General features: G+C 47.3%; 59 protein-coding genes, 3 tRNA genes and 3 pseudogenes (2 of these 65 running past the window's edge). 26 read left to right on the forward strand and 39 right to left on the reverse strand.

The features are described from left to right. The 3 genes in view from fliD to fliT are tightly spaced (at most 26 nt apart) and all read left to right on the forward strand, a layout consistent with a single transcriptional unit that may run on beyond the window. Positions 1–642, forward strand: partial view of a flagellar filament capping protein FliD gene (fliD, locus tag R9X49_RS09735; protein WP_319848189.1) — the 3' portion only. Its footprint begins 783 nt before the window's first position; 642 of the gene's 1425 nt are visible here — the last part of the coding sequence; its start codon lies off the left edge, out of view; its stop codon occupies positions 640–642. A 26-nt stretch (positions 643–668) separates the two neighbouring features. Continuing rightward, positions 669–1079: a flagellar export chaperone FliS gene (gene fliS / locus R9X49_RS09740; protein ID WP_319848190.1), complete on the forward strand. Its 411-nt coding sequence runs from the start codon at positions 669–671 to the stop codon at positions 1077–1079. Continuing rightward, on the forward strand, positions 1079–1459 hold the full coding sequence (gene fliT / locus R9X49_RS09745; protein WP_319848192.1) for a flagella biosynthesis regulatory protein FliT: 381 nt from the start codon (positions 1079–1081) through the stop codon (positions 1457–1459). The genes fliS and fliT overlap by 1 nt, the downstream gene beginning before the upstream one ends. Positions 1460–1722: 263 nt before the next feature. Here the strand turns inward: fliT and fliE are convergent, their stop codons facing one another. Next, positions 1723–2037 carry a flagellar hook-basal body complex protein FliE gene (gene fliE, locus R9X49_RS09750; protein WP_010279635.1) on the reverse strand — a complete coding sequence of 105 codons (315 nt, stop codon included), beginning with the start codon at positions 2035–2037 and terminating at the stop codon, positions 1723–1725. Between the two features lie 260 nt (positions 2038–2297). On the opposite strand from fliE, the gene fliF reads away from it, so the two are divergent. From fliF to fliR, 13 genes are all read left to right on the forward strand, one after another. After that, complete coding sequence (gene fliF, locus R9X49_RS09755) at positions 2298–4022, forward strand: flagellar basal-body MS-ring/collar protein FliF (protein WP_319848193.1); 1725 nt, start codon at positions 2298–2300, stop codon at positions 4020–4022. Continuing rightward, positions 4019–5011, forward strand: coding sequence for a flagellar motor switch protein FliG (gene fliG / locus R9X49_RS09760; protein WP_015840781.1), 993 nt, complete (start codon positions 4019–4021; stop codon positions 5009–5011). Before fliF ends, fliG begins: the two co-directional genes overlap by 4 nt. After that, positions 5004–5729 (forward strand): flagellar assembly protein FliH, encoded by a 726-nt coding sequence (fliH, locus tag R9X49_RS09765; protein ID WP_319848194.1) that lies wholly within the window; start codon positions 5004–5006, stop codon positions 5727–5729. The genes fliG and fliH overlap by 8 nt, the downstream gene beginning before the upstream one ends. Beyond that, on the forward strand, positions 5729–7099 hold the full coding sequence (gene fliI / locus R9X49_RS09770) for a flagellar protein export ATPase FliI (RefSeq protein ID WP_015840783.1): 1371 nt from the start codon (positions 5729–5731) through the stop codon (positions 7097–7099). The genes fliH and fliI overlap by 1 nt, the downstream gene beginning before the upstream one ends. Positions 7100–7107: 8 nt before the next feature. Then, entirely contained in the window at positions 7108–7554 is a 447-nt protein-coding gene (fliJ, locus tag R9X49_RS09775; RefSeq protein ID WP_319848196.1) for a flagellar export protein FliJ, read from the forward strand. After that, positions 7551–8846 carry a flagellar hook-length control protein FliK gene (locus R9X49_RS09780; RefSeq protein WP_319848197.1) on the forward strand — a complete coding sequence of 432 codons (1296 nt, stop codon included), beginning with the start codon at positions 7551–7553 and terminating at the stop codon, positions 8844–8846. Before fliJ ends, R9X49_RS09780 begins: the two co-directional genes overlap by 4 nt. Before the next feature lie 155 nt (positions 8847–9001). After that, entirely contained in the window at positions 9002–9481 is a 480-nt protein-coding gene (gene fliL, locus R9X49_RS09785; protein WP_015840786.1) for a flagellar basal body-associated protein FliL, read from the forward strand. Positions 9482–9486: 5 nt separating this feature from the next. Continuing rightward, positions 9487–10500 (forward strand): flagellar motor switch protein FliM, encoded by a 1014-nt coding sequence (gene fliM, locus R9X49_RS09790; RefSeq protein WP_319848198.1) that lies wholly within the window; start codon positions 9487–9489, stop codon positions 10498–10500. Further along, positions 10493–10906 (forward strand): flagellar motor switch protein FliN, encoded by a 414-nt coding sequence (gene fliN, locus R9X49_RS09795; RefSeq protein WP_015840788.1) that lies wholly within the window; start codon positions 10493–10495, stop codon positions 10904–10906. Before fliM ends, fliN begins: the two co-directional genes overlap by 8 nt. Next, positions 10906–11328: a flagellar biosynthetic protein FliO gene (gene fliO / locus R9X49_RS09800; protein ID WP_319848199.1), complete on the forward strand. Its 423-nt coding sequence runs from the start codon at positions 10906–10908 to the stop codon at positions 11326–11328. The genes fliN and fliO overlap by 1 nt, the downstream gene beginning before the upstream one ends. A 77-nt stretch (positions 11329–11405) precedes the next feature. Further along, complete coding sequence (gene fliP, locus R9X49_RS09805; protein WP_319848630.1) at positions 11406–12101, forward strand: flagellar type III secretion system pore protein FliP; 696 nt, start codon at positions 11406–11408, stop codon at positions 12099–12101. A gap of 20 nt (positions 12102–12121) precedes the next feature. Beyond that, complete coding sequence (gene fliQ, locus R9X49_RS09810; protein ID WP_015840791.1) at positions 12122–12391, forward strand: flagellar biosynthesis protein FliQ; 270 nt, start codon at positions 12122–12124, stop codon at positions 12389–12391. 2 nt (positions 12392–12393) lie between these two features. Further along, positions 12394–13179 (forward strand): flagellar biosynthetic protein FliR, encoded by a 786-nt coding sequence (gene fliR / locus R9X49_RS09815; RefSeq protein WP_319848200.1) that lies wholly within the window; start codon positions 12394–12396, stop codon positions 13177–13179. Between the two features lie 341 nt (positions 13180–13520). On the opposite strand, the gene flgL is transcribed toward fliR, so the two are convergent. The 11 genes from flgL to flgB form a co-directional block, all read right to left on the reverse strand. Continuing rightward, entirely contained in the window at positions 13521–14474 is a 954-nt protein-coding gene (gene flgL / locus R9X49_RS09820) for a flagellar hook-associated protein FlgL (protein ID WP_319848201.1), read from the reverse strand. 31 nt (positions 14475–14505) lie between these two features. Next, positions 14506–16212 (reverse strand): flagellar hook-associated protein FlgK, encoded by a 1707-nt coding sequence (gene flgK / locus R9X49_RS09825; protein ID WP_319848203.1) that lies wholly within the window; start codon positions 16210–16212, stop codon positions 14506–14508. 125 nt (positions 16213–16337) lie between these two features. Beyond that, positions 16338–17300 (reverse strand): flagellar assembly peptidoglycan hydrolase FlgJ, encoded by a 963-nt coding sequence (gene flgJ, locus R9X49_RS09830; protein ID WP_319848204.1) that lies wholly within the window; start codon positions 17298–17300, stop codon positions 16338–16340. Continuing rightward, positions 17300–18409 carry a flagellar basal body P-ring protein FlgI gene (locus R9X49_RS09835; protein WP_319848205.1) on the reverse strand — a complete coding sequence of 370 codons (1110 nt, stop codon included), beginning with the start codon at positions 18407–18409 and terminating at the stop codon, positions 17300–17302. Before R9X49_RS09835 ends, flgJ begins: the two co-directional genes overlap by 1 nt. Before the next feature lie 16 nt (positions 18410–18425). Further along, positions 18426–19139, reverse strand: coding sequence for a flagellar basal body L-ring protein FlgH (locus tag R9X49_RS09840; RefSeq protein WP_319848631.1), 714 nt, complete (start codon positions 19137–19139; stop codon positions 18426–18428). A 180-nt stretch (positions 19140–19319) separates the two neighbouring features. Continuing rightward, positions 19320–20102 (reverse strand): flagellar basal-body rod protein FlgG, encoded by a 783-nt coding sequence (gene flgG, locus R9X49_RS09845; RefSeq protein WP_010279572.1) that lies wholly within the window; start codon positions 20100–20102, stop codon positions 19320–19322. A 27-nt stretch (positions 20103–20129) separates the two neighbouring features. Beyond that, complete coding sequence (locus R9X49_RS09850; RefSeq protein WP_319848206.1) at positions 20130–20885, reverse strand: flagellar basal body rod protein FlgF; 756 nt, start codon at positions 20883–20885, stop codon at positions 20130–20132. A 21-nt stretch (positions 20886–20906) separates the two neighbouring features. Beyond that, positions 20907–22109 (reverse strand): flagellar hook protein FlgE, encoded by a 1203-nt coding sequence (gene flgE, locus R9X49_RS09855; RefSeq protein ID WP_319848207.1) that lies wholly within the window; start codon positions 22107–22109, stop codon positions 20907–20909. 75 nt (positions 22110–22184) lie between these two features. Beyond that, the gene (gene flgD / locus R9X49_RS09860; protein ID WP_319848208.1) at positions 22185–22865 is read right to left on the reverse strand and encodes a flagellar hook assembly protein FlgD; all 681 of its coding nucleotides are present in this window, start codon (positions 22863–22865) and stop codon (positions 22185–22187) included. Positions 22866–22880: 15 nt separating this feature from the next. Beyond that, positions 22881–23285: a flagellar basal body rod protein FlgC gene (gene flgC / locus R9X49_RS09865; protein ID WP_015840801.1), complete on the reverse strand. Its 405-nt coding sequence runs from the start codon at positions 23283–23285 to the stop codon at positions 22881–22883. A gap of 28 nt (positions 23286–23313) precedes the next feature. Continuing rightward, a complete protein-coding gene (gene flgB / locus R9X49_RS09870) occupies positions 23314–23730 on the reverse strand; it encodes a flagellar basal body rod protein FlgB (protein ID WP_039298683.1) in 417 nt (138 codons plus the stop codon). Between the two features lie 165 nt (positions 23731–23895). On the opposite strand from flgB, the gene flgA reads away from it, so the two are divergent. The 3 genes from flgA (at position 23896) to R9X49_RS09885 (ending at position 25446) form a co-directional block, all read left to right on the forward strand. After that, complete coding sequence (flgA, locus tag R9X49_RS09875; protein ID WP_319848209.1) at positions 23896–24564, forward strand: flagellar basal body P-ring formation chaperone FlgA; 669 nt, start codon at positions 23896–23898, stop codon at positions 24562–24564. Positions 24565–24706: 142 nt separating this feature from the next. After that, positions 24707–25003, forward strand: coding sequence for a flagellar biosynthesis anti-sigma factor FlgM (gene flgM / locus R9X49_RS09880; protein WP_319848210.1), 297 nt, complete (start codon positions 24707–24709; stop codon positions 25001–25003). A 5-nt stretch (positions 25004–25008) separates the two neighbouring features. After that, the gene (locus R9X49_RS09885) at positions 25009–25446 is read left to right on the forward strand and encodes a flagella synthesis protein FlgN (protein ID WP_319848211.1); all 438 of its coding nucleotides are present in this window, start codon (positions 25009–25011) and stop codon (positions 25444–25446) included. Between the two features lie 60 nt (positions 25447–25506). Here R9X49_RS09885 and R9X49_RS09890 read toward each other — a convergent pair whose 3' ends face one another. The 15 genes from R9X49_RS09890 to R9X49_RS09960 form a co-directional block, all read right to left on the reverse strand. Continuing rightward, on the reverse strand, positions 25507–25914 hold the full coding sequence (locus R9X49_RS09890) for a flagellar protein FlhE (RefSeq protein WP_319848212.1): 408 nt from the start codon (positions 25912–25914) through the stop codon (positions 25507–25509). Positions 25915–25922: 8 nt separating this feature from the next. After that, positions 25923–28007, reverse strand: coding sequence for a flagellar biosynthesis protein FlhA (gene flhA / locus R9X49_RS09895; RefSeq protein WP_319848213.1), 2085 nt, complete (start codon positions 28005–28007; stop codon positions 25923–25925). Then, positions 28000–29151 (reverse strand): flagellar biosynthesis protein FlhB, encoded by a 1152-nt coding sequence (gene flhB / locus R9X49_RS09900; protein WP_319848214.1) that lies wholly within the window; start codon positions 29149–29151, stop codon positions 28000–28002. The genes flhA and flhB overlap by 8 nt, the downstream gene beginning before the upstream one ends. A 244-nt stretch (positions 29152–29395) precedes the next feature. After that, positions 29396–30040: a protein phosphatase CheZ gene (gene cheZ / locus R9X49_RS09905; RefSeq protein WP_015840808.1), complete on the reverse strand. Its 645-nt coding sequence runs from the start codon at positions 30038–30040 to the stop codon at positions 29396–29398. A gap of 9 nt (positions 30041–30049) precedes the next feature. After that, positions 30050–30439, reverse strand: a complete 390-nt coding sequence (gene cheY / locus R9X49_RS09910; RefSeq protein WP_005970714.1) for a chemotaxis response regulator CheY — start codon at positions 30437–30439, stop codon at positions 30050–30052. A 38-nt stretch (positions 30440–30477) separates the two neighbouring features. After that, positions 30478–31530: a protein-glutamate methylesterase/protein-glutamine glutaminase gene (locus tag R9X49_RS09915; protein ID WP_180742564.1), complete on the reverse strand. Its 1053-nt coding sequence runs from the start codon at positions 31528–31530 to the stop codon at positions 30478–30480. Continuing rightward, a complete protein-coding gene (cheR, locus tag R9X49_RS09920) occupies positions 31530–32402 on the reverse strand; it encodes a protein-glutamate O-methyltransferase CheR (RefSeq protein WP_014915918.1) in 873 nt (290 codons plus the stop codon). The genes R9X49_RS09915 and cheR overlap by 1 nt, the downstream gene beginning before the upstream one ends. 515 nt (positions 32403–32917) lie before the next feature. Continuing rightward, positions 32918–34603 (reverse strand): methyl-accepting chemotaxis protein, encoded by a 1686-nt coding sequence (locus R9X49_RS09925; protein ID WP_319848215.1) that lies wholly within the window; start codon positions 34601–34603, stop codon positions 32918–32920. A 135-nt stretch (positions 34604–34738) separates the two neighbouring features. Continuing rightward, positions 34739–35236, reverse strand: coding sequence for a chemotaxis protein CheW (gene cheW / locus R9X49_RS09930; RefSeq protein ID WP_319848216.1), 498 nt, complete (start codon positions 35234–35236; stop codon positions 34739–34741). 31 nt (positions 35237–35267) lie between these two features. Then, a complete protein-coding gene (gene cheA / locus R9X49_RS09935) occupies positions 35268–37271 on the reverse strand; it encodes a chemotaxis protein CheA (protein WP_319848632.1) in 2004 nt (667 codons plus the stop codon). Between the two features lie 39 nt (positions 37272–37310). After that, a complete protein-coding gene (motB, locus tag R9X49_RS09940; RefSeq protein ID WP_319848217.1) occupies positions 37311–38363 on the reverse strand; it encodes a flagellar motor protein MotB in 1053 nt (350 codons plus the stop codon). Continuing rightward, positions 38360–39247 carry a flagellar motor stator protein MotA gene (gene motA / locus R9X49_RS09945; RefSeq protein ID WP_319848218.1) on the reverse strand — a complete coding sequence of 296 codons (888 nt, stop codon included), beginning with the start codon at positions 39245–39247 and terminating at the stop codon, positions 38360–38362. The genes motB and motA overlap by 4 nt, the downstream gene beginning before the upstream one ends. Positions 39248–39381: 134 nt before the next feature. Further along, the gene (gene flhC, locus R9X49_RS09950) at positions 39382–39960 is read right to left on the reverse strand and encodes a flagellar transcriptional regulator FlhC (protein ID WP_015840815.1); all 579 of its coding nucleotides are present in this window, start codon (positions 39958–39960) and stop codon (positions 39382–39384) included. A gap of 3 nt (positions 39961–39963) precedes the next feature. Next, positions 39964–40314 (reverse strand): flagellar transcriptional regulator FlhD, encoded by a 351-nt coding sequence (flhD, locus tag R9X49_RS09955; RefSeq protein ID WP_015840816.1) that lies wholly within the window; start codon positions 40312–40314, stop codon positions 39964–39966. Positions 40315–41124: 810 nt separating this feature from the next. Further along, positions 41125–42057 carry a DMT family transporter gene (locus R9X49_RS09960; RefSeq protein WP_319848219.1) on the reverse strand — a complete coding sequence of 311 codons (933 nt, stop codon included), beginning with the start codon at positions 42055–42057 and terminating at the stop codon, positions 41125–41127. Positions 42058–42367: 310 nt separating this feature from the next. Here R9X49_RS09960 and R9X49_RS09965 point away from each other — a divergent pair, with 310 nt between their 5' ends. After that, positions 42368–44089, forward strand: a complete 1722-nt coding sequence (locus R9X49_RS09965) for a methyl-accepting chemotaxis protein (protein ID WP_319848220.1) — start codon at positions 42368–42370, stop codon at positions 44087–44089. A 66-nt stretch (positions 44090–44155) separates the two neighbouring features. Here R9X49_RS09965 and dsrB read toward each other — a convergent pair whose 3' ends face one another. Then, positions 44156–44359, reverse strand: coding sequence for a protein DsrB (dsrB, locus tag R9X49_RS09970; RefSeq protein ID WP_319848221.1), 204 nt, complete (start codon positions 44357–44359; stop codon positions 44156–44158). A gap of 210 nt (positions 44360–44569) precedes the next feature. Here dsrB and R9X49_RS09975 point away from each other — a divergent pair, with 210 nt between their 5' ends. The 3 genes from R9X49_RS09975 to R9X49_RS09985 all read left to right on the forward strand — a co-directional run bounded on the left by R9X49_RS09975 (position 44570) and on the right by R9X49_RS09985 (position 47051). Beyond that, complete coding sequence (locus R9X49_RS09975; protein ID WP_319848222.1) at positions 44570–45985, forward strand: diguanylate cyclase; 1416 nt, start codon at positions 44570–44572, stop codon at positions 45983–45985. Positions 45986–46260: 275 nt separating this feature from the next. After that, positions 46261–46479 carry a KTSC domain-containing protein gene (locus R9X49_RS09980; RefSeq protein ID WP_180742553.1) on the forward strand — a complete coding sequence of 73 codons (219 nt, stop codon included), beginning with the start codon at positions 46261–46263 and terminating at the stop codon, positions 46477–46479. A gap of 215 nt (positions 46480–46694) precedes the next feature. After that, positions 46695–47051, forward strand: a complete 357-nt coding sequence (locus R9X49_RS09985) for a hypothetical protein (protein ID WP_319848223.1) — start codon at positions 46695–46697, stop codon at positions 47049–47051. A gap of 18 nt (positions 47052–47069) precedes the next feature. Here the strand turns inward: R9X49_RS09985 and R9X49_RS09990 are convergent, their stop codons facing one another. Next, on the reverse strand, positions 47070–47987 hold the full coding sequence (locus R9X49_RS09990) for a LysR family transcriptional regulator (protein ID WP_319848224.1): 918 nt from the start codon (positions 47985–47987) through the stop codon (positions 47070–47072). 128 nt (positions 47988–48115) lie between these two features. On the opposite strand from R9X49_RS09990, the pseudogene blaCAR reads away from it, so the two are divergent. Together blaCAR and R9X49_RS10000 are read left to right on the forward strand one after the other, a co-directional pair. Next, positions 48116–49129, forward strand: a pseudogene (gene blaCAR, locus R9X49_RS09995) (CAR family subclass B3 metallo-beta-lactamase). A 324-nt stretch (positions 49130–49453) separates the two neighbouring features. Continuing rightward, positions 49454–49805: pseudogene (locus R9X49_RS10000) on the forward strand (transposase); the annotation flags it as partial. A gap of 580 nt (positions 49806–50385) precedes the next feature. Here the strand turns inward: R9X49_RS10000 and R9X49_RS10005 are convergent. From R9X49_RS10005 to uvrY, 9 genes and pseudogenes are all read right to left on the reverse strand, one after another. Further along, positions 50386–51432 carry an acyltransferase gene (locus tag R9X49_RS10005; protein WP_319848225.1) on the reverse strand — a complete coding sequence of 349 codons (1047 nt, stop codon included), beginning with the start codon at positions 51430–51432 and terminating at the stop codon, positions 50386–50388. 190 nt (positions 51433–51622) lie between these two features. Further along, positions 51623–51868, reverse strand: a complete 246-nt coding sequence (locus R9X49_RS23165) for a phage tail protein (RefSeq protein ID WP_413775887.1) — start codon at positions 51866–51868, stop codon at positions 51623–51625. A gap of 446 nt (positions 51869–52314) precedes the next feature. Further along, a pseudogene (locus tag R9X49_RS10015) lies at positions 52315–52761 on the reverse strand (phage major tail tube protein). A gap of 148 nt (positions 52762–52909) precedes the next feature. Further along, a tRNA-Leu gene (locus R9X49_RS10020) sits at positions 52910–52996 on the reverse strand. Positions 52997–53004: 8 nt separating this feature from the next. Beyond that, positions 53005–53078 (reverse strand) — tRNA-Cys (locus tag R9X49_RS10025). Positions 53079–53129: 51 nt separating this feature from the next. Continuing rightward, a tRNA-Gly gene (locus tag R9X49_RS10030) sits at positions 53130–53205 on the reverse strand. Positions 53206–53344: 139 nt separating this feature from the next. Continuing rightward, the gene (pgsA, locus tag R9X49_RS10035; protein WP_010279374.1) at positions 53345–53893 is read right to left on the reverse strand and encodes a CDP-diacylglycerol--glycerol-3-phosphate 3-phosphatidyltransferase; all 549 of its coding nucleotides are present in this window, start codon (positions 53891–53893) and stop codon (positions 53345–53347) included. Between the two features lie 58 nt (positions 53894–53951). Beyond that, positions 53952–55784, reverse strand: a complete 1833-nt coding sequence (uvrC, locus tag R9X49_RS10040) for an excinuclease ABC subunit UvrC (RefSeq protein WP_319848227.1) — start codon at positions 55782–55784, stop codon at positions 53952–53954. Further along, positions 55777–56433, reverse strand: a complete 657-nt coding sequence (gene uvrY / locus R9X49_RS10045) for a UvrY/SirA/GacA family response regulator transcription factor (protein WP_010279369.1) — start codon at positions 56431–56433, stop codon at positions 55777–55779. Before uvrY ends, uvrC begins: the two co-directional genes overlap by 8 nt. 643 nt (positions 56434–57076) lie before the next feature. Here uvrY and R9X49_RS10050 point away from each other — a divergent pair. Further along, positions 57077–57301, forward strand: coding sequence for a DUF2594 family protein (locus R9X49_RS10050; RefSeq protein ID WP_010279363.1), 225 nt, complete (start codon positions 57077–57079; stop codon positions 57299–57301). Positions 57302–57392: 91 nt separating this feature from the next. On the opposite strand, the gene R9X49_RS10055 is transcribed toward R9X49_RS10050, so the two are convergent. Continuing rightward, on the reverse strand, positions 57393–57671 hold the 3' portion of the coding sequence (locus R9X49_RS10055) for a hypothetical protein (RefSeq protein ID WP_015840870.1). Its footprint extends 9 nt past the window's final position; only the last 279 of its 288 coding nucleotides appear in the window; the start codon falls outside the window, past its right edge; its stop codon occupies positions 57393–57395.

A 57671-nucleotide genomic window follows, 5' to 3' on the forward strand; every position in this document is an offset into this window, starting at 1 on the left:
CAAACTGAGGCAAGTAAACCGGAAACCCTGACGATTGAGCAGGATATAACCGGAATGAAGGATACGATCAAAGCCTGGGTTGATGCTTACAATGCGCTGCAAGATACCATTGCAGCTCAAACAAAATACACGGCAGTTGAAGCAGGCGAATCGCAAATAAGCTCCAACGGAGCGTTATTAGGGGATTCTACGGTTCGTGGTATCCAGGGCAAACTCAAGGCACAGCTAACGACGGTACAAAGCGGCAGCGACGAATTCCGTATTCTGGCAGACCTTGGTATTACGCAAAACTTCAAAACAGGGAAGTTAGAAATCAGTGATACCAAGTTAGATAAAGCGCTGAAAGAAGAACCAGGTAGGGTTCGAGACTTTTTCGTTGGTGATAATGATAAAACAGGATTTGCGACGCAGACTCGTACATACCTGAAAGAAGTCCTTGATACGTCAGAAGGTGTCATCAAAACCAAAGAAGATGGTATTAATAGTACGCTGAAAAAATTGGATACTCAGGCTACGCGTGTCAAAGATGGAATAGAAAGTACAATCGCTATTTATCAAAAACAATTCGTCGATCTTGATAAAGCGATGAGTAACATGAACAGCACAATGAGCCGTTTAACGAGCATGTTCTCTAAACTCTAAATTTTCGATTAAAGATAGGTAATGTGATGTACAACATGAAAGGCAGCCAGGCCTATGCTCAGGTAGGCCTTGAAAGCAGTGTGATGAGCGCAAGCCCGCACCAGCTTATCGTTATGCTGTTTGATGGTGCGCGCAGTGCAATGGTGCGCGCACGCATCCTTATGGAACAAGGCGATATCCCGGGCAAAGGCATGGCGTTATCTAAAGCAATCAACATTATCAATAACGGACTCAAAGCCGGGCTGGATATGGAAGCCGGGGGCGAGCTCGTTGAAAATCTATCTGCTCTGTACGACTACATGTCCCAGCGTTTGTTGATTGCCAATTTACATAACGATGCAAAAGCGATAGAAGAAGTTGAAGTGTTGTTGGAAAATATCGCTGATGCCTGGCGGCAAATCGGTCCTAATTACAAACCAGAGCAGGAAGTACGTTAATGGCCTCCCCCCATCGGCTTCTAAAAGATTACCAACAACTTTTGTCTCTGAGTCAAAAAATTCTTCATTTGGCCGTCAACGGCGAATGGGATACGTTGGTTGAGCAAGAGATTGTTTATGTTCAGTCCGTTGAAGGCTTAGTTAACACGCCAATTCCTGACGAAATTGACAGTGTGATGCGTCTGCATCTGCGACAAATTTTGCAGGAAGTGATGGATAATGAAGCGAAAGTAAAACAACTTCTGCAGAAGCGGATGGACGAATTAAGTTCGTTAATGGGACAGTCACTGAAACAAAAGTCAATTAATACGACTTATAGCGAATTTGCGGGACAGAGACTGCTGCCTGGCGATGCCTTACCTGATGAAACACACTCATAGCACCACGTTATAGGTATACCGATCTCACCGCGCCTCTATTTTTGAGGCGTTTTTTTTGGCTGTTTTTAATCGACATGACCAAACACTATCGGCAGAACGAAATCTATAGGCGCTGAAAAGGTTGAAGATTAACGAGTTTGAAAACCGGGAGTAAACAGGCGAGACACCAGTAAAAATAGAGATTGCGCGCAACCTCATCTGCATTAACAGTGAGATCGCGCACAATAACGTTGATAATTACAGCCTGATGCCATGAAGTGGCATCAAACGGACATATTCATCACTTCCTGATACGCAGATACCAGTTTATTACGTACCTGAATGCCCATCTGCATTGAAATAGATGACTTCTGCAAATCCACCATCACATCATTCAACGCTACGCCCGGCACACCCAGAGTAAATTTTTCAGCCTGCGTACGAGCCGTTTGTTGCGTGTCGCTGATCTTATCGATCGCGGCTTTCAACTCACTGGCGAAACCAGGTTCTACCGATGGTCTGGCTATTGGCGTATCAGCTGCCTGCAGGGCTTTGACCTGCATTTGCTGTAAAACGCCATCAATACCTTGAACCGACATAATACCTCACTAAACCATGCTGATTAGGCTTTTTCATACACATTTATGACAGCGATACCCTATCACACCACTCTTAGGCTAAATGGGGTAATTAGCGTGAAAAATGCCACCTTATCGACCCATCGATTTTTCTTTTACGGAAAATAATGACATGCCGATAAATGTAGGCGAAATGTTTTATTGATTGCGCAATCAGGGAGTTCTGTTTTGTCACGTCACAACGTTAAGTATATCGTTCAACAACCAAGCAGAGATAGAGTATGAACGCCTCATTAACCGGCGCCGCTACCGGTAAAAATAGCTTTGGCGAAATACTCAACCGGTTACGCGCCAATCCGAAGATTCCGCTATTGATCGCAGCAGCCGCGACCATTGCTATTGTAGTGGCGTTAACGCTATGGGCTAAAGGTCCAGATTATCGGGTTCTTTATAGCAATATAAATGACCGGGACGGCGGTGCGATTGTCAGCGAATTAACAAAGCTGAATATTCCTTACCGCTTTGCGGAGAACGGCGGCGCGATCATGATTCCCGCCGAGAATGTCTATGAGACCCGACTCCGACTTGCTCAATTGGGACTGCCAAAAGGCGGCGCAGTTGGGTTTGAATTGCTCGACCAGGAAAAATTTGGCATCAGCCAATTCAGCGAACAGATCAACTACCAGCGTGCGCTGGAAGGTGAGCTATCCAGAACGATAGAAACGCTCGGCCCTGTCCAGAATGCACGAGTTCACCTCGCCATACCGAAGCCTTCACTGTTCGTTCGTGAGCAAAAAGCCCCCTCTTCTTCCGTCACCCTGACGCTACAGCCGGGCCGTGCATTAGATGAAGGTCAAATCAACTCCATCGTTTACATGGTTTCCAGCAGCGTTGCGGGCTTGCCGCCGGATAATGTGACGGTCGTCGATCAAACCGGACGTCTGTTAACCCAGGCTGGCGGCAGCGGTCGCGATCTGAATGCCGCGCAGCTTAAGTACAGCAACGAAGTCGAATCGATGTACCAGCGCCGCATAGAATCAATCATCGCGCCCATGGTTGGTATGGGCAACGTGCATGCCCAGGTCACCGCACAAATTGATTTCTCTGCCCGCGAGCAAACTGACGAACAGTATCAACCTAACCAGCCGCCAGATAAAGCGGCCGTTCGCTCTCAGCAAACCAGCCAGAGTGAGCAACGAGGTGGCCCGAACGTAGGTGGAGTTCCTGGTGCATTGTCTAATCAGCCTGCACCGGCACCAACAGCGCCTATCGCAACGCCGCCAAATAATGCTAATGCCAATGCGAACAATCAGGCTGGCCAGCAGAACCAAAACAATGCGGCAGGTGCGCAAGCAAATGCGGCAAATGCGAATACCGTCATTCAGACATCAAATGTTCGTAACGATGCAACAACCAACTATGAAGTTGATAAGACGATTTTACATACCAAGCACAGCACCGGTGGCGTGAAACGCTTGTCTGCAGCCGTTATCGTTAACTATCTGCCTCCTGGCGAGGATGGCAAACCGGTTGCACTGACGGAAGAACAGATTAAACAGATTGAAACGGTAGCACGTGAAGCCATGGGCTTTTCTGCTGAACGCGGTGATACATTGAATGTCGTGAATACGCCATTTATGGACAGCACCGACGGTTCTGGCGAACTCCCCTTCTGGCAAAAACAGGCATTCCTCGATCTCCTGATGGAAGCTGGCCGTTGGTTGCTGGTTCTGATCGTTGCCTGGATTCTGTGGCGTAAGCTGGTTCGTCCACAATTGCAGAGAAAAGCACAGCAGCAAGAAGCAGCACTGGCAGCAGCGGCACTGTCCCAGGGCGCAGACAACGATGTTATGGTCAACCTGAGTAGCTCGGAAGTTGAACAGCAGCGGAAATCGCAACAACGTGTCAATGCAGAAATGCAAAGTAACCGCATACGTGAAATGGCAGAGAACGATCCACGCGTTGTCGCTCTGGTAATTCGTCAATGGATGAGTACTGAACTATGACCCTGACAGGAACAGAAAAAAGCGCCATCTTATTGATGACCATTGGTGAAGACCGCGCCGCTGAGGTGTTTACTCATCTTTCGACCAAAGAAGTACAGCATCTCAGTGCTGCAATGGCGAACATGAGGCAGGTATCACAACAGCAACTGCTCGAAATCCTGAGAGAATTTGAGGCAGACTCAGAGCAGTATGCAGCGCTTAGCGTGAATGCCGGCGACTATCTTCGCTCTGTGCTTGTCAAAGCTCTTGGTGAAGAACGCGCATCTAGCCTGTTGGAAGATATTCTTGAAAGCCGCGACTCTACGAGTGGGATGGAAACGCTCAACTTCATGGAGCCGCAGATTGCCGCAGACCTCATCCGCGACGAACATCCACAGATTATCGCAACAATTCTGGTGCACCTGAAACGAGCTCAGGCTGCCGATATCTTAGCCCTGTTTGACGAGCGTCTGCGCCATGACGTCATGCTGCGTATTGCAACCTTCGGCGGCGTTCAGCCTTCTGCACTGGCAGAATTGACAGATGTTCTGAATGGCTTGCTGGATGGTCAGAACCTCAAACGCAGCAAGATGGGTGGTGTTCGTACTGCGGCTGAAATTATCAACCTGATGAAAACGCAGCAGGAAGAAGCGGTTATTGATGCCGTACGCGAATTCGATGGCGAACTGGCACAGAAAATCATCGACGAAATGTTCCTGTTCGAAAACCTGGTGGACGTGGACGACCGCAGCATTCAGCGTCTTCTGCAAGAAGTCGAGTCCGAGTCTCTGCTGTTGGCATTGAAAGGTGCCGAAGAGCCTTTACGCGAGAAATTCCTGCGCAACATGTCTCAGCGTGCCGCAGAAATTCTTCGGGACGATCTCGCGACTCGCGGCCCGGTCCGTATGTCTCAGGTCGAAAACGAACAGAAAGCCATTCTGCTTATCGTTCGTCGACTGGCAGACAGCGGCGAGATGATTATCGGTGGCGGCGAGGATGCTTATGTCTAACGCCCCCAAGAATCTGGCCTGGCAGCCCTGGAAGCTCAACGATCTGGCCGAACCCGTTTCGAAGCCTGTCCTGCCAAGCTATCAGGTAAATGACGAACCTGAGCTGCCTGACATGGAGCGTTTTACTGAAGAAAGCGCCCTTTCAGCCGCCGAGGACGAGTTAGCGTCTCTGCGTGAAAGCACGATGCAGCAAGCGCGAGAAACAGGTTTTGCGCAAGGGCACCAGCAAGGCTATGACGCGGGTTATCAGGAAGGTTTAGCCAAGGGGCAACAGCAGGGTCTGCAGAATGCTTTACAGCAGCAGCAGCCGATCATCGAACAGATGCAGAATATGGTCACCGAATTTCAACAGACGCTGGATACACTCGACAGTGTGATCCCAGCCCGTCTGATGCAGTTGGCTCTGACCGCAGCCAAGCAGATTCTGGGGCAACCTCCTGTATGCGATGGTAACGCGCTGCTCGGTCAAATACAGCAATTGATTCAGCAAGAACCGATGTTTTCGGGTAAAACGCAGTTGCGCGTTCACCCTTCAGATCTGGAGCGCGTGGAACAGTATTTGGGTCCGACACTTAGCTTGCATGGCTGGAGATTACTTGCCGATAGCCAACTTCATCCTGGCGGTTGTAAAGTCAGTGCGGAAGAAGGCGATCTGGATGCCAGTCTGGCAACACGCTGGCATGAGCTTTGCCGTTTAGCTGCACCGGGAGAGCTATGATGACTTCACGCCTCGGACGCTGGCTTTCTTCTCTCGATTCCTTTGAGAAGCGTATTGACGACACACCTTCGGTGCGTCGCTACGGCCGCTTAACCCGGGCGACAGGTTTGGTATTGGAAGCGACAGGGCTGCATATGCCACTGGGTGCCACCTGTCTCATCGAACGGCAGAATGGCTCTCAGGTTGAAGAAATCGAAAGCGAAGTTGTCGGTTTCAACGGACAAAAACTCTTTCTCATGCCGCTGGAAGAAGTTGAAGGCATTACCCCCGGCGCACGTGTTTATGCCCGCGTCGGTCAGGACAGCAGCAGTCAGGGAAAACAATTACCCTTAGGCCCTGAACTACTTGGTCGGGTGCTGGATGGTAGCGCAAAACCGCTGGATGGTTTACCTGCACCGGATACAGGCTATCGTGCACCGCTGATTACGCCACCGTTCAACCCATTGCAGAGAACGCCCATCGAAAGCGTTCTGGACGTGGGTGTCCGAGCCATCAACGCCTTGCTTACCGTGGGTCGGGGGCAGCGAATGGGTCTGTTTGCTGGTTCAGGGGTAGGTAAAAGTGTGCTGTTGGGGATGATGGCGCGCTATACTCAAGCTGACGTCATCGTTGTCGGCCTTATCGGCGAACGTGGCCGAGAAGTAAAAGATTTTATCGAGAATATCTTAGGTACTGAAGGACGCGCGCGTTCTGTCGTTATTGCTGCGCCAGCGGATGTTTCTCCATTATTAAGAATGCAAGGGGCGGCGTATGCCACGCGTATTGCGGAAGATTTTCGCGATCGCGGGTATCACGTTCTGCTCATTATGGATTCACTCACGCGTTACGCTATGGCCCAGCGTGAAATTGCTTTAGCCATTGGCGAACCACCGGCGACCAAGGGTTATCCCCCTTCTGTGTTCGCCAAATTACCTGCGCTGGTAGAACGCGCAGGAAATGGTATTCATGGAGGTGGTTCAGTCACTGCCTTCTATACTGTTCTTACGGAAGGTGACGATCAGCAGGATCCAATAGCCGACTCCGCTCGAGCCATTCTGGACGGACACATTGTGTTGTCCCGTCAATTGGCTGAGTCTGGTCATTATCCGGCAATTGATATTGAAGCCTCGATTAGCCGTGCAATGACCGCGCTGATAGATGAAGGTCACTATGCTTCTGTAAGGCAGTTTAAACAGTTATTATCCAGCTACCAACGTAACCGTGATTTAGTCAGCGTTGGTGCCTACGCCGCAGGCAGTGACCCTATGCTCGACAAAGCAATTCGGCTCTATCCACATCTGGAAGCCTTCTTGCAGCAGGGTATGTTTGAACAAAGTAACTATGAAGAATCTTGCCAGGCGTTGCACACTATTTTCCCTCGTAACGAGTAGGAGAGCAGATGAAAACCCAGTCACCGCTGGTTACACTACGCGAACTGGCGCAGAAGGACGTTGAGAAAGCAGCAGGCCAGTTGGGACAGGTGCGTCAGGCACATCAGCAGGCAGAGCAGCAGCTCAATATGCTGTTAAACTATCAGGATGACTATCGTCAAAAATTGAACTCGACGATGTCTGCTGGTATGGCGAATAATAGTTGGCAAAATTATCAGCAGTTCATCCGAACGCTGGACAGTGCAATTGAGCAACACAGACAGCAGCTCTCGCAGTGGACATCACGTTTAGATTTAGCAATGAAGACCTGGCAAGAGAAACAGCAGCGATTGAACGCTTTTGAGAAACTGCAAGATCGCGAACTGACAAGACAGCTTGCCAAAGAAAATAAAATAGAACAAAAACAAATGGATGAATTTGCCCAACGGGCCTCACAGAGGAAAGCAGAATCATGAATCTGTCCGCGTTACCCATAGCTACCACCGTCAGCGATACGAGCAGTTCTTCTGCTTCTCTGCTGACACAGGGCGAGCTGCCAAAAGATTTTGTTGATCTGTTGAGCAAACGCATATCGCAAATAGCCGATACATCGGATAAAAAAACACTCGATAAAGTGGACGAAGAAGCCCTGCTAAACGCGTTAGGGAAAGAGGGTGCTTCCCTCAGTCGTGATGATTTAAACGCGATGCTCTCTTCATTCAGTTCACTTACTGGCGTAGCCGTTACCGCGGGTAAGCAAAATCCAGACATTGCCGAGCAGGCGAAGCTTAAGGGCCAGGACAAAAAAGACAGCGCCAGCGCGCCAGATAACGCCGTTGCTATGCAGGCACTGCTTGCTATGTTGCAAACAACGCCGCTTGCTACGCAGCCTGCCGCTGATAATATCGCCGCGACTGCCGTAAATACGGGGTTAGCGATTCCGGGGCTCATTGATGCTAAACGCCAGAATGAAACGCCAGCATCCGTACTAAACAATACGGGTGAAAACGCCAAAAGTATGTTGGCAAAGCTGCTCGACACATCAGTAATGCCGGATAAAGATGCAGGCCTATCACGCGATCTGCATCATGCAGGCAAGCAAGCCACATCGGCAACAACCGAGTCTGCGGATGAGGCTACAAAGTTTGCGCTAACGACGCCAGCGTCCCTTGCGGGCGATCGCAATGCATCTGAATCAGTTTCAGCCTTAAATAATAACGCGTCTCAAACTACGCCGCCTGTCGCACAAGCGATGCATGTTCAGCCAGCATCGGTGGGGACAACCACACCAGCGCCTCAGGCAGCAAGCGCACAGTTGAACGCCCCCTTTGGCTCACCGCAATGGCAAGACGCATTGGGCCAGCAGATAGTGATGTTCAGCCGTAATGGGCAGCAAACCGCGGAGCTACGTTTAAACCCGCAGGAACTGGGTGCCCTGCATATCAGCCTAAAAATTGATGATAATCAGGCACAAATTCATCTGGCATCAGCAAGCAGCCAGGTTCGTTCAGCGCTGGAAGCTGCACTACCCCACCTGCGTAACGCGATGGCAGAAAGCGGAATTAACCTTGGCCAGAGCAGCGTAGGTAGTGATTCCTCTGCCTGGCAACAGCAAATGGCCAGCAATAATAACGACGGCAATAACCGTGGTCCGTCTTATCAGCAGCAATTTGGTCATTCAGCAGAAGGCTCGGGTGAATTACTAAATGTACCAGAACAGTTAAGATCAATGGCGTCATCGGTCAACGGCGTTGATATCTTTGCCTGAAACTGAAGTAAACGAATAAGTTAGCACGGTTTTCCCTGCCTATTCTCTGTATTGAACATAGCAATAGGCAGGATAATCATCGACATTACGCATTTATTTATTGTTGGTTTCATCCAGCAATAAATATCGATAAGTAACGGGAACTATCTTTGGCTATGTCTGATATGCAAGTTCGACCAGGACGTAAACGGTCTATTTGGCTAATACTACTGATTATCGTTGCTCTCGCTGCGACTGGTGCTGCGGGCGCCGCCTGGTGGCTATTAAATCAGAAAAACTCAGCAACGGCCGAGCAGGAAGCACCGCCACCGCCAGAGCCTGTTTTCATGCCGCTGGATACCTTTACCGTTAACCTCGTCAATGCAGATAACGATCCTGACCGTGTACTGTATGTTGGTTTCACGCTGCGTTTACCAGATGAAGCAACACGCACACGGTTTACTAATTATCTGCCAGAGGTTCGCAGCAGACTGTTATTATTACTGTCTCGTCAGGACGCGATTGCGCTTGCTAATGAGCAAGGCAAACAGAAGCTGATAGAGCAAATTAAGCAAGTGCTAAGCCCACCATTAGTTCCTGGTCAACCTAACCAGGTCGTTACTGATGTTCTGTTCACGGCCTTTATACTGCGGTAACCATTATGGGCGATAGCATTCTTTCACAAGCAGAAATTGATGCATTATTAAATGGCGACAGCGGCGATAGCGATGCTGATGCGAATGCGTCGTCAAAAGCGGATGGGGGCGTCAAACCCTACGATCCGAATACGCAACGACGTGTTATCCGCGAGCGTTTACAGGCATTAGAAATCATTAATGAACGCTTTGCGCGTCAATTCCGTATGGGATTGTTTAACCTGTTGCGCCGCAGCCCTGATATCACCGTAGGTGGAATCAAGATCCAGCCATACCATGAGTTTGCCAGGAACCTTCCCGTACCGACAAACCTGAATCTGATTCACTTAAAACCGCTACGCGGCACGGCATTGTTTGTCTTTTCACCAAGCCTGGTGTTTATCGCCGTAGATAACCTTTTCGGTGGCGATGGGCGCTTCCCGACGAAAGTCGAAGGACGTGAATTTACCCATACAGAGCAACGCGTGGTTAAGCGTATGTTACGCTTGGCTCTGGAAGCCTATGGCGAAGCCTGGAATGCGATTTACAAACTTGACATCGAATACGTGCGTTCAGAAATGCAGGTCAAGTTTACCAACATCACAACGTCGCCTAATGACATCGTTGTTACTACACCATTTCACGTTGAAATCGGTTCACTAACTGGCGAATTTAACATCTGCATTCCTTTTTCAATGATCGAGCCGCTGCGCGAACTGCTGGCGAACCCACCATTGGAAAACTCACGTCAGGAAGATCAGAGCTGGCGAGATACCTTAGCCAAGCAGGTACAGCATTCCGAATTGGAATTAGTTGCAAGCTTTGTTGATATCCCACTGCGATTGTCCAAAATTCTGAAGCTCCAACCCGGCGATGTGTTACCGATCGACAAACCTGACAAAATTGTTGCTCATGTTGACGGCGTGCCGGTGCTGACCAGCCAATATGGCACGTTGAACGGGCAATATGCTCTACGTGTTGAACATTTGATTAACCCTATATTGAATTCTCTGGATAACGAGGAACAGCCCCATGAGTGACACCAAGAAACCGTCCGACGATAAGGAATCAGTGGACGATCTGTGGGCTGATGCATTTAACGAGCAACAGGCTGCAGAAAAACCGGCCGCGACAACCGAAGGCATTTTCAAATCGCTGGAAGGTCATGATCCGCTAGGCGCCTTACAGGATATCGACCTTATCCTGGATATTCCTGTCAAACTCACCGTTGAGCTTGGCCGGACTAAAATGACGATAAAAGAGCTCCTGCGTCTCACCCAAGGCTCTGTTGTCGCACTTGATGGCTTAGCTGGTGAACCACTGGATATCCTGATCAATGGCTATTTGATCGCTCAGGGTGAAGTTGTCGTTGTGTCTGACAAGTATGGTGTTCGTATTACCGACATCATCACACCATCCGAACGTATGCGCCGCCTGAGTCGTTAATGGCAATAGCCCCGGTATCATCCCCGACGCCAGTAACAAGCCAGCAGTCAACGCTTGTTACTGCGCCACCACTTACCGGCAGTATGTTACTGACACAGGTTGGTAGCGTGCTTGCTGGTATTTTATTATTTATTCTGCTGATTGCCTGGCTAGTTCGCAAACTCGGATTTGCCCCACAAGCCAAGCAAAACAAGTTGCTAAAAGTCGTATCCAGCTGCCCTGTTGGGCAACGTGAACGTGTCGTTATTGTAGAAGTTGATAATACCTGGCTGGTGTTAGGTGTTACTGCTCAACAGATCACGCCTCTGCATACACTCCCAGCACAACCAACCAACGACAGTTCATCTGCTGGCGATACCAAGCCGGTTGATTTCAATCAACTGTTAAAGAAAGTTTTAAAGCGTCCGGAAAAATCGGAATGAGTGCCTTACCTAATTATTTTCGTATCCCCCCCCTGCTTCGCACGTTGCGCTATGGTTTGACCATCGGTTTATTGTTGATGGCGCCATCGGTGTGGGCACAGCTTCCCGGAATTGTGACGCAACCGCTCCCTAATGGCGGACAAAGCTGGACGCTATCAGTACAAACGCTGGTTTTCCTCACATCATTAACGTTTATTCCTGCCGCATTGTTAATGATGACCAGCTTCACTCGGATTATCATTGTCCTGAGTTTGTTACGTAATGCGCTGGGTACGCCAACCGCGCCACCGAACCAGGTCTTGTTAGGGTTGACGCTTTTTCTGACGTTTTTCGTTATGTCGCCGGTGTTAAACCGCGTTTATGATGAAGCCTATCTTCCCTTCAGTCAGGATCAAATCAGCATGGAGGTCGCCATCGAGCGCGGTGCCGAGCCTGTGCGTGAGTTCATGCTACGGCAAACCCGAGAAAGCGATTTGGCGTTGTTTACCAGGTTGGCTGAAATTCCAGAGATCCAGGGGCCTGAAGCGGTACCTATGCGTGTACTTCTCCCTGCCTTTGTGACAAGTGAGCTAAAAACTGCTTTCCAGATTGGCTTTACCATATTTATCCCTTTCCTCATCATCGACCTCGTTGTTGCCAGCGTATTGATGGCACTAGGGATGATGATGGTTCCTCCGGCAACCATTTCCTTGCCTTTCAAACTCATGCTTTTTGTATTAGTTGATGGCTGGCAGCTGCTACTCGGTTCATTAGCCCAAAGTTTTTATAGTTAGACGGATAGAGGAATGCGACTATGACACCAGAATCGGTGATGGCGCTTGGCTATGAAGCAATGAAGATAGCATTGGCGCTGGCAGCCCCTCCGTTGATAGCGGCGCTGCTCAGCGGGCTGACTATCAGCCTCTTGCAGGCAGCGACTCAGGTAAACGAAATGACGCTGTCGTTTATCCCTAAAATCCTAACCGTATTCTTCACTTTAGTGATCGCTGGCCCCTGGATGTTAAACCTCATGCTGGACTACATGCGTACGCTATTCGGCCAGTTACCTAATATTATTGGGTAAGCATGCTGACGTTTAACAGTTGGGACATGGTGAATTGGGTCAGCCAGTTTTTCTGGCCTTTTGTCAGAATTCTTGCGTTGATTAGTACTGCGCCTGTCTTTAACGAAAGAGCGATTGGGAACCGGGTGAAAATTGGTCTGGGTGTGCTGATCACCCTACTCGTTGCGCCCTATTTGCCATTAAACACCACGCCTATTTTTTCCGTCGCAGGCATATGGCTGTTAATACAGCAAATTCTGATCGGTGTTACGCTCGGCCTGTCAATGCAGTTAGCATTTGCCGCTATTCGTCATGCGGGCGAACTCATTGGTTTACAGATGGGGCTCGCCTTTGCGACCTTTTTTGATCCCACTGGCGGCCCGAATATGCAGGTAATAGCGCGTTTCCTGAATATTCTTGCCATCTTACTGTTCCTGACATTTGATGGTCATCTCTGGATGATTTCGTTACTAGCCGATAGTTTCTATACTCTGCCCATCAGCACCAATCCTATTAACAGCCATGCCTTTCTCGCGCTTGCACGTGCCGGCGGACTGATTTTTATTAACGGATTGATGCTGGCGCTGCCAATCATCACCCTACTGCTAACCATTAACCTGGCCTTAGGCATGCTTAACCGCGTTGCCCCACAGCTCTCGGTATTTGTCGTGGGCTTCCCGATAACCCTTACAGTGGGTATCATGACGCTAGGTTTATTAATTCCGTTAATCCCACCATTTGCAGAGCACTTATTCAGTGAAGTTTTCGATTTACTCGCTGATATCCTTACCCAGCTATCCAGCCCCTAATTTCTTATAAGCAAACATAAGTCGATATGACTGACTCTTCAGGCATACGCTTGTCTGGCGCTCTTCCCTATTTCACTTTTTATATAGTTAGTCCCCCATCGCGATCGTGAGGAATCGCATGTAGTACACATGCACACATGCCATGTCAAATATCGATGCGCTAACAGGGTAAGGATTATATAAGGAGAACTAGAATTAACAGGGAGAATGCCGAGCAATGGCGATAGGATAAAAAATGGCATGTCATCTAATATAATAAAGAGATGACACGCCTAAAAAATACGCCCGGTTTAAGCGTATTCAAACCGTAAAGTAGAATAGATAAATGTTTTCTATTACTACTACTTCATCTGGAATAACGACATGCCCTGCATGTTCTGGAACGCTGTATACGAAGCCTGCAGAGAAGACTGCTGCATGATGTAAGACGAAATCGCCTCATACCAATCGGTGTCCTGCAACTGCGACAGTGTCGTTTTATTCGCAACATCACGATCTTTACCAACCGCATCGAGATTATCAATCTCATTGAGCTGAATACCCAATTCGGCCCGAACGGATGAGATGTTATTAAGCGAATTGTTTAAACCGCGGTTTGCAGTTTCTAACGCAGCGGTAACACCCGCTTTTGTTGCATCATCAGCATCCGCAAGCGGGGTTTCAAGCGCTTTAATTGCAATGTCTAGCGTTTCAAATAAGTCCGACTGGATACTCCCATCCGGTTCTTTTTTGGCATCGCCAGTTACACCATTGAAAACTGCAGAGCCAACATGGCCGACTGTCATATTTCGAGCTGAATCAACGCGCTGTGAAATGGCCTGATTTCCGCCGACGTACTGAATTCCCGTAGCACCATCAACAAACGGAGGATTATCGGTTTCATACCCAGAAAAAATATAGTTACCATTACCATCGGTACTGTTAGCCATATTCAATAATTCAGCCTTCATACCGCGCAGAGCAGTCGCGACCGATTTACGGTCGTCGTCATTCAAAACACCGCCGCCCTTGATCACTTCAGTCAACGCGCTGGTAATCGTGGTCGTGCTCTTATTAAGAATAGATTCTTCCAAAGACATACTTTGCTTAGCAAACGTACGCGCCAATGTATACTGGCTGTTTTCTGACTGAGCCTGGCCAAGCATAATGGCGCTCGCAGCCGCAATCGGATCGTCTGATGGATTTACGACGCGCTTACCGGTTGATAACTGCTCACCCGTTTTTTGCCACGTTGCCTGACCATTAATAATGCCTTGCATATTTTGCTGGTACATCATGCTGGTACTTAAGCGCATGGTATCAATTCCTCTTTCTCAAATGGTCAAACTAGCTACGAGCCGCCAACAGCGCATCAAATATAGATTGTGCAGTCTTTATTACCTGAGCATTTGCCATATAGTATTGCTGGTAACGCATCAGATCGCCGTATTCTTCATCGAGGTTTACACCAGATACGGACTGCTGTTCTGCCGTTAATTGCTTAACAACGTTTTGCTGCGATGTATTGTTTATTTTCAGGGTGCTGGTTTGGTTACCAATCTCTCCGACCAAGCTTGCGTATGCGCCGGAAATACTCGCTTTACCGCCCACAATTTTTTCATTTTGCAGCGCAAGTAATGCTTTAGCATTGGTGTTATCACTAACACCACCAAACACAGGATTACCGCTTCCATCTACTACAGGATTGCCAGCATCATCAAGCTTCACGGACGCCGCAGCAATTTTACTCGGATCGGAAATAGCCACAGACATATCGATAATCACGTCGTTAACCGGCTTGAGCAGGAAAGTATCGTTTGTCGTCGGCGTGCCCGTAATCGTCATCTTAATGCCATCAAAATTCAGACTGCTCTCAGGAGGCGTTCCCGCTGTCGTCACTGCCGCCGTGAATTTTGAATTGTCAGACAAACGGGTCACTTGCCAGTTAGCGCCATCATATTTGATCGAATAGTTGGTTGCCTGCACATCTTTGGTATTGGTGTAAGACGGCGTTAGTACGGCATTGCCAGCATTCTTGCTATCATTCAGAACGACCGCTTTACCAAAAGAGAAAAAATCGCCGCCTTTAACACCATCACGGTCATAACCCTGCTGATGTTGAGCATTAAACGCATCGGCAAATGCCAACGCGAGCTGCCCGAGCTGACCACGTGCCTCATCCAGCGTTTCTGTACGAAAAGAGAGCAACCCGCCTAATGAACCACCTGTTAACGTACTCTCATTCAGTGAGACAACATCATTTGTCTGGTCTCGATATCCAATGGTCAGGCGAGTCGGATCGCCGCTAGAACCAATGGCAACCAGCTGGTTGCTCGTTCCAGCCTGAACCAGGTTAGTACCATTTTTTAAGGCTACGTTGTAAACAACTCCATCCTGGACAGTAACATCAACACCGACCAGTTTGTTGAGCTGATCGACCAGAAGATCTCGCTGATCGAGCAAATCATTAGGCATCGTGCCGCTATTTGCACCCATTAACTTCGTGATTTCATTGTTTAAAGACGCAATTTGGTCAGTATATGTATTAACCTGGCCAACAATGCTTTGAATCTGCGTGTTTAGACCGCTGTCCATATCACGCAAATATTTATCCGTAACTTTAAACTGGTTCACCAGCCCTTCTGCCTTGCCCAGCACGGTTTGGCGTGTAGATGAATCACCGGAGTTACTGGTAAGGTTTTGCAGGTTAGAAAAGAAACCCTGAATCGTTGATGAAAGGCTTGTTGTGCTGCTGGCCAGCAAGTTATCAATCTTGGAGATCTGCTCGTAGTACGCAGTGACGGAACTGCTTGTTGTTTGCGCAGCACGTAATTGATTGGTAATAAATTCGTTGTATTGGCGATTGACGCTAACAACATTGACACCGTTACCGATATATCCAGCCGATGTGCTGCTGCTAATCGCCTGCTCGAGTATCGCATTTTGGCGGCTATACCCAGTAACAGCCTGATTACTAATGTTGTTACTCACGGTACTCAGCGCAATCTGTGCACCTTTTAAGCCACTCATCGCGGTATTAATTAAATTGGACATAAGGTGTTGTTCCTTTTACACAGGCTCTTTCGCCCTGCGCGATTAACCAAATGCTGAAAGCAGCAAATACGCTACATAAGTTAATTACTTTATCGGTCAGGCAGCGCAAATCTTGAATAAAAAAATCAAAATAGGCGGCTCAAATCGTGCGTATATGCTTTCGCCACTTTCTCACCTGAGTTCTTCATTTGCTGGATCATGCTAACCAGCTTCTGAGCATATTGCGGATCCGTTGCATAACCCGCTTTTTGTAGCGCATGAGCTGCCTGCTCAGCCGTTCCGGCACTCATCACCGCTGAATAACGTGGGTTGTTGGTGAGCAATTTCACATAGTCACCAATCGCTTCAATATAGGAATCGTACACCCGGAAACTAGCCTTGACCTTCTTGGCCACGCCCTGCTCATACTCTGTCGTGGTGATCTCCGTTGTCGGCCCATTCCAGCTACTGCCTGCTTTGATACCGAACAGGTTGTGACTAGGGCGCCCATCTTCGGTAGGAATTTCACGCTGTCCCCAGCCGGACTCAAGTGCCGCCTGAGCAATAATAAGATGGTGAGGTATGCCGCTATGCTGGCTGGCAATCTGAGCGGGCAAGGAAATCTGAGACACAAAGTTACTATTGGATAACGGCAAGGCTGAACCCGTAGTGGGCAGTTTAGGCAACGCTTTACGCACCATCTGCTCCACTGCCGCAGTTGGCATGGTTTTTAGCACATCACCATCGAATGTTAATGGAACAGAAGGAACCGGAGCTTTAGCTGCTGTTGCATCGGGAGATTGTCGGGTTAATTGCTCAACCATGACATCCGCAAGCCCCAATCCCTTGCCCTTCGTTGAGATCTCCTGGGCAATTTGCTGGTCATACATCGAGGTATACAGACGCGTCTGATCGCTGTTGAAGAGCCCATCCTGCGGAATCGCAGAACGCATACTTTTCATCATCAATTGGACAAACACGCCTTCCATTTGTTGCGCAACTGCCCTGATACCCTCTTTACTTTGAGGATTACCTGAAACTTCACGTTTCAGCGTATTCAGGGACTGCGCATCATAGGCCGCATTATTCAGCGTCTGTATATCACTCATTAGATAATTTCCAGTTTGGCACGCAAGCAGCCAGCGCTTTGCATCGCCTGCAGAATAGACATCAGCTCCATCGGCGTCGCGCCCAGAGAGTTCAGTGCACGCACGACATTGTTGAGGTTGGCGCTGGAATTGACTTGCTGTAAAGAACCGCCGGCTTGCTGTACCGAGATCTGTGTTTGAGGCGTTACCACCGTCTGACCGCCACCAAATGGTGTATTAGGCTGGCTAACATTAGCTTGCTGGTTGATCGTCACAGAAAGGTTGCCCTGAGCGATAGCACAGCTATCCAGCGTGACATCGCGGTTCATCACAACAGATCCGGTACGGGAGTTGATGATAACCTTGGCGTCCTGGATACCAACATTAACGTCAATATTCTGTATATCGGCCAGAAAGCGAACCTGAGAGCTGTTACCATGCGGGGCAAGGACCTGAATAGTCCGAGAATCCAACGGGCTCGCGGTACCACCGTATCCAGAGCGATTTATCGCATCACTCACCTTCTGCGCCATCGAAAAATCGTCGTTCTTCAACTGCAGCATGATGGTATTCGATGTGCCAAACGTGCTTGGCAACTCTCTCTCGATAACCGCACCATTACTGATTCGACCGCCGGCAAGCTGGTTAACCTGAACACTGCTTCCGCCAGCGGATGCGCCCGCACCGCCGACCAATACGTTACCTTGAGCAAGGGCATAGACCTGATTATCGACCCCTTTCAATGGGGTCATTAACAGTGTCCCGCCACGCAGGCTCTTCGCGTTCCCGAGTGAAGACACAACAACATCAATATTTTGGCCAGCTCTGCCGAAAGGCGGAAGTTCCGCCGTGACCATCACCGCAGCAACGTTTTTCAGTTGCATGTTGGTTCCGGCCGGCACGGTAATCCCTAACTGGGAAAGCATGTTAGTTAAGCTTTGTGTGGTAAACGGCGTCTGCATGGTCTGGTCACCAGAACCATCCAAACCAACAACTAAACCGTAACCAATCAACGCATTACCACGTACGCCCTGGATGTTTACCAGATCGCGAATTCTCTCTGCCGACGCGGGAGCAATATTTAGCGTCAGTAACGTCAGCAGTACAGTGAAAAATGATGCAATCCGCATGGCAGGCCTCTTAAGCTTAGAACGGAGAAACATTGAGGAAGAACCGCTGTAACCAGCCCATGTTTTGCGCTTCGTTAATATAGCCATTGCCGACATATTCAATACGCGCGTCCGCAACCTGGGTTGATGGCACCGAGTTGTTACCACTAATGGTTCTCGGATTAACTACCCCAGAGAAACGGATAAACTCTGTTCCCTGATTAATGGCAATTTGTTTTTCGCCAACAACCTGTAGGTTACCATTGGCCAGCACTTGCCCCACCGTGACCGTGATGGTGCCACTGAATGTGTTATTGGCGTTAGCGCCACCTTTCCCGGTGAAATCATTCGTCCCAGTAGCATTCAATGCCGCACGATTATTGCCTAACGGCCCCTCAAGGTACCGTGGTGTTGTCGCCACACCAAACGTCGAGGCGCCATTACGAGCAGCATTAGCAGATGAACTTTTACTGGCGCTGACATTCTCCTGCAACACGATCGTCAGTGTGTCGCCAATATTACGTGGGCGACGATCCTCAAACATCGGCTGGTAGCCATAATTCATCGGCTGCACAGTCTGGAAAATAGAACCATTGGGGCCCGCCAACACTGGCGATGCAGGCTGGGCAGTTGTAGGCCCAGTGACAACTTTATCATGCGGAATATAGGCGCAACCGTTAAGTGCTAACATCGCGATCAATGCCAACAGACGGGGTCGGCGGAGTGGTTTGATAACCGACTTTGCATTTATTATCACTGCGGATATCGCCTTAAATTAATCTATTTCACATATTCACGGGGTAAATCAAAACCATATTTGCCCACTCACCGGGTGCTTATGGCCATCATTACCCCGTTAAACACTGTCTACATTGCTAACATCAGGCTACCAGAGCACCCGCCCTCGTTCCTGAAAATAGCGGGTTACTCATTACAGCTGGGTCAATTTCTGCAACATTTGGTCAGAAGAAGAAATTGCTTTACTGTTGATTTCATAAGCACGCTGCGTCTGAATCATCGATACCAATTCCTCAGCCACGTTGACGTTGGAGGTTTCGACATATTTCTGATACAGCAAGCCTGCGCCATTCAAACCTGGGTTTGTTTCATTCGGCGCACCAGAGCTCGCGGTTTCCAGATACAGGTTCTCACCTATGCTCTCAAGGCCGCTGTCGTTAATAAAGGTTGTCAGCGTCAGCTGACCAATCTGGTTTGTTGCCGCCTGTCCTTGTACTTTAACGCTGACAATACCGTCACGGCCGATGTTCAGTTCTGTCGCATTCGCCGGAACGGTAATAGCGGGCTGAACCTGATAACCGCTGGACGTCACTAACTGACCGTTACCGTCAAGCTGGAAAGCACCATCACGCGTATAAGCCGTTGTACCGTCAGGCAACTGAACCTGAAAGAAACCCTGCCCTTTAATGGCAACGTCTTTAGAGTTACCGGTTTCGGAAAACGTCCCTTGAGTATGAATACGCTCCGTTGATACCGGACGAACACCGGTACCTAACTGCAAGCCGGACGGTAGCATCGTTTGTTCTGAAGACTGAGCGCCGGGCTGACGAACTGTTTGATACATCAAGTCTTCAAATACCGCACGCTGACGCTTGAAACCATTGGTGCTGACGTTTGCCAAGTTATTGGAAATAACGTCCATATTGGTTTGCTGAGCATTCAAGCCGGTTTTTGCAATCCACAAAGAACGGATCATTTATTCACTCCTGTGCGCACTCGGCGCTTAACCCATTGCTAATATCTGATTAGCGCGTTGTGCATTATCGTCGACGCTGCTAATGACTTTCATCTGCATTTCAAAGCGGCGAGCATTGGCAATCATATCGACCATAGTATCGACCGTGTTCACATTACTGCCCTCAATCACTCCCGGCATAATACGCACGGTGGGATCGTTTTGCAGAACATTACCACGTTGTTGCTGAGCCTGTTGCGTTAAGCGGAATAAACCGTCATCAGACCGCTCAACTTCTTGTCCCGTAGCCTTAACGAGCTTCAAACGCCCCAACTGGGCAATCGTATTCGGTGGATCCCCAGGGTTAAGAGCAGAAATCGTACCGTCTGGAGAAATACTTATCTGGGCCTGCGGCGGCACGTCAATCGGTCCACCGTCGCCCATCACTACACGCCCCTGGATAGTTAACTGCCCATCAGCGTTGATCTCCATATTACCATTACGGGTGTACGCCTCACCGCCGTTAGCCGTTTGTACTGCCAGCCAACTCTCTTTTGGTAAGGCGACATCCATTGCACGGCCGGTATAATTCATCACGCCTTCGGTCATATCAGCACCAGGCGTTGAAGCAACAACCAGCGTACGGGTAGGCAATGTCAGCCCATTGACCGGTACAGCACGCAGTGCTGAGAGCTGTGCCCGGAACCCCGGCGTTGAGGCGTTCGCCAAGTTGTTCGCAGTAATCGCCTGCTTTTCCAATGACTGGCTCGCGCCACCCATTGCCGTATAAATCGCGTGATCCATGCAATGTCCCCGTTAGGATAATTAACGCAGGCTAACCAGCGTTTGCAGAATGGAATCCTGCGTTTTGATGGTTTGCGCATTCGACTGGTAGTTACGCTGCGCAACAATCATGTTGACCAGCTCTTTACTCAGATCAACGTTCGAACTTTCGGTGGATTTGCCGATCAGCTTACCCAGGCTCCCAGAACCTGCCAGACCAACCACCGCCTGACCAGAACTCGCGGTTTCAGACCAGGCGTTATCACCTTCAGGTGACAAACCTTCTGGGTTGGCAAAGCTAGCCAGCAGGATCTGACCCAGCGCCTGTTTCTGACCGTTGCTATAGCTACCTTCGATCGTGCCATCATCATTGATCGCAAAACCAGTCAGCGATCCTGGAGCAAAACCGTTCTGGGTTGGGCTCTTATAGCTATATTCGGTATTTTGCTGCACGCTGCCAGTCAAATTAAGCGTAAACGCTCCATTTGCCGCACCGTTGGTCCCTGTGAGGTTGATGTTGAAAGGCGTATGCCCCGTTAACGCACCATTAGCAGCAAAGTTCAATGTTCCTGCGTTCTGATAAGTAGCAGGACTAACAGAGTCATCCTTGGCATAGGTTTGCCAGGTATTATTCGCCGTTTTGACAAAGTACAGCGTAAAGTTGTGCACGTTACCCTGACTGTCATAGGTTGTCAGCGCAGTCTTACTATTATACGTACCTTCAGCACCAGGCGTTGTGGCCCAGGCGCTCGTTGGAACCGAATCTGAAGATTTCAGGTTAGCAACAATTGACGCCGTTGTTGTTTGGCTCGCCAGCATGTCACCATTAGGAACCGTCAGCGGTACTGGGTCAGCACCCGTTTGAACAACTGGAGGTGTCCCCGCAACCGGGTAACCCGTCAGTTGCATACCTTGTGCGTTAACAATATTACGCCCGTTCAGCATAAACTGACCATTACGGCTGTAATAGATGGAACCATTGCTATCTTGCAGACGGTAAAAACCACCGCCGCTAATCGCGATATCCAGGTCTCGTGAAGAGGAGGTGACGGTACCATTACCGAAATCCTGCAATACCGATGCAACCTTCACACCCATACCCACTTTAGAACCTGCAAACATATCGGCAAATGTGACAGTACCGGATTTAAAACCCACTGTTGCTGAGTTAGCGATGTTATTACCGATAACATCCAGGTTATTAGATGCCGCGTTTAAGCCACTGACCGCCTGAGAAAAACCCATGTCGTTCTCCAGATAAATTGATTAAGTCATATTCCAGGTAGTGCGTTTCACTGGAATAATGTGAAATTTATAGCGTTACAGAATCTGCCTGACGTCGTCCATAGTGGCTCTGCCACGCAGTCCTAAATCCAGCAATGCACCGCTCTCGCCGCGAACGACACTATTTACCACCGCATAGCTCAATGGCTGAACAACTTGCTGTGCGCCGCCCGTACTGGCAGCGACAGTGAAGGTATAGGCCCCATCAGGCGCAACCGTGCCATCAGAAAGTTTACTATCCCAGTTAAATGAGTGAACACCAGCCGAAAGCGTCCCCAGTTCGATCGTACGAACGGCTTTACCTGTCGCATCATTAATGGTGACGGTAACCACTTCTGCGGCTTTCTCCAGTTCCACACCAAAGGGTGTACTGGTTTCTTTACCCACGAGAATGTCTTTTCCAGGGATCATGACACTGTGGCCAATCAGCGTTGTTGCCTGCATGGATTGGTTGTTATTGATCTGACCGGAAATAGAACCCAGTGTGGTATTCAATTTTTCAATACCGCTCACCGTATTGAGCTGAGCAAGCTGGCTGACAAGCTGATCGTTGCTCATCGGGTTCGTCGGGTCCTGATTCTTCAACTGCGCAACCAGAAGGGTCAGAAACTGATTCTGTAGGTCAGCAGCACTGCTAGTACCGCCTACAGATGAGGTAGTACTCGATGTGCTCTGTGTTCTCGTTGCCGAGGAAGTATCATTAATGGTTACAGACATTATTTCGTCTCCCGATTATTGCCCGATCGTTAACGTCTTCAGCATCATCGATTTTGTCGTATTCAAGACTTCGACGTTTGCCTGATAGCTGCGTGATGCAGAAATGGTATTTACCATCTCAGCCACTGGGTCAACATTCGGCATGCGAACGTATCCCTGTCCATCAGCCAGCGGGTTGCCCGGTTCGTAAACCAGACGTGCAGGTGATGGGTCTTCAATAACATTAGCCACGCGCACACCACCAGTTGACTGGCCCGGGGCCGCATTCACTTCGAATACAACCTGTTTGGCGCGATAAGGTTCGCCATCAGGGCCCGTGACGCTGTCTGCGTTTGCCAGGTTACTGGCGCTCACATTCAGACGCTGAGATTGCGCAGAAAGCGCTGAGCCTGAAATTTCGAATATATTTAATAACGACATGAATCTTTACCTTCTCATCGCGCTACGATCATGAACCTGACTGCAAGACCGACATCATGCCTTTAATCTGCCCGCCCAGAACGGTCAGGTTGGTTTGATATTTCAGGCTATTATCGGCAAAATTAGTGCGTTCCCGGTCCATATCGACCGTATTACCATCCAGTGCAGGCTGATCGGGTACGCGATAGAGCAAATCAAGTTCCGGCGGCTGAAAATTCTGTGCCGGTATATGCCGCACAGATGTGGTTTTCAGCGCGATACCCGTACCGTTCACCCGCCCTTGCTCCATCGTTTTACTGAGCTGGCTGGCAAAGTCGATATCCCTGGCCTGATAGCCTGGCGTATCCGCATTAGCAATATTCGCGGCCAGAATTTCCTGCCGCTGGGCACGCAAGTTCAACGCTTCCTGCTGAAACCGCAATGAGGCGTCTAATTTATCAAGCATGCTCCCTCCGCAAGTTAGAATTTGGAGTGAGTAGGATAATTCTCATGATGACTATGCCATCGAACGAATAGACACCAAATGCAGCGCTATTTATTGCCTTAACCTCACGCTGACATCGTTACACTTAATGCCCGATATAATCAGAACCAGGAGAGCCGAACAGGAATGAAAACAATACATTATTACCTCTATCTGACGGCGTCCTGTTTTTTCATCCTGTGTACCCCTGTCAATGCGAACGACCTTCCTGCACAGATCAATCAATTTTTTGCTTCACGCTTTCAGGGAAGCACGAATACCGTAAACGTTGTGATAAAATCACCGGAATCACAGTGGCCACAGTGCGAAGTGCCCCAAATCACGTTGCCCGGGAATACGAAAATGTGGGGTAATGTCAGCCTGTCCATACGTTGTGGACAGCAGCGCCGCTTCATTCAAACCGAAGTGCAGGTGACAGGGAACTATGTCACCAGTTCACGGCCGATAAACCGTGGAACAACGCTGACGGAAAAAGACATTCGTTTGACAAAAGGCAGGCTCGATTTATTGCCGTTGCGCCCTATACTGACGTTACAAGGCGCACAGGGCGCAGTCCTTTTGCGCGATCTCACTCCGGGTCAGGTGATTACCGCGTCCATGATCAGACGCGCCTGGGTCGTCAAGGCCGGTCAGTCGGTGCAGATTATCGCCCAAGGAGAAGGTTTCACGATTAATGGCGAAGGAAAAGCCATGAACAACGCGGCCGCCGGACAGGCAGTCAGAGTCAGAACGGCAAATGGACAAATAATCAGCGGAATCACGAACGAAGATGGGATTATTCTGATCTCACAGTAATTAATTAAAGATTTGCTCACGTTTGCCGATGATAGTTACAGAGTCATTACTGACGACGTTTTAAAATTGAACACCAATGTGATTGAAAATTCTGTAACACATTGATGATTAACTATTTATCCTCAAATCAGAGGGATGTATTATGAGTATTGATCGCACCCAGTCGCTGAAGCCGGTCAGTCAAGTGCAACAACGCGAATCTGGCGATATCGCTAAAACCAAACGCAAACAGGCTGAAGCTCAGTCTGAAGTCAGCGCAACACAGGTAAAACTGAGCGATGCGCAGGCAAAATTGATGCAGCCAGGTACGCAGGATATCGACATGAACCGCGTTGAAACCCTGAAGCAAGCAATTCGTGATGGTTCACTGAAAATTGATGCCGGAAAAATCGCGGATGCCTTGCTAAAAGAAACGCAGGATTTTTTAGCAGGTAATTAATATTTATGGAAAATCTGCAATCGATTCTGGAACAGTTGCTGCATAATTTGCGTGAGCTTGATGCTGTCATGTCTGACGAGCAAACGTTACTTTGCGCGGGGCATATTAATAGTATTGCTCTGCAACAAGTGACAGAGAAGAAAACATCCTTGCTGGCAACGATGCAGCATTTGGAAGCTCGACGTCATGAAGCCGAATCAGCGCTTAATCTACAAGCACCTTATGATGGTATTGAAAAGCTGTCTGCTTACTGGCAGCAGGTTCAAGAATTAACCAGACGTTTAAACGATCAGAATAAGCACAATGGTCTTCTGCTGAGTCGGCATATTGCCTATACCAATGAAGCCATCAATATACTGAAGCCTCGTCATGGTCAAGGACTGTACGGTCCTGATGGTCAGTCGAAAGGGGTAACAGTGGGCGGCAGAAAAATCACGTTCTAAAAGTCTCTGCATTTCAGCGGAGACTTTTCATCATCTAAAACCATTACTTATTTAAATCAACTACTTATAGTTTACCGCAATATCGATCGTACGAACGCTGAACGTATGGTTAATACGCCCATTCCCTGCAATATAGTAGACAAAACGAAACTCATTGTTAGCCGCCAGTCCCTCAAATGCCTGAGTCTGTCCGTCACCACTTCCGCCTAAATCAACACAGCGCTGCGGCGTTTGTGAACAAAGTTTAACCGCAAGCCCTGTCGGTATCTCTGAATCAATAAGATGCCGCCAATATATTGTCGTAATGGTTTCTTCTGGCTTAATGGCTATGTTCGGAGAAAAAGCTGACGTCGTCACCATTTCACCACGGTAATCCAGTTTTATTCCGGCCATACTTCCGTTCCAACTGCCAGGCGTCGCCATAGCACAGAACGGAAGTGCCAGCACAGCGACAGACAGAAAGCGCATCACCGTCCTCACTTCTGAGCTTCCCCTATAATCGATGTCATACGGATCTGACGATGATCGCTGATTTCCAAATTAGAAAGCACAGCCATGTTTGGCAGGCTACGATGCAGGAAGCGAGCGAGCAAAGCACGTAAAGCATGGTTCACGAGCAGAACCGGCGGAGCACCCAGCATTTCCTGCCGCTGTAGCGCCTGTTTCGCCTGTTCAAGCAGGCGATCGGCAAGACCAGGCTCGAGGCCGCCGCCTCCCTGAAGCGCCTGCAACAGAAGACGCTCCAATGACCCTTCCAGACCGATAACCTGAAGTTCGCTGTCTCCCGGGAACCATTGCTGAGTGATAGCACGTCCCAGAGCAACCCTGACTACCGTAGTAAGTTCATAAGGATCTGGCTGCACTGGCGCATGTTCAGCCAATGTCTCCATGATGGTGCGCATATCCCTAATAGAAACCCTCTCGCTAAGCAGATTTTGCAACACTTTGTGCAACGTTGTCAGTGTCACCACGCCAGGAATAAAATCTTCTGTCAGTTTCGGCATTTCCTGCGCAACGCGATCCATCAATTGCTGAGCTTCTTGTCTTCCGAACAATTCACTGGCATGTAATGCAATTAAGTGGTTCAAGTGTGTTGCCACCACCGTACTGGCCTCTACAACCGTGAATCCTTGGGCTTGAGCTTGTTCTTTCAGGGCATTATCAATCCAGACTGCCGGCAAGCCAAACGCAGGGTCCTGCGTGATATCGCCAGACAAAGAGCCAACCGCATTACCTGGATTGATTGCCATCCAACGCCCAGGGTGAGCCTCACCGCTCCCAACCTCGACACCTTTCATCAATATGCGATAGCTGGCAGGCTGAAGCTCTAAATTATCCCGGATATGAACCACTGGTGGTAAATACCCCATCTCCTGAGCAAACTTCTTCCTGATACTACGAATCCTGCCCAGCAACTCGCCATCTTGCTGTGCATCAACCATTGGAATCAAGCGATAACCCACTTCCATCCCAAGCGGGTCCTCAAGCTGTACGTCAGACCAGCTGGCTTCGATAACCTGATGCTTCTCCATCGCTGCCGGTATAGGCTGCATCTCAGGTTCTTTTTGCTGCTCACCGCGCATCCACCAGGCAAGCCCTAACAAAGATGCCGTGAATAACAGAAAGACAAAGTTAGGCATTCCGGGAACCAACCCAATAAGCCCGATAACCGCCGCACTCAACACCATGACCCGTGGATTGTTGAATAGCTGGGTGACCATCTGCTGGCCAACATCCTGATCGGTACTTACGCGAGTAACAATAACACCCGCGGCGGTAGAAATAATCAGAGCAGGAATCTGGGCAACCAGGCCGTCACCGATGGTAAGCAACGTATAGCTTTCCGCTGCCTGCCCTACTGGCATGTTGTGCTGTACAACACCGACGATCAACCCACCCACAATATTGATGACCATGATAATCAGTCCAGCGATAGCATCACCGCGCACGAACTTACTGGCACCATCCATTGAACCGTAAAAGTCTGATTCCTGCGTCACCTCAGCACGGCGTTTTTTCGCCTCTTCTTCACCGATGATCCCAGCATTAAGATCGGCATCGATCGCCATCTGTTTACCCGGCATACCATCCAGTACAAAACGAGCGCCTACTTCAGCGATACGTCCTGCACCTTTGGTGATAACCATGAAGTTGATTAAGACAAGAATGATAAAGACCACAATACCGATGGCGAAATTCCCACCAACCAGAAAGTGACCAAATGCTTCAACGACTTTACCGGCAGCAGCGGTGCCCGTATGACCTTCCAGTAAAATAATACGGGTAGATGCAACGTTGAGTGACAAACGCAGCAACGTAGAAAACAGCAGGATAGTAGGGAATGCAGCAAACTCTAGCGTCCGCTGCGTGAACATCGCAACCAGCAATACCATGATTGACAGTGCGATGTTAAAGGTAAAGAGCAGATCCAGAATGAATGGCGGCAGCGGCAATACCATCATGGAAAGTATCAGCAGGATCAGTATAGGTCCGGCTAATATTTGCCATTGGGTACCTTTCATATTACTCGGTAAACGAAGCAAAGAGGCCAAATTAGCCATCAGTAGTATTCTCTTTAGCAAAATCCAGCGCATCAGGCACTGGTAAATGTTTCGGTTTTCTAGGAATTAATCCACCTTCCCGCTTCCAGCGTTTCAGTTGATAAACCCAAGCTAAGACTTCTGCAACAGCAGCATACAACGCAGCCGGGATGTGCTCTCCGACCTCTGAATGACGAAATAGCGCTCGCGCCAACGGTGGCGCTTCTAAAATAGGGACGCGATGCTCGGTCCCCAACTCACGAATACGTAACGCGATCTCACCCGCACCTTTAGCCAACACTTTCGGCGCATTCATTTTTTTCTCATCATAACGTAATGCTACCGCATAATGCGTCGGGTTAGTGACTATCACATCAGCCTTAGGCACATCAGCCATCATTCTGCGTTGGGCTATCGCCCTTTGTTGCTGACGAATACGGCCTTTAACATGAGGATCGCCTTCACTCTGTTTATGCTCGTCCCGAATTTCCTGCTTGCTCATCCGTAACTTTTTGATGTGGCTCCAGACTTGCCAAAACACATCAAAAGCGACCATAGGAATAAGGCCCATAATGATGAGAAAGCCACACATTACGGCCAATTCTAACGCATCACCTAACGCCGCAACCGGCGATTCGGATATTAAATGCAATATTTTTGGCCAGTTATGAATCAAGAACAACGTACTAATGATCCCGACCATGACTGATTTTAATATTGCTTTAAAAAGCTCAGCCAGTGATTGTGCAGAAAACAACCGTTTCAGCCCAGAAATAGGATCTAATTTTTTGAAGTCAACTTTTAAAGATTTGGTACTAAATAGTACCCCACCGAGCAGCAAAGGCGCTGACAGTGCAACCAACACAGCCCCGAGCATAATGGGTATTAACGCCGATGCCGCCTGACTCAATAATGAGCCAACATGCCGTAGCATTTGGGTATCATCGCCAATCGTTGCGTAATCAAAATTTAACGACTGTGAGACAATTCTGGCCAATCGGCCAGCCATCGTATCGCCACCTATCCACAAAATAGCCAATCCTGCGACCATCATCAGAACAGAAGTCAGCTCTCGCGATCGTGGGATCTGGCCTTCTTCACGCGCCTTTTCCTCCTTTTGGGGAGTGGGGGCTTCTGTTTTTTCTAGATCGCTATCATCTGCCACTATGGCGTTCCTGTTACGACTTTCGGGATAGGAATTTGCTGCCTAGCATGACAAATACAGAAAAGTTTTATGGCTGGAACAACGAGAAAAACCAACGCTTCTTTAACGAATAGTACGGGTGAAAGGCGGGAAAAAATCGGATTTAGCTATTTATGGCCATAGGTGCTGGCCATAAATAACTGGTCGATGGTGTTCAACATTTTTTCAAAAAAGGGAATCATTCCCTTTCCTGAAGGGAAATGCATTAGAACCCAAGGCTATCCAGAAGGTCATCAACCTGATCCTGATTGGCGACGATACCTGCTGCGCCTTTATCCAATTGTGGCCCGTTCAGCAGACCATCATTTGCACGCTTAGGCGCATCTGGTTTTTCTGGGATATTTTCCAGCAACACCATCAGCAGTTGTTTTTCAATCTCCTGGACAACATCCATCATACGCTTGATAACCTGACCGGTAAGGTCCTGGAAATCCTGCGCCATCATAATTTCCAACAGTTGAGCGTTGGTAAATGAGGTATGCTGTGGTACATCTTCAAGATAGCTACGCGTATCCGTCACCAATTCACGCGCATCAGCCAGCTCGATTGGATTCTCAAACCATTCATCCCAACGAGCTTTCAGAGACTTAGCATCAGCTTCTAGTTGGTTTTGACGTGGCTGTGCAGCCTCTACGCAACTCAGCGCGCGCTCTGCCGCTTGCGCAGTCATCTGGACAACATAGTCAAGACGATCGCGGGCATCAGGAATAGCTTCTGCTGCTTCTGCTATCGCATTATCCAGACCCAGCTCTTTCAAGCTGTCGCGCAGCATACGAGTCAATTGGCCAATACGCGAAATGATCTCGGTTGCTGAAGCGGTGTCGTTCACGGACGGCATATGTGGCGTCATAAGATCCCCTTACATACCCAGTTTTTCGAAAATCTTATTCAGTTTTTCTTCAAGGGTAGCTGCAGTAAATGGTTTAACTACATAGCCGCTAGCACCCGCTTGTGCTGCAGCGATAATGTTCTCTTTCTTCGCTTCCGCCGTCACCATCAGTACGGGAAGGCTGGAAAGCGCACCGTCAGCACGAATAGTCTGGAGCAGCTCCAGTCCGTCCATGTTGGGCATATTCCAGTCAGAAATGACGAAATCAAAAGCACTAGCACGAAGCTTGTTTAGCGCATCAGCACCATCTTCTGCCTCTTCTACGTTATTAAAGCCCAGTTCCTTCAGCAGGTTACGGACAATTCGGCGCATCGTCGAAAAATCATCCACTACCAGAAATCTGAGTTCTTTATCGGCCATACCTACTCCTAAAATATTTATTGCTCACCGAGAGCTGCTTATATACGTAATGCCTGTCCGGCAGAGATTTGTGCCAACATGCGCTGGCTCACCTGGTGCAAATCCACCACTTCATCAACGCCACCCATAGCAATCGCTTCACGTGGCATCCCGAAAACCACACAACTTGCTTCATTTTGGGCCAGAGTATAAGCACCAGCCTGATGGAGTTCCAACATGCCAGCCGCCCCATCATTGCCCATTCCTGTAAGGATTACCCCTACGGCATTTCGCCCGGCGTATTGTGCAACCGAACGGAATAACACATCGACTGATGGACGATGCCGATTAACGGGAGGTCCATCATTTAAACGTACCTGATAGTTTGCTCCACTACGCGCCAGTTCAAGATGGCGAGCGCCTGGCGCAATGTAGGCATGACCAGGAAGAACACGTTCTCCGTCTTCTGCTTCTTTCACTGTAATCTGGCACAGTTTGTTCAACCGCTCGGCAAAAGATTTCGTAAAGCCTGGCGGCATATGCTGTGTAATCAGTAATGCAGGGCTTGTCGGCGGCAGAGGCTGTAATACATGCCGTATCGCTTCCGTTCCCCCCGTCGATGCACCAATCGCGATCAATTTCTCACTACTAAGCAGTGGCATATGCTGAATAATTTTTGTAGGCTCTGCTGCGGTACTACGCTGCGGCAGGCGTGCCTTCGCTGCCATGCGAATTTTTTCCGCAATCAGCTCGCTATACGCCAGCATCCCCTCACGAATGCCTAACTGAGGTTTGGTGACAAAATCAATCGCACCAAGCTCCAGAGCGCGAAGCGTAATTTCCGACCCTTTTCCCGTCAGGGACGACACCATGACAACCGGCATCGGGCGCAAACGCATAAGCTTCTCAAGAAAATCCAACCCATCCATACGTGGCATTTCAACATCCAGCGTTAATACCTGAGGATTGAATTTTTTAATCAAATCACGAGCAACTAATGGATCTGGCGCAGTCGCGACAACTTCCATATCGGAATGGCTATTAATTATTTCAGTCATGATCTGACGCATGAGGGCAGAATCATCAACGCATAATACTCTTATCTTGCTCATTATCTTTCCTTAGCCAGCCCGTATACAGTTTGCCCACGCAAATAGAATTCGCGACTGATCTGGCTGAAATTCTCTGAATGCCCGGCAAATAACAATCCCCCCGGCTTAAGCATCGGGACGAATCGACGGAGAATACGCTCTTGAGTTTCTTTATCGAAATAAATCATTACATTACGACAAAAAATAGCATCGAATGGCGCGGGAACAGACCAATCAGGCGCGAGCAGATTGAGTTGTTGGAAATGTACCATTGACGCAAGCTCAGGACGAACGCGCACCAAACCACTATGTGGCCCAGTGCCGCGTAAAAAGAATCGCTGTAGCTGCTGTGGAGAAAGAGAGCGCAACTCTTCCTGACGATAGATACCAGCCGTTGCCTTTTCTAATACCTGGGTATCGATATCACTGGCCCATACCTGGCATCCACTCGCTTTATTACCTAAGACTTCTGCAAGTGTCATCGCCAGCGAATAAGGCTCTTCCCCTGTAGAAGCCGCCGTACTCCAGATAGTGTAGCCATTTGGACGTTTTCTGGCATGCTCAGCCAATATAGGAAAATGATGCGCTTCACGGAAAAACGCCGTTAGGTTTGTGGTTAACGCATTAACAAAGGCTTGCCATTCCGCACTGTTAGGATCTGATTCCAGTAGCGCTAAATACTGACCGAAATCATTGATTCCAAGCAAACGGAGACGCCTAACCAAACGGTTATAAACCATTTCACGTTTGTGATCGGCCAGAACGATGCCAGCACGCTGATATATTAATTGGCTGATTCGCCGGAAATGAGTATCCGACAACGGCAACCGGTCAACCATCTGCGTCAGGATAGAGGCAGATTCAGGGCGATTTTGCGATGGTGTACTTTTCATATCAAACCGCTCGAATAGTGTTTTTTGCTATGGTTTTTTTCAATCTGAACTTTCCTTTACAGCTAACGCAGGTTTTTTATTGTCATTCGTCAATTGCTCATCGCATTGCGATTAAAACTGACACTGTATTGGTAATACACTCTACAAGTTCTGCAAGCAGAGCCGGTTAGCGTGTTCGTTCTACCAAAGCCACATGCTGTTGGGTGGCATTTCCCTCTCATCACAGCTGTGCTACCTGCTTTATTCTTTGGCCTTAATACCAAAGCCAGCCTCACCCCATCATATCCATAACATAAGTTACAGATTGAACAATACCATGAATTACTCTGCTTCAAAGCACCCAGTGCTATATCGCTTATAAACCCCAGGCACGCAGTGGCAAATTACTCGCATGTTCATTTTTTAAATTATGACGAGTAAACAATCACCCAGCCGCCTTATACATAAGCGGCTGGGGATTGGCTCCGTAACGCGCCCTACAGCTTGGTTATTTATAGCCTATACGACGGTTTTTATCAGAACGTTTCCCAATTATCATTGGGTGAACCTTCTTTCGCTTTCTTACCGCCATTTGCTGATGGCGCCAGCAATACAGGCTTTTGGCCCGTCGTTACTGGTGTCGTTCTTCTAAAAGAACCCGCATCTTCAGACAGACGGAATACAGCAACAGCCTGATTCAACACTTTCACCTGTTCTTCCAGAGCAACCGCTGCGGCCGCAGACTCTTCGACCAAGGAGGCGTTTTGTTGCGTTACGCGATCCATTTCAGTCACAGCCTGACCAACCTGATCGATACCTTTACTTTGCTCATCTGAAGCCGAAGCAATTTCGCCCATGATATCTGTTACACGAGTGACCGCACTGACGATTTCTCCCATCGTCTCGCCTGCACTCTCAACCAGTACAGAACCTTCATCGACCCGGCTGACAGAATCTTCAATCAGACTTTTAATTTCTTTCGCAGCCTGAGCACTACGCTGTGCCAAACTACGCACTTCGCCTGCAACAACCGCAAACCCACGTCCTTGCTCCCCGGCTCTGGCTGCCTCAACCGCCGCATTCAGCGCAAGAATGTTGGTTTGGAAAGCAATACCATCAATCACACTAGTAATATCGGCAATTTTTTGCGAACTTCCAGCGATATTGTGCATGGTTTTGACAACATTATCGACGACCTTGCCGCCCTTCTGTGCCGTCTCTGACGCACTCAGCGCCAACTGGCTAGCCTGACGAGCATTTTCCGCATTCTGTTTAACGGTTGCGGTCAACTGTTCCATACTGGCTGCCGTTTCTTCTAGCGAAGCAGCCTGTTGCTCAGTACGTGAAGAAAGATCGTTATTTCCGGCACTAATCTCTGTTGCACCAGTATAAATCGCATCGGCACCTTGTCGAACCGCGCTAACCGTTGCAACAAACTCACTTTGCATATGGCGAATACTGTCAGCCAGAATCCCCATTTCATTGCTGCTGTGAAAGTTAGTTGTTTTTGTCAGATCACCTTTCGCAATGTGACGAATGTGTTCAACAATATTATTTAGCGGCCTGATTAATAGTTGTTGAATACCAATCCAGGAAATCAGAGCTAACGCAAAAACCAACACGATAATGAAACCAAGGATCCACAGCGCTGAGTCATAAGCTTCATCGTTTTTCACTATACCAGCCTGATAAAGTTTATCGCTTTCAGCTTTATAGGCGTAATACGCTTTTTCAAAGTTGTCCTGAAAACTTTGTGTCGGTTGCTCAATAAATTTTTTAAATTCCCCTGCATTCAAAAACTGAATTAATTCGGTTAACGCACCGTTAAGAGCCACATAATTCTCTTTTACTCCCCGGGCGATACTTTCATCCTGACGAGCATCTTGTGGCACTTTTTCATAGCGGGAGAAAAAATCGTTTGCTACGGACAGTTGCTTTTGAGCCGAAGCCAAAAGCTCTTTCCCACCGACACCAGCTCCCGTACCGCTTGCATCGAGCGCAAAACGCGTACCTGCCCGGTTAAGTGTATTGCGGGTCTGTAATAAATATGACCATGCTGAATCCAGTTCAGAACGCTTTTGGTTAATAACCTGCGTTGAGCTGAAGATATCCTTATCATTTTTTAATGCACTAAAGAATAAACCACCAGAAATAAGCTGAAGTGCCCCAAACAACACCAGTACAAGCATCAGACCTGTAACAACTTTTATACGGTTAAACATATAACGCCTTTTGAGTAGACCAACCACCGATGATATCGGCACTATTCTGGATATCTTTACGAATTTCTGAACTGACAAGGATACGACTAAGGAAGGTTTTCGGGGCTACTTTCGTAGCCCCAGAAGGCCGATGGATTAGGCTCTCAATACGCTATCAACCAGCGCCATTTCTTCGCTGCTCAACAGTTTTTCGATATCAACCAAAATCAGCATTCTCTCGCCCAGAGAACCCAAACCAGTCAGGTACTCCGTTGACAGGGTTACGGCAAACTCTGGTGCAGGGCGAATTTGGTCTGCGGTCAATGACAACACATCCGACACGCCATCAACGACAATACCAACAACACGCTGACCAAGATTCAGAACAATAACAACCGTATTGTCATCGTATTCAACATCCTGCTTGGCGAATTTAATACGCAGGTCAACGATCGGTACAATGACGCCGCGCAGGTTGGTAACACCTTTGATGAAGGAAGGTGTGTTGGCAATACGCGTTACCTGGTCATAACCGCGGATTTCTTGTACTTTTAAAATATCAACGCCGTACTCTTCGTCACCCAGCGTAAAAATCAGGAATTCCTGTCCTACTGTTTCGCCAGTTAATTTCGTGACGCTTGCAAGTCCAGTCATGTTTTCCACCCTTTATTAACGATCTGTTTTATTAAGCAGCAGTTTCAACCACACGCTTTTCACGATTAAGCGCTTGTAACGCTGAAACATCCACAATCAGCGCAACGCTGCCATCACCAAGAATGGTAGCGGCTGAAACGCCTGGTACCTTGCGATAATTACTTTCCAGGTTTTTAACGACGACCTGATGTTGCCCAATCAACTGATCGACCAACAAGGCATAACGCCGGCCCGCACTCTGCAGGATCACGACTATACCCTGAGTAGCATCCGTTTTAGCGCCATCCACATCAAAAATATGGAATAGCTCAACGAGAGGTAAATATTCACCACGAACTTGCAGTACACGCTCGCCACCAGCTAATGGGTACAGGTCTTCCGATTGAGGCTGCAGGGATTCCATCACAGCATTAAGCGGGAGAATAAAGACTTCGTTGTTAACTTTAACGGACATACCATCGAGGATGGCTAACGTTAATGGTAACAAGATTCTGATAGTTGTACCTTTTCCAGCCTGGAAGTGGATTTCGACATGCCCACCCATTTCCTGGATATTCCGCTTAACCACGTCCATGCCGACACCGCGGCCAGACACGTCTGTGACCTTCTCTGCGGTGGAGAAGCCAGGGGCAAAAATCAACATGCCCACTTCTTCATCAGACATCGTGTCGCTCACGGCCATCCCTTGAGACAGAGCCTTAGCCAGAATTCTTTCACGGTTGAGACCTGCGCCATCATCGATAACTTCAATACAGATGTTACCGCCCTGATGTTCCGCGGAAAGCGTCAGGTTACCCACCGCAGATTTACCTGCAGCAACGCGTTTATCTGGAGATTCGATACCGTGATCGAGGCTGTTGCGCACCAGGTGTGTCAGAGGATCGATAATACGTTCGATCAAACTCTTATCCAATTCAGTCGAACTCCCCATCAGCGTTAGCTCGACCTGTTTATCCAGCTTGGCAGCCAAGTCACGAACCAAACGAGGGAAACGGCTAAATACATATTCCATCGGCATCATACGAATGGACATGACCGATTCTTGCAGATCGCGGGCGTTGCGTTCCAACTGCCCCATACTGTTGAGCAGGTCACCATGTGCCACAGGGTCGAGTTCGCTTGAGCGCTGTGCCAACATAGATTGTGTAATCACTAACTCACCGACGAGGTTGATAAGTTGGTCAACCTTCTCAACCGCTACACGAATACTGGTATCACCGGTTTTTGCTTTATTTTTTCCATTTTCCGGTGCAGCTTGCGGTTTTGCAGCAGCTGGCGCAGACGGTGCAATTGGCGCTACCGGTGCTGGTGCTTCGACTACAGCCAGTGTCTCCACAACTTCAGCAACGACAGGTTGGCTGGCTACGGCAGATTTGAAGCTAATTTGCTCAGGTTCGAGAACAAAACACAGTACCGCACTAATATCGTCTTCACTTTCAGACGTGACCAGTGTCACTTCTACGCTAGTGTCGGTTTGGTGAGGATCTTTAACAGTTCCCAGATTACCAAGCTCTTCCAGCATCTGAGGTATTTCCTGAGATTTCAGGCCGGTTAATGCAATACGCATTTCACCTTTACCTGCAGCGCTAGAGGCCGGGCTGGCAGCGTTCTGTGTTGCAGCTGGTGCCTCTGCCTGGGCAACATCACCATCAGCTTTAGACTCCAGAGCGAGCTGGCGCAGGGCCTGACAGATATACTCAAAGCTTTCAGCATTGGGTTCCTGCGCGGTTTTATAAGCGTCCAACTGATCCTGCATAATGTCTTTTGTTTCCAGAAACAGGTTGATGATATCAGTGCTAAGACGCATTTCTCCGCGTCTTGCCCCATCGAGTAGGTTTTCTAAAATGTGTGTAGTTTCCTGCAATACTTTAAAACCGAACGTGCCTGCCCCCCCTTTGATGGAGTGAGCTGCTCGGAAAATCGCATTCAATTGCTCGGTATCAGGCTCTGACGGATCCAACAATAATAAATGTTGTTCCATATCTGCCAGTAATTCATCTGCTTCATCAAAGAACGTTTGATAGAAAGCACTCATGTCCATGCTCACGTGGTCACCTCTGCTGTGAATCGCGGCTTATTGAGAAGGCGTCGCCTGACTATCGGGCGCAGCAGGCAACGCGGTGGTTGGCTGCTGACGCTCTGGAGCAGGAACTCCATTAGTTGGTTGTGGCGATGCCCCACCACTTCCACTCGTATTATTATCACTATTTTCGGCAGCCGGAGTGGTAGGTTTAGGCTTATCCAACTCCATATTTTGTAAATTTTCCGCCTTGTCTATATTTACAGCAGAGCTTTCTGCATTTTCTTCTTCAATATCCTTTTGAGCTTGTCTGCTCAATACCAGCAAACTGATGCGTCGGTTAATCGCATCATTTCCACTTGTCGCCTGTTTGAGGTTCATTGTCGCAGCCATGCCCACAACGCGCAAAACTTTTCCATCAGACAAACCACCAAAAATAAGCTCTCGGCGTGATGCGTTGGCACGATCTGCAGACAGTTCCCAGTTACTATAGCCACGTTCCCCTGTCGTATACTGAACATCATCGGTATGGCCTGAGATACTCAGTTTATTGGGGAAATCGTTCAGGATAGGCGCTATAGCGCGCAGGATATCTCGCATGTAAGGCTCAACCTGTGCGCTCCCGGTTTTAAACATGGGGCGGTTTTGACTATCGATGATCTGGATACGTAACCCTTCATCGATCATTTCAATTAACAGATGCGGACGCAGTGCGCGTAGTCGAGGATCGGCCTCAATTAACTGATCCAGACGTTCACGCAATCTATTGAGTCGAACCTCATCCAGCTTTTTTTCCACGTTGTCTGTTTTGATGGCCTTTTTCACTTCACCATCTTGCTGGGTTGGATCGTTTCCTCCGCCCGGAATCGGGCTGGAACTGTCGCTTGATTTAGAACCTGAAGTTAACGCGACCTTTAACGGAGTACGGAAATACTCTGCGATTTGGGCCAACTGCATTGGTGTAGAAATTGCGATAAGCCACATTACAAGAAACAATGCCATCATTGCTGTCATGAAGTCAGCGTAGGCAATCTTCCAGGAGCCACCATGGTGGCCCCCATGTCCAGACTTACGCTTTTTGCGAATAATGGGATGTTGATGTTTCATGCGTTACTGTCCGACGCTTGCTGAGTCGGCGATTTCACACGACGAATGTGTTCTTCCAATTCGGTAAAGGAAGGACGCTCCGTTGAGTACAGCGTTTTACGACCAAACTCAACGGCAATTTGCGGTGCATAGCCATTAAGGCTCGACAGTAAAGTGACTTTAATGCACTGCAATACTTTGATTTTTTCTGCATTTTTCTGGCGCAGTAAAGCTGCCAATGGCGAGACAAAACCGTAAGCAAGAAGGATACCCAAGAAAGTTCCCACCATGGCGTGAGCGATCATCATCCCCAGCTCAGCAGCAGGTCGGTCAACATAAGCCAGCGAGTGAACAACCCCCATAACGGCGGCGACGATACCAAATGCCGGGAGACCATCCCCCATTAGCGTCAAGCTCGTCGCTGGCACTTCGCTTTCATGTTCAATCGTCTCGATCTCTTCATCCATCAGCGTTTCAATCTCAAACGCATTCATGTTGCCGCTGACCATCAAACGCAAATAATCGGTAATAAATTCAACGATGGTGTTATCAGCAAGGATATTCGGATAGCTTGAGAAAATTTCACTCTCGCGAGGGTTATCAATATCAAATTCCAGGGAAAGCATGCCTTGCTGACGGGATTTGGCCATCACACGAAAGAGTAAGGCCATGAGATCCATATACAGTGCTTTATTATACTTGGAACTTTTGACCAAAAGCGGTAACGCACGTAGTGTTGCTTTTATCGCCTTCCCATTGTTACCAACGATGAAAGCACCTACCGCCGCACCGCCGATAATCAGCAGCTCCGAAGGTTGATAAAGCGCACCCAAGGCCCCACCGACCATGAGATAACCGCCGAGTATCGAGGCCACAATTACGATATAACCCAATATAACCAGCACAAGGAATCCTTATAATAAAAAAGGTGGGCGGAAAGAGAGATAAAACTGCGGAGCCGTAGCCAGGACGTTCTTGAAGGAGAAATCTATCACCGCCTTCACAACCAACAGTGATAGATTCACAAATCGCTACAGACTCAGACTGCGTGTTTTACCTGTTCATCCAGCAGTTGAGGTATTATATCGGCAAGATTTTGCGAAAGTTTACGCTTTTTTACCGCTCTAGAAGGGGGTTGGCACAAACTACAAACAAAACTGTTTTTAGGTTGATGAGCATGAGTAATGAACATCCCTTTGCAGCAATTGCATGACGACAGTTGCAGCATACCGCTGTCAACAAACCGGACTAATGTCCAGGCTCGCGTCAATGCCAACAGTGGAGAATCGCTCTGCGGCGCACACTGTTCGAGATAAAGCCGGTAAGATTTAATAACCGCTTCTACACCACTGCACTGTCCATTCTTGATTAAAAAGCTGTATGCGTTGTAGAACATTGATGAATGAATATTCTGTTCCCAGGTCATAAACCAATCCGTTGAAAAAGGTAGCATTCCCTTGGGCGGCGGACTTCCTCTCAGTTCTTTATACAGTTTAATCAAACGTCCGCGACTTAACTGAGTTTCACTTTCTAACATCTGTAAACGAGCGCCAAGCGAAATGAGTTCCATTGCTAATTGGATATCTTTCGCTTCCTGAACAATACTTTTCTCCGCCATTACTTATGCCCTTTTCTTAGGCAGGTTTTCTTCTTTCGAAGTTAACTGTTGTAATAAGTGGCTCGACAACAGAATCCCGGTATGAATTTGCTGTAAATCATCCACACGCGATTCCTGAGTCAACACTTTGATTGTATTGTGATCGTTAAAACGGAAATGGCATATCAACTGGTTAGTTTCTGCCAATTTCACCATCTGCGGTAAAGTCAGTTGCATCAAGGTATCTGCCATCTCGTCATTGATTCCAAGACGAAACATCGCAGAAGCTTTTTCATCATTAATTAAGCGTTGCGCCAGTAACAAATAAGACAGATTAATGTCATAAATGTGTTTGAGTAATTCAGAGGTACCCATATTTCCCATCCCGACAGGCTATGTTTAAAACATAAGTTAGGTGATAGACCATATCGCCCAGTTCGAAAATCACTCTCCATTGATGGCATAAAAAACTATCGGTGCCAGATACTGCGAGTTACTACTTTATCATTTCTTATTCGGGCAATCGTTACTTGCCAACTTTACGCATCACGCTGCGAATCCGTTCATCCGTTGCTTTTTAGTCCCATCCTGGAGACCCGCTCCAACTAAAGCATAGGATTAATCCTAAAACAGCGCAACTGTACCGCCTAATCCGTAGCACATACAACGCGACTGAAGAAGGATTTTGGTCATTATGTGATACAGATCACATAAATGAAAGCATTATGAGCCAAACCTTGTCTGGTCAGATCACTTTTGTGCCTATTTTTACGCCAAAAACGCGCACGAAACGTTACAAAAAAGATCCTTGAAAATAATAAAAAAGAAACGATTTGCTTGCTATGTAAGTGATAGATATACAAAAAATCCATTGCATCTAAAACGCACACCGTTATGTAAGTTTATACCTTTCACGAAAAACTTACACTTTTTACCCAAAAAACTCTTAACCGCATGTTCTGAAGCAAAATTTATCTCTCTTCTGCCAGAGCACTGCTGCAACGACAACAAAACATATAGATATGACAGGAAAATGTAAGGAAGAAGATATTGCATTGATATTAAAGAAATTGGTGAGCTACTGGGATTGATTGCAGATGCTGTAGCGTGAAATCGTTCTGCTCTCAAATTTCACGCTACAGACCGTGTCTTCAGGGCGCTAGCTGGGTTAGATGACCGAGGCATCTACCGATCGCTTTTCACAACTCGGTTAACCAGCCAAATACCTGAACACACCAGGACGAGTGCAAAGAAATATTTCCACTCTAGGATACTTTCATTAAGGAACAGCGCTGACAGCAGCGTGCCAGATACCGGGATGAGGAAATTAAATGGCGCAACCATACCGACTCGATTGTATTTCAGCAGTTGGCTCCATAATGAAAAAGCGACTGATGAGAGCAAAATAAGATAGCCCAGCATCAGTACCGCTTTCCAATCCGGTATGATGAGTGTTCCACCTGTACAGTATCCCGATATCGTTAAAATGATCCCGCCAATAGCCAGTTGATAACCGGTCATCACCGTTGGATCCATCGTTTGCGATATTCGCTTACCATATATAGTAGATGCTGACAAAATAAAGGCTGCAATAACAACGAACCCATCACCCAACAGCGTAAAACCGATGCTCATTCCGTTACTGTTGATATTAACGACCATCACACCGACAAAGCCTAATATACAGCCAGTTAGCTTATTGATATTTAATTTATCATTCTGGTATAAATAATGAGCAAGCAGCACGCTGAAAAAAGTACTGGTTGCATTCATGATCGAACCTTTAACGCCCGTGGTATAAGCCAGACCGATATAGAAAAAAACGTACTGCAGTGATGTCTGGAATGTTCCCAGAATGCTTAGCTGGACTAACTGCCCACGCTGGAAGCGCCCGATAGACCGTCCACTTAGCACGGCAAGCGCTAGCAGCAACAGCCCGGCGAACGCGAATCGGTAGCCTGCGAAAACGAGTTTTCCAGGAATATCATTATCTGCAATGTGAAACAGTTCATAACCATTTTTAATTGCCGGATAAGCACTTCCCCAGAGCAAACAGCATAATGTGGCGATAAAAAAAACAATTTTTTTATCAGAAAAAAAATGCGGACGCTTTTCCAAGAAAAATTCCTCCGAAGATAGATTCGACATAATAGCGTTGAACCCCAGACAAATAAAGTTAGGAAACCAGACTCTTTATTTTTTATTATCATTCTGTATGATTTCGCATCACGTATTTCTCTTTTCTTTTTAAAGAGTTAAAAACGTGATCGGGATCGCACCGAATTTGATTAAGGTTTCTCAATATATGCCGATTATCTTTTACATTGGTTGTTTAGCTAATGGATTGTCATTAATGTAGACATTAAAACCTAAACGCCAATGCCACCACTAGTGGCATGGTAAATCATAAATTCCTGAGAATGAGCGAATGGATATGAAAATAACTTCAAGGTCTGAGCAGCACGCCGAGGCCGGCATGCTGAGCAATTTACGGCTAGTTCCCTTATTCGTCATTATTCTGGGTGGTATCATGCTGTTATTTGCAGCATCTATCGGCACATCCAGCTATTTTCTACAAAGCAGCAATCAGTCATTAGACGACGTTACACAAGAAATCGATACCCGCATGGGGATCTCAAACAGTTCCAACCACCTTCGTACTGCGCGTCTGTTGCTAATTCAGGCCGCTGCGGCTGCGCGTATTGGTGATTCTCAGGTCTTCAATGACAACCTGAAGCAAGCTGAACAGCGGCTGGAACAGTCAAAAAAAGCATTCATGGTCTATGAAGAGCGCCCGGTTAAAACACCGCAGGATATGGCGTTGGACGGCGATCTGCGCAAATCCTATGACGCTTATGTCAATCAAGGCCTTATGTTGATGCTTACTGCTGCAAAACAGGGGCTGTTTGAAGAGGTCATTACGCTTGAATCTGAAGAAACTCGGGTTTTGGATTTGGCCTATAACAAATATTTGTTAGAGGCTGTCGCTTACCGCACGCAAAGAGCGAAAGAATTAAACGAAACTGCGCATAAAAACGCGCTACTCGGGTATTCGTTGATGGGAGGCAGCTTTGCTCTGGCGACCGTTTTAACCCTTCTGACGTTCTTCCTTCTGAGAGGCATTCTCATCAAACCAATGAATCAGTTGGTTATGAGAATTCAGCGAATTGCGCAAGGCGATTTGACTCAAATGTCAGAACGTTATGGCAGGAATGAAATCGGTACGCTAGCCAGCAATGTTCAGCAAATGCAGTCTTCTCTGGTCACCACCGTCACTACCGTCCGGGAAAGTGCCGATTCGATTTATCAAGGTTCGACGGAGATTTCATCCGGTAACACAGACCTTTCCTCGCGAACCGAACAGCAAGCCGCAGCGCTTGAACAGACCGCGGCAAGCATGGAGCAATTGACTGCAACCGTGAAGCAAAACTCAGAAAACGCGCATCACGCAAGCCAGCTCGCAGCGAATGCTTCTGGAAAAGCCAAACAGGGTGGCGATATTGTTGCAAACGTCGTCAACACGATGAACAGTATTTCGGGTAGTTCAAAGAAAATCTCTGAAATTACCAATGTCATTAACAGCATTGCATTCCAGACTAATATCCTTGCGCTAAATGCGGCGGTTGAAGCGGCCAGAGCGGGAGAACAGGGACGCGGTTTTGCCGTCGTCGCCAGTGAAGTTCGTAGCCTCGCACAGCGTAGTGCGCAAGCCGCAAAAGAGATAGAAACGCTGATTTCCGAATCAGTCAACCTGGTCAATAGTGGTTCTGTTCTGGTTGATAATGCGGGTCAAACCATGAAAGAAATCGTCGATGCCGTGACTAACGTTACTGACATCATGGGTGAGATTGCCTCTGCGTCTGACGAACAAAGCCGGGGAATCACTCAGGTCGGCCAGGCGATATCTGAAATGGATAGCGTGACACAGCAGAATGCTGCGCTTGTTCAGGAAGCCAGTGCAGCAGCCGCATCACTGGAAGAGCAAGCCGCGCTGTTGACCCGTGCCGTTGCGACATTTAAGCTATCCGGACATTTATCAGGCTCACCGTCAACCCCTACCCGGCCGAACGCTCTGGCCGCGAAGGACCGTTCCTCACTCGCCCTCCCCCGCCAAGCCAATACGGAAAACGGTAACTGGGAAACGTTCTAACAGTATGACGGGTATCATTGCGAGCATTGTTCACACGGACAATGCTCGTCTACCGATATCTTCCTTTTACTCTTTTTCCGGCAACGTCTTTGGCTCAACAAACGTACCATCTTTACTGTCAGCCTCATTGAAAAACCAGATACCGGCTGGGTAATCTTTTAATGCAACTAAATACATTATCCCTTCCTGAAACGTTTCCACAGCCAGAATCGTCCCTTCACGGCGCGTTTTCCCATCGGTTTTAACTGTAACCAGATCATTAACTTTCATAAATTTATCTCAAAATAGCTTCTAACATCAAAAAAACAGCATTATCATTTGCAACTACGGTAGTAATAGTACCTGTATGAAATGATTAATTTTATTTGTTTTTAACAACGCCATATTGACCCTCTCTGTCATTAAATATCGATTATTCAGGCAAAAAATTGATCGTTTCTATCCTAGTACATCCGACATATTCGCAAAAGAGATTAAAAGTTGAACGAACTATTGAACGTTAATGAACAGAGAGATAACGGTGAGTTGGACTACAATCAAGTCATAACATCAGAATGGATGCAATTGATAGCCACAACCTCACAGAAATCTTTTAATCTACTGCGAACCCTCTCCGATCAGAAAGCGTCCGACTTTGCTGACGAGTTCTACTCTTACATGCTCAAAGATCAGGAAGCCTCCCTTTTTCTTTCCAGCCAGCAAGTCCACGATCGCCTCCATGGATCGATGAGCAAATGGATAGTAGATATTCTAACGAATACCGGGGAACATCTGGCTGACCTGATTAATCATCAAAAGAAAATTGGCCAGATTCATGCGCGTATTGGTATTCCTGTCGATCTGGTTGAGCGCGGAGCCCGACGTCTAAAATGGCACCTTTATGAAGACATCGCACTGGTTGCCGAAGATAAAGCACTGTGTTTTGATGCCATGCGTTTTGCCTCTATCTCTATGGATATCGCCATAGAAATCATGAGTAAAACCTATTCTCAATCGCACGATCTCGCGGCCAAAAATGAAGAATCCTATCGGCTATTTTCCATTCTGGAAAATGCCAGTATGGAGAGAGAGCGTCAGAACGCATCACTACTAAACTGGGAAAATGCCTTTATTTTCAGCGTTGCTACGGGTACACCTCTTTCCAGTATCCAGGACCTGAGTGATTCAGAGTTCGGGCTGTGGTTTAACCACAAGGGGAAATCCAGTTTCAGTAACATTCAGGGGATACGCACTATCGCCTCGATCATGACGGAAACGGATGAGTATATTCGCGGCTATAGCACGACGGCACTACTGACCCAGCAGGATTACGCTCCGCTACTTAAAGCTGTCAGAAGCAAGATTTATAAAATAAATATGCTGCTGGGATCGCTATTTGACGAAGTCCAAAAACTGGAAAGCGGTAAGGATACCTTGACCCTTCTGCTAAACCGTCGCTTCCTGCCAACCATTCTTCGGCATGAAATATCGCTGGCAATGCACTCAAGTACCCCGCTCAGCATTGCCATGATTGATATTGACCATTTTAAAACCGTCAATGACACATATGGCCATGCGGCTGGCGATAACATCCTGAAAAGGATTGCAGAAGTGCTCTATGAAAGCACGCGGAACAGCGACTATGTTTTCCGTTACGGCGGGGAAGAATTTATGATCGTACTGATTGAAACGCCCAAAGTTGCCGCCTACACCATCATCGAGCGGCTGAGAAAAAAAATTCAGGATCACCCGATTTATCTCCAAAACGGTGAAAGCGTTACAATGACCATCAGCGCAGGCATCGCCGTGTATGGTGGTCATCCAGATTATGAATGTCTGATAAAGGCGGCAGACGATGCGCTCTATCAGGCCAAGGCCAACGGCAGAAACAGGATCGAATACGCGCCGGAAGAATAACTCTTTACCTTGTTGCAAACCTGCGCGTCTGTCCACAGTCGAAAAAGAATAGCCCGCTATTCTTCATCGCAGGTTTGCATCCTCCCGCTAATCAAACAGATGGATTCCCCCACCATTGAACAAATTCACAGCATAAAAACGATAAACCATCGATTTTACTAACCAACCCGCCAGAAATTTGATACATATTCAATAAATAAGCATGATCGTCGACAATGCATCATGCCGTGAATCTTTGATAGTTTGATCTTATTTACGCAGGGGAGGAACGAGCATTGCAGCGACAGCAGGTTTCATCGTCACGAATTTATTCCATTGGGTACGATCCAAAGACGCATAACCTTGAGATAGAATTTCATAATAAAGAGATCTATCAATATGTTGGCGTACCAGAATCTATCTATAAAAAATTTATTTCTGACGCTGTCGTCTCTAAAGGTCGCTTCTTTGATGGCGTGATAAAAGATAAATTTTTATGCCGAAAAATCAGATAAAAATTTAGCCATCACCGCGTCGATATTTGTCGTCGTTTCTTAACGACGACGTAAAGCATCGCTTTGCACCACATCTATTTGCCCTTTACTCTCTCAACCGTCTTCCAGCACCACAACTCATCATATGAATTAAACATATATCCACGTGGTATCTTCCCGATAACATCCCTTCAGACTGTGTGAGTATCTATCCTGTCTAACTAAGGAGAGTACCTATGATCGCATCGGATATTCAGGGGGCTAATCTTTTATTTGCCCAGTCCAGTAAGCACGCTATTGCGCCAGATGAAGATACTTTCAAAATGGCACTTGAGAAGGCAAAGGATAGCGGACAGATCTCCAGACATGAACCCAGCGCTAAAGTTGAGCCCCAGCGTTCGAAAGCAGCGCAGGAATTTATGGACTGGGTCTCCATGTCTCATGAAGAAAGATTATTTTTCTCCGTACTTGCATCCATGGGAATATCCAAGGAGCAATATGAGGCAATGCCATTAGAAGAACGCATGGCGTTAGATCTCAAAGTACAAGAGCGTATAAAAGAAATGGCGGAACAAGGTCAACAACTCGCGTAATGACAATAAACACACCTGTTATAGAGGTATGGGCGACACCTTAGCGTCATTAACCTTATCGCCCGCCAAGTCAGCAAGTAAAAAATCCAGTAACGTACGCGTACTGGAGGGTAAGTATTTGCGTGAACTGTATAACGCATAGACACCCAACTCCGGCAGTGAGTAGTCCGCCAAAATGCGAACCAGTGCGCCGGTACGAAGGTAAGGATCCGTCGTAAAAGCAGGCAAGTGCACGATGCCCTCTCCCACAAGTGCAGTGTGCAGAAGTACCATGCTGTCATTCGCTGCAAAATTGCCTGTGACGTCCACTTCATCCATCATCAGATCTGTACCGTTAGCTGACGGAGCTTGAAAGCGCCAAACATTGCCAAAGCGAGTATGGTACAAGCAGTTGTGTTGCCTGAGATCGTCTGGCCGCAGGGGCGTTCCGTTGCGCGCCAGATAATCGGGAGCCGCACAAACGACAGAAGCACAAAGGGTCAGCTGACGCGAAATCGCACTCGGTTCGAGCTTGTCACCTACATGAATAGCCAGATCAATCCGTTGCTCCACCAAATTTACTGACGCATCCTTCAGCACCATTTCGATAGCCACCTTAGGATATTTGGCAACGTAGCGCCTCAGTGCATCGGCCAGATAGGATTGACCAAATGAAATGCTGCTAGCAACCCGGATTAGACCATTAGGTTCCTGATTTCGACTTTCAAGGGCCGCTCCAATGTCATCATTCAACGTTAAAATTTGTCGACAGTAGGACAAAATCTCGCTACCGGCACTCGTCAGCCCCAAACTGCGACTGGAGCGATGCAATAACCGAACGCCAAAGGCTTTTTCCAGCGACGCAATATAGCGCGTAGCCATGGCCCGCGAGATATCCAGTTTGTTTGCAGCGGCCGTAAGGCTCCCGAGTTCAACCACATCCACAAATACCTGCATGGCAACAAAGCGATCTATAACCCATCCTATTGTTCGAAATATGCAACATTAGTTTGCATTAACGCCATTTATTCGTCCGAATTCTGCAACTATAGTCTGGGTTTTACTATCCGGACAAGAGATAAAGAATGAAAAACCAATGTATTACACCTCTGGCTCTTTTCTTGCTTTGCTGTGGTACGGCCGCGATGGCTCATACCTCCCCTGTGCAAGATGCCAACACCAAAAGCACCACGACTCCCGCACTGACAGGATGCGGACCATCCTCAACCATCAACCAGCTTTTTGAGCAATTTCGAAGCAGCGGAAAAATGCCGGCGGAACTTGGACGCTGGCTGAATGATGCAAAAGCCCAGACTGTCGAGCCCTACAAGGCCTTTGATAATGTTTACTATGTCGGCATTTGCTGGGTTTCGGCATGGCTCATTAAAACCAGCGAAGGATCAGTGCTGATTGATACGCTGTACGGTGAATTTACGGACCAGCTTATCGAGAACATAAAGAAAGTCGGCATCGACCCGGCAGATATCAAAATGGTACTGCTGACGCACGGACATTTTGATCATGTTGGTGGTGTATCTAAACTCAAGCAGTTAACCAACGCGCGTTTCGTCATGTCTACGGAAGGCTGGCAGGAAGCACAGGCAGATGCGGCAAAATCACAAGGGAGAGCCGACGCCTGAGTTATGCCTGCACCAGCAGCCACGGACATTCAGGTTAAAGAGGGTAGCGTGCTGAAGGTCGGTGATTCCACCTTTTATGCCTATCACACTCCCGGCCACACTTGGGGAACCACATCCTATGCACTGGATGTCAAAGAGGGAAAGAACACCTATCACGCGATGACTATTCGCGGATTGGGGCTAAATGCTATCGACGGCCCGCAGCAGGTTGAGGCCTATATCCGTAGCATCGATCGTATCAGAGCAATGGTGAAAGACACCTCACACCCAGTTACCATACGCCTTACCGCGCATCCTTTCAGCAATGGGCAAATTGAGGTGCAAAATCAGTTAAAAGTGCGTCGACCCGGCCAGCCGCATCCGATGGTGGATGCCAAAGGACTACTCCAGCAGCTTGCTACGCTCCGCGCTGGTGCCGTGGAACGACTCGTGGTTGAACAAGCTCAGATTAAAAAATAAACGTCCCGATGAAGTTCACTGAATAAATGAGGATCTGTAAACACAGCCTTGGGTTTCCAGCTCAGAATATATTTATATCAACTGTCCTTTATGCCATTAAAACCGTGGTAATACGGGACAAAAGCCCCACCCAAGCAGGACCAGATAGGGTAATAATTATTACGACCGTTTCTTTCTGAATTTCTCGTCGTTTTGTACGTATCGTAGAGAGTCCAGTATTAGCCCAGATATTCTTAATATATCCTCTGAGTTTTGTTTGAGGAGTTATGACCTGCTCCCACTTGATTAACATACCCTGATGTTAGTAATGCCTTCATAAACAATATAAGCCCCCCATCCCATGAAGAAGCGTTTTCCGACGAACAGATCATCAGTATTCTCCGCGAGTTTCAGCCTGTGAACTTTACCGTAAGCACGCCATCTCAGACACCACCTTGTACACATGGCGTAAAAGTTTGGCGGTATGGAAGTGCCAGAATTTAAGCACTTGAAAAATCTCGAAGAAAAGAACGCTTGCCTGAAGAAGCTGCTTGCCGAAGCCATGCTGGATAAGGAGGCGCTTCAGGTGGCTCTGGGGCGAAAGTACTGACAATAGACTAGAAGAGGGGAGGCGGTGGTAGTGATGTGTGACGCGACGGTTCTGTCACAGCGTCGAGCCTGTAAGCTGGCTGGTTTGCAGCGTGTTATTTTTATTTTCCGTAACCAACACCTTAGCTACAGCAGATAAATCAGAGTGGTCATAGTCAAACTCAATAAAGTGAATAGTAGGAGACACGGCATATTTATCGATATAATAAAAATTAGGTTTCCGGTTAAATGCATCGCTGCTGAGGGAGGATGCCTATCGAAGGGGATTTTGCAATTAACCCGATGACGTTTTTTATACAAAACGATGTCACGCATCCCTATTATTTACAACCAGCATTGAACGCCAGCACAGTGTAACTGAACAGTATGCGCCATCTTTTTCCGCATCATTTAAAACCTGTAGAATAGGTAATCAATATCTGAATATGGCTAATTTTCGGTACATTATTTTTCATTAGAGTCACAATATAGATGAGCACTCAACATTCGAAGAAAAAGGGCGAATAGCTTTATATTGAAAATAAAACGGAAGGAGTTAAATCTGTTACAGTCCAAGAGAAATATTCACGATTCATGTGCCTGATATTATATCAAAAAAAAAGAAAATTAATGTAATGCGAGGGCGAATCGTACTGAAACGCCCTCATTTTTTAAGCAAGGAATTTCTTTTAAGCAAAGGATTTCTTCTTAATTTTCACTATAAATTTTTCCTCAACAAAATAATAAGATATCGTCGCCATTATAAGGTTTAACGCACCGAAAACCACCCAGACTTGATAGTTTTCCATCCCTAAAAAAATATTTGGGTATTTTAAAAAAAACAATATTATTGGTATTTGCATAAGATAAAAAGAGTAACTTATCTTACCTAGCCAAATAAATGGCCGCGTAAAAACATTCATTTCAACCTTTGAGCAAGCAAAAACAAAAACCAAAGAGGCAGTTGCTAATACTGTGGCGAAATTTCTTTTCATGTAACCATCGTTGCTTATTGGAGATACAAAAAGTAATATCAACAAAGATAAAGCAGCCAGCAATAATTGATATTTTTTTATAGTCAATTTAAAACCATTCGTATACATAACGCCAAGTGCTATCCCAATGATGAACTCTGGTAGCCTGTGTATTGGACTTATATAAAAATATGGCATATTACTTGAACCGCTAAACACCATTGAAAATGGGATAATTAGTGAAGTGATAACATATGCTATTAGTAATGATAACTTCGGATTTTTATTAATTAATGGAAGAATTAAAGGAAAAACCATATAGAAAAAAAGCTCAGTGGACACAGACCAAGATCCAATAAAGTGCCAAGAAGAGAAAGAGTCAGGTATCCATGATTGCATCCCGGAAAAATACAAAACTAAAGATGGTATTAATTTTTCATTTTCAATATCAAACAAAAAAGGTAATGAAATAATCCCCATTAAAATATATGCTGGGTAAATCCTTGAAATTCTCGCCCTTAAATAATCACCTCGTATGCCATTTCTGGCAGACCAAGCCATAACGAAACCTGATAGAACGAAAAAAAATGACATACCAATCGCACCATTATTTAGTGCTCTCGTAATAAAATTTGGTACATCAAGAGGATATCTAATTTGACAATGAAAAATGAAGACATAAAAGGCTGCAATAAACCTAAAAATAGTCAAGCCATGTAGTTGATTGTTATTTAATCCATTTTGGATTGAGGGGTTTTCCATATTGCTATCCCTGTATAATTTTCAGTGAGCCGCTGTTATCGGTATCTTTTTTAATTTCTTTAGGTGATTATCAAAATTTCTAGGTTTTTCGGTCTATTTATAACCTATTGTCAGTGAGAGCAGTTAAAAATGGCAGTGTCATCAGGATAAGCTGGCATCCGTATCACTCAGCATTTCCCGCAAATCCTCGCTAAACCCGTTCCAAACTCAGCGTAAATGAGATATGCCACACCTTATCGTCGTTAAAAAACTCGGAACGGGTTTCATTGATGTTGGTAATTACGTACATACCGTAGATGTTACCCGTATCTTCGATCAGCGGCCAGACTTTTCCTGTGTAGACCATCGTTTGCAGCACGTTTAATGACACGTCATCACCGATTATTTCCGGGCACAACTCACCGGCAAGTGTGATTTTATCTTTCCCCGTGACGATATACTGATAACGTGGGGATTTACCGACTAAGTCATTTTAACATGTCGCCAGTTGCTGTCATGGCTTAGGGATTGGTACGGCGCAGTCTGCTGCATGAAAACGAACATATCCAGAATCATCATGATAAAAGCCCTATACGTGATCGGTTACCGTGCCCGCCTCGTTCGCTGGGGAAGAGGGTTGCAAAAAAAGCTGTCACCGCATTGGAGAATTGGCAAAAATCTCATGTATCCGTCATGGTAAGTTCTTCTTTCGTCAACGCAAGGATGGATGACTCTCGGGAGCAACGTCAGTAGGCTATCAACATCGGACGCAATCACATCGTAGACCTTCAGCCCATGCAGCGATCCGGCCTGCTTATGCACCAATGATCGTGGCTTCTTTTACATCACCGCCTTTACGCGTAATCGATTTTTGCAGAACGACGACGTTATTTTGTTTCTCAGTCATGGTAGAAATTTCCAGTTATAGTCCAACGTAGCACAGTGTTTTTCTAGCATATCAACACTGGTCACTTTATAAATCATGTTCAACACATCCACTTCCATGACCTCTTAACCGCTGCTCGTCAGCTTGAAGTAGGTATTTTTCAGGGGGTATTTATGTGCCATATCTTCACCCGCTTTTTGCAGAGCCAGAGTTAAGAACGGTAAACTGACCACGCGTCTGGATTTCACACGGCATCGCTCGCCCGTGGCTTCATTCTGATTCGAACCTGCAAAGCGTATTTGCATACCGTACGCAATGGAGACACCCCACGTTTTCAACAAGCCAACATCCCACCCACCGAGGGTAATTTCCATATCCAGCGAGCCTGCATCAAAACCGAAGTCAATCGCAGCAAAACCAGGCATACCAACCGCCTGATTAGATTGTTCAATCCGACTTAACAAAAGCGGCTAAATTCTTGGCCGCTTTTTCATGCCTAAAATCAATGCTGCCATTTTGCCGCCACTTGCTATTTTTCAGGCACAAAAAAACCGCCTTTCGGCGGTCTACGACATTGCACATAAGTGCTTGTTTTAATTCTTTTTAAATCAATGGTGCCCGGGGCGGGACTTGAACCCGCACAGCGCGAACGCCGAGGGATTTTAAATCCCTTGTGTCTACCGATTTCACCACCCGGGCTTAAATATTGGAGGCGCGTTCCGGAGTCGAACCGGACTAGACGGATTTGCAATCCGCTACATAACCGCTTTGTTAACGCGCCGAAATATTTAGGTCTTAGTGACCAACATCCGCTATTGCCGATGCTTTAAATTGGAGCGGGAAACGAGACTCGAACTCGCGACCCCGACCTTGGCAAGGTCGTGCTCTACCAACTGAGCTATTCCCGCAACACAGAACCTACTGATTTTTTTAACTTCTTACAAACCAGCGTTGCTGTTGATGCGGTGCATTCTACTGACCTCACACGATGAGTCAACAGAATTATCAAGCAACCACGTTCGTTTGCTGGTTTTTACGGCGCTTCGATCAAGGTTCAAGCAAATCGTGACGCGCCGCGTTCAAATATTGGAACATGGACCAGAAAGTCAGCACCGCCGCGATGTACAGTGCCACAACACCAACACCTTCAACAATGCGTTCTGGGCGCCATAGCAAAGCAAAAAGCGCCATCATCTGAGCCGTAGTCTTCACCTTTCCTATCCACGACACGGCAACGCTGCTTCTTTTGCCAATTTCAGCCATCCACTCGCGCAAGGCTGAAATAATGATTTCCCGCGCGATCATCGTTGCTGCTGGCAACGTAATCCACCAGGAATGATAGTATTCCGCAACCAGCACCAGCGCGACAGCCACCATCACTTTATCCGCAACGGGATCGAGGAAGGCACCAAAACGCGTGGTCTGTTTCCAGCGGCGGGCAAGGAAACCATCAAACCAATCCGTCACGGCAGCAAATACGAAAATCAGCGCACAAAGCAGCGGTGCCCAGACGAACGGAAGATAAAACGCCAGCACAAAAAACGGAATAAGAGCAACACGAAACAGGGTAAGCAACGTCGGTATATTAAATTGCATAGCGCTTAGGTAACTATCTGGCTGGAGTGGATACTAGGAGTATGTTGCTACATTGTCCCTAGTGTTTCAATGCATGGAAGATCTTTTCTGCCAATGCATGCGAAATTCCTGGAACATTTGCAATCTCCTCAATACTGGCATTCATCAACGGCTGCAGCCCTCCCATGTATTTCAGCAGGGTTTGACGACGTTTAGGGCCGACACCTTCGATAAGTTCCAGCGTACTGGTATTCTTTACTTTTGCTCTCTTTTTACGATGCCCGCCAATCGCATGGTCATGGGAATCATCGCGAATATGCTGGATAACGTGTAACGCGGGAGAATCGGGGGGCAGTGCCACACCCTCGCCTGTCGCTTCAAAAAACAGGGTTTCCAATCCAGCTTTACGATCGCTGCCCTTCGCAACCCCAAGCAGCAGAGGCTTATTTTTATCCCATGATACTTGTAACGAGTCAAACACGGCCTGAGCCTGGCCAAGCTGCCCTTTCCCGCCATCAATCACAATGACATCAGGTATTTTACTCTCATCCAGCGCTTTACCGTACCGGCGTCGGAGGACTTGCGCCATGGCAGCATAATCATCACCGGGCGTAATGCCACTGATATTATAGCGGCGATATTCCGAACGTAACGGACCATTGGCATCAAATACCACGCAGGATGCCACCGTCTGTTCACCCATCGTATGACTGATGTCAAAACACTCCATGCGATGGATTTCAGGCAGTTGCAAGACGCTTGCTAATGCAGCCAGACGCTGATGAATTGTGGATTGCTGAGACAGCCTTGTGACCAACGCAGTGGCGGCATTCGTCCGCGCCAGTTTTAAATAGCGAGCGCGGTCGCCACGGGGCTTCGTCTGAATCTGCACTTTTCTCCCCGCAACCGCCGTCAGGGACTCCGTTAATACGTCTTTATCAGGTAAAGTAAAATCAAGCAGAATTTCTGCAGGAAGCGTTCGGCCTAAGCTTCCTTGTAAATAGAACTGCCCGACAAACGTTTGCACCACCTCTCCTAATTCCGTACCGCCAGGCACTTTGGGGAAATAGCTTCGGCTGCCAAGGACTTTTCCCTGCCGGATAAACAGGACATAGACGCAAGCCATGCCAGCATCAAAAGCCACACTGATCACATCCAGATCTTCGCCGTCGCCGGAAACAAATTGTTTTTCCGTCACGCGCCGAACCGCCTGGATTTGATCGCGTATCCGGGCTGCCTCTTCAAAATTCAGGTCGCGACTGGCCGCTTCCATTCTGGAGATGAGTTGATTCAGTACCTGCTGATCTTTGCCAGACAAAAACAGGCGAACATAGTCAACCTGCTGTTGATAATCTTCTTCGCTAACCAAACCGCTAACGCAAGGCCCGAGGCAGCGACCAATTTGATATTGCAGGCAAGGGCGAGAACGGTTGCGATAGACGCTATTTTCACACTGGCGCACTGGGAACAGTTTTTGCAGCAATATCAGCGTTTCACGCACGGCATTGCCGTTGGGAAATGGGCCAAAGTATTCGCCCTTCGCATGTTTGGCACCACGGTGAACAGCCAGACGTGGATGAGCATCACCGCTCAGGAAAATCATGGGGTAGGATTTATCGTCACGCAACAAGACATTATAGCGCGGCTGATAAAGCTTAATGTAGTTGTGTTCCAGCAGTAAGGCTTCGGTTTCTGTGTGCGTGATCGTGACATCAATATGCTTGATGCTTTTGACCAATGCCTCGGTTTTACGGCTGGCGACATGACTGCGGAAATAGCTGGCAAGCCGTTTTTTTAAGTCTTTTGCCTTACCGACATAGATGACCGTATCGCCCGAATCATACATACGGTAGACACCAGGCTGGCTCGTTACCGTTTTTAAAAATGCCGAAGCATCGAAACTCTCACTCACTACTTAACAATGTCTCCGCGGTAAAAAGCCCATGCTTGATAGCCAGATGAGTCAACTCTACGTCGCCGTTGATATTCAGTTTGCTAAACATACGGTAACGATAGCTGTTCACGGTTTTAGGACTAAGATTAAGCTGATCTGAGATTTCAGTCACTTTCTGCCCCTTCGTTATCATTAGCATAATCTGTAATTCGCGTTCAGACAAACACTCCAGCGGTGCGTCCGTTTGCGGCTCCAGCTGGCTTAATGCCATCTGTTGGGCAATATCAGAAGCAATATACCGTTTACCTGCGTGTACTGCTCGAATGGCGGAGATCACTTCCTGAGGGGCAGCAGCTTTACTCACATATCCCGCGGCACCGGCCTGCATCACTTTTGCAGGTAGCGGATTCTCCGTATAAATAGTGAGCATGATGACTTTTATATCTGGAGTAAAACGCAGGATCTTACGCGTTGCTTCAAGCCCACCGATGCCCGGCATGCTCATGTCCATCAAGACAACATCCACATCATTGCTTCGGCACCATTTAACGGCATCCTCACCACAGCATGCCTCACCAACCACTTTCAGACCTTTGATATCGTCAAGAATGCGTCGTATCCCTGCCCGCACCAGTTCATGGTCATCAACAAGAAAAACGCTAATCAAAGAATAATTCTCCAAAAAAGGGAGTAACACTTACATAAAAAGTTGCTTGCAGGTGATACTACGTTGGTTTCAAAAAATAATGAACACTGATTTATATGAATATGTATTTTAAAATATGCCGAGAAGGAATAAAGCGCATTCCCGATCATAACAATATATCGTCAACCTGATGGTGTATGTCGATCACATTCTTAACATTTCAAATACGCCACGCAGTATAAACAGTGCGGTGGCACAAAATGTATAAAAAACAATGCAAATCAAATGGCATGCAATTGGCTTTACATCTTAAATGTCAATAAAAAGTCACTATTGTAAGCAGAATATCATTAGGAATTTTATCATCGCCTACCGCTTTATTATACAAATAATATATTCAGTGAAGCACGTCCATAGTGAACATCATATGTATTAAACGAAACACATCTATAGCCTTTACCACGAAAAAACGCCAAGAATATAGACGCTATTTTAATAAGTTAAATGCATAAAAAACAGTCACTAAAATGGCGTTATCCGCGAATAATATCAATCCACAATATGCTTTATGGTATACTCCCGTCTATCTGGTTCTGCCTGTCGCACCAGCGGTAACGCCCGCAGCAGGCGAAGAAAAACATCTTTTTCTTGTTGAGGAGAAAACATGAGCAACGCAGATTTTTCTACTGCCGCATCCGCTGAAACACTGGCCCATGAGGTTACCTGCCTGAAGGCGATGGTTACGCTGTTATTAAAAGCAATCGGCCAGGCAGACGCCGGTAAAGTTATCATCAATATGGAAAGATATATTGCTCAATTGGAAGATGCCGAGCAAGCCGCTGTTTTTGATAACACGATTAAACAAATCAAAACCAGCTACCGTAAATAGCACTATTTGCTACACCGCCATGTTAATAATTTGCTCTGGCGGTGTAGTGATATTTAGCATTGCTTTACGGATTAAAAATAGAGACTCTCGTCTATTTATTTCCGATACTAATGAGTTTCAAAAGTAGTGCCTCTTCTTTCTTTTTATATTGCGTTAATTCCGTCACCAACGCTTTATCCAAGAGCTGTTTCCTCGAGAGTGCTTTTCTTTCATCAACCAGTTCCCTCAGTTCGGTGAAGCATTCGTTTATTTTGTACTCTTTCGAACTTTCAGTACAAATTATCTCATGGATTGCCTGGCTCAGTTCAGACAACGAGATAACCGATTTTGGATCCTGGTGACTTTTTTCTATGACAGCCAGTAATTTTTC

The sequence above is a fragment of the Pectobacterium carotovorum genome (assembly GCF_033898505.1).
Taxonomy (GTDB): domain Bacteria; phylum Pseudomonadota; class Gammaproteobacteria; order Enterobacterales; family Enterobacteriaceae; genus Pectobacterium; species Pectobacterium carotovorum_J.

Excerpts from the sequence above, each read along its gene's own strand:
- fliS (WP_319848190.1), top strand. The coding sequence starts at position 669 with ATGTACAACATGAAAGGCAGCCAGGCCTATGCTCAGGTAGGCCTTGAA.
- fliT (WP_319848192.1), top strand. The coding sequence starts at position 1,079 with ATGGCCTCCCCCCATCGGCTTCTAAAAGATTACCAACAACTTTTGTCT.
- fliE (WP_010279635.1), bottom strand. The coding sequence starts at position 2,037 with ATGTCGGTTCAAGGTATTGATGGCGTTTTACAGCAAATGCAGGTCAAA.
- fliF (WP_319848193.1), top strand. The coding sequence starts at position 2,298 with ATGAACGCCTCATTAACCGGCGCCGCTACCGGTAAAAATAGCTTTGGC.
- fliG (WP_015840781.1), top strand. The coding sequence starts at position 4,019 with ATGACCCTGACAGGAACAGAAAAAAGCGCCATCTTATTGATGACCATT.
- fliH (WP_319848194.1), top strand. The coding sequence starts at position 5,004 with ATGTCTAACGCCCCCAAGAATCTGGCCTGGCAGCCCTGGAAGCTCAAC.
- fliI (WP_015840783.1), top strand. The coding sequence starts at position 5,729 with ATGACTTCACGCCTCGGACGCTGGCTTTCTTCTCTCGATTCCTTTGAG.
- fliJ (WP_319848196.1), top strand. The coding sequence starts at position 7,108 with ATGAAAACCCAGTCACCGCTGGTTACACTACGCGAACTGGCGCAGAAG.
- R9X49_RS09780 (WP_319848197.1), top strand. The coding sequence starts at position 7,551 with ATGAATCTGTCCGCGTTACCCATAGCTACCACCGTCAGCGATACGAGC.
- fliL (WP_015840786.1), top strand. The coding sequence starts at position 9,002 with ATGTCTGATATGCAAGTTCGACCAGGACGTAAACGGTCTATTTGGCTA.
- fliM (WP_319848198.1), top strand. The coding sequence starts at position 9,487 with ATGGGCGATAGCATTCTTTCACAAGCAGAAATTGATGCATTATTAAAT.
- fliN (WP_015840788.1), top strand. The coding sequence starts at position 10,493 with ATGAGTGACACCAAGAAACCGTCCGACGATAAGGAATCAGTGGACGAT.
- fliO (WP_319848199.1), top strand. The coding sequence starts at position 10,906 with ATGGCAATAGCCCCGGTATCATCCCCGACGCCAGTAACAAGCCAGCAG.
- fliP (WP_319848630.1), top strand. The coding sequence starts at position 11,406 with ATGGCGCCATCGGTGTGGGCACAGCTTCCCGGAATTGTGACGCAACCG.
- fliQ (WP_015840791.1), top strand. The coding sequence starts at position 12,122 with ATGACACCAGAATCGGTGATGGCGCTTGGCTATGAAGCAATGAAGATA.
- fliR (WP_319848200.1), top strand. The coding sequence starts at position 12,394 with ATGCTGACGTTTAACAGTTGGGACATGGTGAATTGGGTCAGCCAGTTT.
- flgL (WP_319848201.1), bottom strand. The coding sequence starts at position 14,474 with ATGCGCTTAAGTACCAGCATGATGTACCAGCAAAATATGCAAGGCATT.
- flgK (WP_319848203.1), bottom strand. The coding sequence starts at position 16,212 with ATGTCCAATTTAATTAATACCGCGATGAGTGGCTTAAAAGGTGCACAG.
- flgJ (WP_319848204.1), bottom strand. The coding sequence starts at position 17,300 with ATGAGTGATATACAGACGCTGAATAATGCGGCCTATGATGCGCAGTCC.
- R9X49_RS09835 (WP_319848205.1), bottom strand. The coding sequence starts at position 18,409 with ATGCGGATTGCATCATTTTTCACTGTACTGCTGACGTTACTGACGCTA.
- flgG (WP_010279572.1), bottom strand. The coding sequence starts at position 20,102 with ATGATCCGTTCTTTGTGGATTGCAAAAACCGGCTTGAATGCTCAGCAA.
- R9X49_RS09850 (WP_319848206.1), bottom strand. The coding sequence starts at position 20,885 with ATGGATCACGCGATTTATACGGCAATGGGTGGCGCGAGCCAGTCATTG.
- flgE (WP_319848207.1), bottom strand. The coding sequence starts at position 22,109 with ATGGGTTTTTCTCAGGCGGTCAGTGGCTTAAACGCGGCATCTAATAAC.
- flgD (WP_319848208.1), bottom strand. The coding sequence starts at position 22,865 with ATGTCTGTAACCATTAATGATACTTCCTCGGCAACGAGAACACAGAGC.
- flgC (WP_015840801.1), bottom strand. The coding sequence starts at position 23,285 with ATGTCGTTATTAAATATATTCGAAATTTCAGGCTCAGCGCTTTCTGCG.
- flgB (WP_039298683.1), bottom strand. The coding sequence starts at position 23,730 with ATGCTTGATAAATTAGACGCCTCATTGCGGTTTCAGCAGGAAGCGTTG.
- flgA (WP_319848209.1), top strand. The coding sequence starts at position 23,896 with ATGAAAACAATACATTATTACCTCTATCTGACGGCGTCCTGTTTTTTC.
- flgM (WP_319848210.1), top strand. The coding sequence starts at position 24,707 with ATGAGTATTGATCGCACCCAGTCGCTGAAGCCGGTCAGTCAAGTGCAA.
- R9X49_RS09885 (WP_319848211.1), top strand. The coding sequence starts at position 25,009 with ATGGAAAATCTGCAATCGATTCTGGAACAGTTGCTGCATAATTTGCGT.
- R9X49_RS09890 (WP_319848212.1), bottom strand. The coding sequence starts at position 25,914 with ATGCGCTTTCTGTCTGTCGCTGTGCTGGCACTTCCGTTCTGTGCTATG.
- flhA (WP_319848213.1), bottom strand. The coding sequence starts at position 28,007 with ATGGCTAATTTGGCCTCTTTGCTTCGTTTACCGAGTAATATGAAAGGT.
- cheZ (WP_015840808.1), bottom strand. The coding sequence starts at position 30,040 with ATGACGCCACATATGCCGTCCGTGAACGACACCGCTTCAGCAACCGAG.
- cheY (WP_005970714.1), bottom strand. The coding sequence starts at position 30,439 with ATGGCCGATAAAGAACTCAGATTTCTGGTAGTGGATGATTTTTCGACG.
- R9X49_RS09915 (WP_180742564.1), bottom strand. The coding sequence starts at position 31,530 with ATGAGCAAGATAAGAGTATTATGCGTTGATGATTCTGCCCTCATGCGT.
- cheR (WP_014915918.1), bottom strand. The coding sequence starts at position 32,402 with ATGAAAAGTACACCATCGCAAAATCGCCCTGAATCTGCCTCTATCCTG.
- R9X49_RS09925 (WP_319848215.1), bottom strand. The coding sequence starts at position 34,603 with ATGTTTAACCGTATAAAAGTTGTTACAGGTCTGATGCTTGTACTGGTG.
- cheW (WP_319848216.1), bottom strand. The coding sequence starts at position 35,236 with ATGACTGGACTTGCAAGCGTCACGAAATTAACTGGCGAAACAGTAGGA.
- cheA (WP_319848632.1), bottom strand. The coding sequence starts at position 37,271 with ATGAGTGCTTTCTATCAAACGTTCTTTGATGAAGCAGATGAATTACTG.
- motB (WP_319848217.1), bottom strand. The coding sequence starts at position 38,363 with ATGAAACATCAACATCCCATTATTCGCAAAAAGCGTAAGTCTGGACAT.
- flhC (WP_015840815.1), bottom strand. The coding sequence starts at position 39,960 with ATGGCGGAGAAAAGTATTGTTCAGGAAGCGAAAGATATCCAATTAGCA.
- flhD (WP_015840816.1), bottom strand. The coding sequence starts at position 40,314 with ATGGGTACCTCTGAATTACTCAAACACATTTATGACATTAATCTGTCT.
- R9X49_RS09965 (WP_319848220.1), top strand. The coding sequence starts at position 42,368 with ATGGATATGAAAATAACTTCAAGGTCTGAGCAGCACGCCGAGGCCGGC.
- dsrB (WP_319848221.1), bottom strand. The coding sequence starts at position 44,359 with ATGAAAGTTAATGATCTGGTTACAGTTAAAACCGATGGGAAAACGCGC.
- R9X49_RS09985 (WP_319848223.1), top strand. The coding sequence starts at position 46,695 with ATGATCGCATCGGATATTCAGGGGGCTAATCTTTTATTTGCCCAGTCC.
- R9X49_RS09990 (WP_319848224.1), bottom strand. The coding sequence starts at position 47,987 with ATGCAGGTATTTGTGGATGTGGTTGAACTCGGGAGCCTTACGGCCGCT.
- R9X49_RS10005 (WP_319848225.1), bottom strand. The coding sequence starts at position 51,432 with ATGGAAAACCCCTCAATCCAAAATGGATTAAATAACAATCAACTACAT.
- pgsA (WP_010279374.1), bottom strand. The coding sequence starts at position 53,893 with ATGCAATTTAATATACCGACGTTGCTTACCCTGTTTCGTGTTGCTCTT.
- R9X49_RS10050 (WP_010279363.1), top strand. The coding sequence starts at position 57,077 with ATGAGCAACGCAGATTTTTCTACTGCCGCATCCGCTGAAACACTGGCC.